The sequence below is a fragment of the Novosphingobium sp. ZN18A2 genome (assembly GCF_036784765.1).
GTDB lineage: Bacteria > Pseudomonadota > Alphaproteobacteria > Sphingomonadales > Sphingomonadaceae > Novosphingobium.
Window position 1 is genome coordinate 331,953 of the sequence record NZ_CP136651.1, and the last position, 54,545, is coordinate 386,497.

57 protein-coding genes (2 of these 57 cut by a window edge) are annotated in these 54,545 nt (G+C 65.1%); 33 read left to right on the forward strand and 24 right to left on the reverse strand.

The window, feature by feature from the left end; all coding sequences use genetic code 11:
• The 3 genes in view from RXV95_RS01705 to RXV95_RS01715 are tightly spaced (at most 56 nt apart) and all read right to left on the reverse strand, a layout consistent with a single transcriptional unit that may run on beyond the window.
• Nucleotides 1-218: the 5' portion of a nuclear transport factor 2 family protein gene (locus RXV95_RS01705; RefSeq protein ID WP_338467298.1), read on the reverse strand. The gene continues 169 nt to the left of window position 1, outside the view; 218 of the gene's 387 nt are visible here — the first part of the coding sequence; it begins with the start codon at nt 216-218; its stop codon lies beyond the left edge, outside the window.
• Nucleotides 219-274: 56 nt separating this feature from the next.
• On the reverse strand, nt 275-1,891 hold the full coding sequence (locus RXV95_RS01710) for an FMN-binding glutamate synthase family protein (protein WP_338467299.1): 1,617 nt from the start codon (nt 1,889-1,891) through the stop codon (nt 275-277).
• Nucleotides 1,892-1,903: 12 nt separating this feature from the next.
• Nucleotides 1,904-2,602 (reverse strand): dienelactone hydrolase family protein, encoded by a 699-nt coding sequence (locus RXV95_RS01715; RefSeq protein ID WP_338467300.1) that lies wholly within the window; start codon nt 2,600-2,602, stop codon nt 1,904-1,906.
• Nucleotides 2,603-2,752: 150 nt separating this feature from the next.
• Between RXV95_RS01715 and RXV95_RS01720 the strand changes: the two genes are divergently transcribed.
• The 7 genes from RXV95_RS01720 to RXV95_RS01750 all read left to right on the forward strand — a co-directional run bounded on the left by RXV95_RS01720 (nt 2,753) and on the right by RXV95_RS01750 (nt 10,045).
• Nucleotides 2,753-3,034 (forward strand): DUF6489 family protein, encoded by a 282-nt coding sequence (locus RXV95_RS01720; RefSeq protein ID WP_338467301.1) that lies wholly within the window; start codon nt 2,753-2,755, stop codon nt 3,032-3,034.
• Nucleotides 3,035-3,073: 39 nt separating this feature from the next.
• Nucleotides 3,074-4,375: a tRNA uridine-5-carboxymethylaminomethyl(34) synthesis GTPase MnmE gene (gene mnmE / locus RXV95_RS01725; protein ID WP_338468611.1), complete on the forward strand. Its 1,302-nt coding sequence runs from the start codon at nt 3,074-3,076 to the stop codon at nt 4,373-4,375.
• 70 nt (nt 4,376-4,445) lie between these two features.
• Nucleotides 4,446-6,293: a tRNA uridine-5-carboxymethylaminomethyl(34) synthesis enzyme MnmG gene (mnmG, locus tag RXV95_RS01730; RefSeq protein ID WP_338467302.1), complete on the forward strand. Its 1,848-nt coding sequence runs from the start codon at nt 4,446-4,448 to the stop codon at nt 6,291-6,293.
• Nucleotides 6,290-6,970 carry a 16S rRNA (guanine(527)-N(7))-methyltransferase RsmG gene (rsmG, locus tag RXV95_RS01735; protein ID WP_338467303.1) on the forward strand — a complete coding sequence of 227 codons (681 nt, stop codon included), beginning with the start codon at nt 6,290-6,292 and terminating at the stop codon, nt 6,968-6,970. The genes mnmG and rsmG overlap by 4 nt, the downstream gene beginning before the upstream one ends.
• Nucleotides 6,967-7,743 carry a ParA family protein gene (locus RXV95_RS01740; protein ID WP_338467304.1) on the forward strand — a complete coding sequence of 259 codons (777 nt, stop codon included), beginning with the start codon at nt 6,967-6,969 and terminating at the stop codon, nt 7,741-7,743. The genes rsmG and RXV95_RS01740 overlap by 4 nt, the downstream gene beginning before the upstream one ends.
• Nucleotides 7,740-8,711: a ParB/RepB/Spo0J family partition protein gene (locus tag RXV95_RS01745; RefSeq protein ID WP_338467305.1), complete on the forward strand. Its 972-nt coding sequence runs from the start codon at nt 7,740-7,742 to the stop codon at nt 8,709-8,711. The genes RXV95_RS01740 and RXV95_RS01745 overlap by 4 nt, the downstream gene beginning before the upstream one ends.
• 179 nt (nt 8,712-8,890) lie before the next feature.
• Nucleotides 8,891-10,045: an acyl-CoA dehydrogenase family protein gene (locus RXV95_RS01750; RefSeq protein ID WP_338467306.1), complete on the forward strand. Its 1,155-nt coding sequence runs from the start codon at nt 8,891-8,893 to the stop codon at nt 10,043-10,045.
• A gap of 94 nt (nt 10,046-10,139) precedes the next feature.
• On the opposite strand, the gene RXV95_RS01755 is transcribed toward RXV95_RS01750, so the two are convergent.
• Together RXV95_RS01755 and RXV95_RS01760 are read right to left on the reverse strand one after the other, a co-directional pair.
• The gene (locus tag RXV95_RS01755; RefSeq protein WP_338467307.1) at nt 10,140-10,943 is read right to left on the reverse strand and encodes a glycine zipper 2TM domain-containing protein; all 804 of its coding nucleotides are present in this window, start codon (nt 10,941-10,943) and stop codon (nt 10,140-10,142) included.
• Nucleotides 10,944-11,106: 163 nt separating this feature from the next.
• On the reverse strand, nt 11,107-11,598 hold the full coding sequence (locus RXV95_RS01760; protein ID WP_338467308.1) for a GAF domain-containing protein: 492 nt from the start codon (nt 11,596-11,598) through the stop codon (nt 11,107-11,109).
• A gap of 160 nt (nt 11,599-11,758) precedes the next feature.
• Here RXV95_RS01760 and RXV95_RS01765 point away from each other — a divergent pair, with 160 nt between their 5' ends.
• On the forward strand, nt 11,759-13,222 hold the full coding sequence (locus RXV95_RS01765; RefSeq protein ID WP_338467309.1) for a sorbosone dehydrogenase family protein: 1,464 nt from the start codon (nt 11,759-11,761) through the stop codon (nt 13,220-13,222).
• Nucleotides 13,223-13,245: 23 nt separating this feature from the next.
• Here the strand turns inward: RXV95_RS01765 and RXV95_RS01770 are convergent, their stop codons facing one another.
• On the reverse strand, nt 13,246-14,061 hold the full coding sequence (locus RXV95_RS01770) for a DUF815 domain-containing protein (protein WP_338467310.1): 816 nt from the start codon (nt 14,059-14,061) through the stop codon (nt 13,246-13,248).
• Nucleotides 14,058-15,776, reverse strand: a complete 1,719-nt coding sequence (locus tag RXV95_RS01775; RefSeq protein ID WP_338467311.1) for an acyl-CoA dehydrogenase — start codon at nt 15,774-15,776, stop codon at nt 14,058-14,060. Before RXV95_RS01775 ends, RXV95_RS01770 begins: the two co-directional genes overlap by 4 nt.
• A 48-nt stretch (nt 15,777-15,824) precedes the next feature.
• On the opposite strand from RXV95_RS01775, the gene RXV95_RS01780 reads away from it, so the two are divergent.
• Complete coding sequence (locus RXV95_RS01780) at nt 15,825-16,775, forward strand: L-threonylcarbamoyladenylate synthase (protein WP_338467312.1); 951 nt, start codon at nt 15,825-15,827, stop codon at nt 16,773-16,775.
• Between the two features lie 19 nt (nt 16,776-16,794).
• Here RXV95_RS01780 and RXV95_RS01785 read toward each other — a convergent pair whose 3' ends face one another.
• From RXV95_RS01785 to RXV95_RS01810, 6 genes are all read right to left on the reverse strand, one after another.
• Nucleotides 16,795-17,145 (reverse strand): hypothetical protein, encoded by a 351-nt coding sequence (locus RXV95_RS01785; RefSeq protein WP_338467313.1) that lies wholly within the window; start codon nt 17,143-17,145, stop codon nt 16,795-16,797.
• Nucleotides 17,146-17,251: 106 nt separating this feature from the next.
• Nucleotides 17,252-18,016, reverse strand: coding sequence for a head GIN domain-containing protein (locus RXV95_RS01790; protein WP_338467314.1), 765 nt, complete (start codon nt 18,014-18,016; stop codon nt 17,252-17,254).
• A gap of 182 nt (nt 18,017-18,198) precedes the next feature.
• Nucleotides 18,199-18,726: a CarD family transcriptional regulator gene (locus RXV95_RS01795; RefSeq protein ID WP_338467315.1), complete on the reverse strand. Its 528-nt coding sequence runs from the start codon at nt 18,724-18,726 to the stop codon at nt 18,199-18,201.
• Nucleotides 18,727-19,066: 340 nt separating this feature from the next.
• The gene (fdxA, locus tag RXV95_RS01800) at nt 19,067-19,405 is read right to left on the reverse strand and encodes a ferredoxin FdxA (RefSeq protein ID WP_338467316.1); all 339 of its coding nucleotides are present in this window, start codon (nt 19,403-19,405) and stop codon (nt 19,067-19,069) included.
• A 22-nt stretch (nt 19,406-19,427) separates the two neighbouring features.
• A complete protein-coding gene (locus RXV95_RS01805) occupies nt 19,428-19,727 on the reverse strand; it encodes a S4 domain-containing protein (RefSeq protein ID WP_338467317.1) in 300 nt (99 codons plus the stop codon).
• Nucleotides 19,728-19,738: 11 nt separating this feature from the next.
• Complete coding sequence (locus tag RXV95_RS01810; RefSeq protein ID WP_338468612.1) at nt 19,739-22,312, reverse strand: helicase-related protein; 2,574 nt, start codon at nt 22,310-22,312, stop codon at nt 19,739-19,741.
• 201 nt (nt 22,313-22,513) lie between these two features.
• On the opposite strand from RXV95_RS01810, the gene RXV95_RS01815 reads away from it, so the two are divergent.
• The 5 genes from RXV95_RS01815 (at nt 22,514) to RXV95_RS01835 (ending at nt 26,600) form a co-directional block, all read left to right on the forward strand.
• Entirely contained in the window at nt 22,514-24,112 is a 1,599-nt protein-coding gene (locus RXV95_RS01815; protein WP_338467318.1) for a M23 family metallopeptidase, read from the forward strand.
• Between the two features lie 105 nt (nt 24,113-24,217).
• Nucleotides 24,218-25,213, forward strand: coding sequence for a porphobilinogen synthase (hemB, locus tag RXV95_RS01820; protein WP_338467319.1), 996 nt, complete (start codon nt 24,218-24,220; stop codon nt 25,211-25,213).
• On the forward strand, nt 25,206-25,760 hold the full coding sequence (locus RXV95_RS01825; protein WP_338467320.1) for a GNAT family N-acetyltransferase: 555 nt from the start codon (nt 25,206-25,208) through the stop codon (nt 25,758-25,760). The genes hemB and RXV95_RS01825 overlap by 8 nt, the downstream gene beginning before the upstream one ends.
• Nucleotides 25,757-26,332, forward strand: coding sequence for a gamma carbonic anhydrase family protein (locus RXV95_RS01830; RefSeq protein ID WP_338467321.1), 576 nt, complete (start codon nt 25,757-25,759; stop codon nt 26,330-26,332). The genes RXV95_RS01825 and RXV95_RS01830 overlap by 4 nt, the downstream gene beginning before the upstream one ends.
• Complete coding sequence (locus tag RXV95_RS01835) at nt 26,313-26,600, forward strand: DUF167 domain-containing protein (RefSeq protein ID WP_338467322.1); 288 nt, start codon at nt 26,313-26,315, stop codon at nt 26,598-26,600. Before RXV95_RS01830 ends, RXV95_RS01835 begins: the two co-directional genes overlap by 20 nt.
• A gap of 20 nt (nt 26,601-26,620) precedes the next feature.
• Here the strand turns inward: RXV95_RS01835 and RXV95_RS01840 are convergent, their stop codons facing one another.
• Nucleotides 26,621-27,889 (reverse strand): SulP family inorganic anion transporter, encoded by a 1,269-nt coding sequence (locus tag RXV95_RS01840; protein ID WP_338467323.1) that lies wholly within the window; start codon nt 27,887-27,889, stop codon nt 26,621-26,623.
• A gap of 69 nt (nt 27,890-27,958) precedes the next feature.
• The gene (locus tag RXV95_RS01845) at nt 27,959-28,399 is read right to left on the reverse strand and encodes a group II truncated hemoglobin (protein WP_338467324.1); all 441 of its coding nucleotides are present in this window, start codon (nt 28,397-28,399) and stop codon (nt 27,959-27,961) included.
• 271 nt (nt 28,400-28,670) lie between these two features.
• On the opposite strand from RXV95_RS01845, the gene RXV95_RS01850 reads away from it, so the two are divergent.
• Nucleotides 28,671-29,261: an EF-hand domain-containing protein gene (locus RXV95_RS01850; protein WP_338467325.1), complete on the forward strand. Its 591-nt coding sequence runs from the start codon at nt 28,671-28,673 to the stop codon at nt 29,259-29,261.
• 71 nt (nt 29,262-29,332) lie between these two features.
• Here the strand turns inward: RXV95_RS01850 and clpA are convergent, their stop codons facing one another.
• Together clpA and RXV95_RS01860 are read right to left on the reverse strand one after the other, a co-directional pair.
• Nucleotides 29,333-31,732, reverse strand: coding sequence for an ATP-dependent Clp protease ATP-binding subunit ClpA (gene clpA / locus RXV95_RS01855; RefSeq protein WP_338467326.1), 2,400 nt, complete (start codon nt 31,730-31,732; stop codon nt 29,333-29,335).
• Nucleotides 31,733-31,906: 174 nt separating this feature from the next.
• Complete coding sequence (locus tag RXV95_RS01860) at nt 31,907-32,122, reverse strand: DUF1192 domain-containing protein (protein WP_338467327.1); 216 nt, start codon at nt 32,120-32,122, stop codon at nt 31,907-31,909.
• Between the two features lie 111 nt (nt 32,123-32,233).
• Between RXV95_RS01860 and RXV95_RS01865 the strand changes: the two genes are divergently transcribed.
• The 4 genes from RXV95_RS01865 (at nt 32,234) to RXV95_RS01880 (ending at nt 36,017) form a co-directional block, all read left to right on the forward strand.
• Nucleotides 32,234-33,232: an NAD(P)H-quinone oxidoreductase gene (locus tag RXV95_RS01865; protein WP_338467328.1), complete on the forward strand. Its 999-nt coding sequence runs from the start codon at nt 32,234-32,236 to the stop codon at nt 33,230-33,232.
• 66 nt (nt 33,233-33,298) lie between these two features.
• Entirely contained in the window at nt 33,299-33,919 is a 621-nt protein-coding gene (locus RXV95_RS01870; RefSeq protein WP_338467329.1) for a glutathione S-transferase family protein, read from the forward strand.
• 388 nt (nt 33,920-34,307) lie between these two features.
• On the forward strand, nt 34,308-35,141 hold the full coding sequence (locus RXV95_RS01875) for a methyltransferase domain-containing protein (RefSeq protein WP_338467330.1): 834 nt from the start codon (nt 34,308-34,310) through the stop codon (nt 35,139-35,141).
• A gap of 165 nt (nt 35,142-35,306) precedes the next feature.
• On the forward strand, nt 35,307-36,017 hold the full coding sequence (locus RXV95_RS01880; RefSeq protein ID WP_338467331.1) for a DUF1013 domain-containing protein: 711 nt from the start codon (nt 35,307-35,309) through the stop codon (nt 36,015-36,017).
• A 177-nt stretch (nt 36,018-36,194) separates the two neighbouring features.
• On the opposite strand, the gene RXV95_RS01885 is transcribed toward RXV95_RS01880, so the two are convergent.
• Nucleotides 36,195-36,614: a polymer-forming cytoskeletal protein gene (locus RXV95_RS01885; protein WP_338467332.1), complete on the reverse strand. Its 420-nt coding sequence runs from the start codon at nt 36,612-36,614 to the stop codon at nt 36,195-36,197.
• Between the two features lie 4 nt (nt 36,615-36,618).
• Entirely contained in the window at nt 36,619-37,794 is a 1,176-nt protein-coding gene (locus RXV95_RS01890; protein ID WP_338467333.1) for a M23 family metallopeptidase, read from the reverse strand.
• A gap of 335 nt (nt 37,795-38,129) precedes the next feature.
• Here RXV95_RS01890 and RXV95_RS01895 point away from each other — a divergent pair, with 335 nt between their 5' ends.
• The 10 genes from RXV95_RS01895 (at nt 38,130) to RXV95_RS01940 (ending at nt 46,757) form a co-directional block, all read left to right on the forward strand.
• Entirely contained in the window at nt 38,130-39,353 is a 1,224-nt protein-coding gene (locus RXV95_RS01895) for a glutamate-5-semialdehyde dehydrogenase (protein ID WP_338468613.1), read from the forward strand.
• A gap of 80 nt (nt 39,354-39,433) precedes the next feature.
• On the forward strand, nt 39,434-40,492 hold the full coding sequence (locus tag RXV95_RS01900) for an aldo/keto reductase (RefSeq protein WP_338467334.1): 1,059 nt from the start codon (nt 39,434-39,436) through the stop codon (nt 40,490-40,492).
• 10 nt (nt 40,493-40,502) lie between these two features.
• Nucleotides 40,503-41,156 carry a nicotinate-nucleotide adenylyltransferase gene (locus tag RXV95_RS01905; RefSeq protein ID WP_338467335.1) on the forward strand — a complete coding sequence of 218 codons (654 nt, stop codon included), beginning with the start codon at nt 40,503-40,505 and terminating at the stop codon, nt 41,154-41,156.
• Nucleotides 41,157-41,268: 112 nt separating this feature from the next.
• Nucleotides 41,269-41,661, forward strand: a complete 393-nt coding sequence (gene rsfS, locus RXV95_RS01910) for a ribosome silencing factor (protein ID WP_338467336.1) — start codon at nt 41,269-41,271, stop codon at nt 41,659-41,661.
• A 122-nt stretch (nt 41,662-41,783) separates the two neighbouring features.
• Nucleotides 41,784-42,212, forward strand: a complete 429-nt coding sequence (locus tag RXV95_RS01915; protein ID WP_338467337.1) for a 23S rRNA (pseudouridine(1915)-N(3))-methyltransferase RlmH — start codon at nt 41,784-41,786, stop codon at nt 42,210-42,212.
• Between the two features lie 10 nt (nt 42,213-42,222).
• A complete protein-coding gene (locus tag RXV95_RS01920; protein ID WP_338467339.1) occupies nt 42,223-43,422 on the forward strand; it encodes a peptidoglycan DD-metalloendopeptidase family protein in 1,200 nt (399 codons plus the stop codon).
• Nucleotides 43,423-43,542: 120 nt separating this feature from the next.
• The gene (locus RXV95_RS01925; protein ID WP_338467340.1) at nt 43,543-44,874 is read left to right on the forward strand and encodes a S41 family peptidase; all 1,332 of its coding nucleotides are present in this window, start codon (nt 43,543-43,545) and stop codon (nt 44,872-44,874) included.
• Nucleotides 44,875-44,880: 6 nt separating this feature from the next.
• Nucleotides 44,881-45,366, forward strand: coding sequence for a disulfide bond formation protein B (locus RXV95_RS01930; RefSeq protein WP_338467341.1), 486 nt, complete (start codon nt 44,881-44,883; stop codon nt 45,364-45,366).
• Between the two features lie 52 nt (nt 45,367-45,418).
• On the forward strand, nt 45,419-45,934 hold the full coding sequence (locus RXV95_RS01935; protein WP_338467342.1) for a demethoxyubiquinone hydroxylase family protein: 516 nt from the start codon (nt 45,419-45,421) through the stop codon (nt 45,932-45,934).
• Nucleotides 45,935-46,103: 169 nt separating this feature from the next.
• Nucleotides 46,104-46,757 (forward strand): hypothetical protein, encoded by a 654-nt coding sequence (locus RXV95_RS01940; protein ID WP_338467343.1) that lies wholly within the window; start codon nt 46,104-46,106, stop codon nt 46,755-46,757.
• A 113-nt stretch (nt 46,758-46,870) separates the two neighbouring features.
• Here RXV95_RS01940 and fabI read toward each other — a convergent pair whose 3' ends face one another.
• Genes fabI through RXV95_RS01955 form a run of 3 tightly spaced genes read right to left on the reverse strand, consistent with a single transcriptional unit; the run spans nt 46,871 to nt 49,704 of the window.
• Nucleotides 46,871-47,674 carry an enoyl-ACP reductase FabI gene (fabI, locus tag RXV95_RS01945; protein ID WP_338467344.1) on the reverse strand — a complete coding sequence of 268 codons (804 nt, stop codon included), beginning with the start codon at nt 47,672-47,674 and terminating at the stop codon, nt 46,871-46,873.
• Nucleotides 47,671-48,702 carry a YihY/virulence factor BrkB family protein gene (locus RXV95_RS01950; RefSeq protein WP_338467345.1) on the reverse strand — a complete coding sequence of 344 codons (1,032 nt, stop codon included), beginning with the start codon at nt 48,700-48,702 and terminating at the stop codon, nt 47,671-47,673. The genes fabI and RXV95_RS01950 overlap by 4 nt, the downstream gene beginning before the upstream one ends.
• A gap of 9 nt (nt 48,703-48,711) precedes the next feature.
• Nucleotides 48,712-49,704 (reverse strand): J domain-containing protein, encoded by a 993-nt coding sequence (locus RXV95_RS01955; RefSeq protein WP_338467346.1) that lies wholly within the window; start codon nt 49,702-49,704, stop codon nt 48,712-48,714.
• A 178-nt stretch (nt 49,705-49,882) separates the two neighbouring features.
• Between RXV95_RS01955 and pdxH the strand changes: the two genes are divergently transcribed.
• The 3 genes from pdxH to RXV95_RS01970 are packed head-to-tail and all read left to right on the forward strand — an operon-like array spanning nt 49,883 to nt 52,345.
• The gene (gene pdxH, locus RXV95_RS01960) at nt 49,883-50,506 is read left to right on the forward strand and encodes a pyridoxamine 5'-phosphate oxidase (RefSeq protein ID WP_338467347.1); all 624 of its coding nucleotides are present in this window, start codon (nt 49,883-49,885) and stop codon (nt 50,504-50,506) included.
• An 11-nt stretch (nt 50,507-50,517) separates the two neighbouring features.
• Complete coding sequence (locus RXV95_RS01965; RefSeq protein WP_338467348.1) at nt 50,518-51,516, forward strand: cation diffusion facilitator family transporter; 999 nt, start codon at nt 50,518-50,520, stop codon at nt 51,514-51,516.
• 10 nt (nt 51,517-51,526) lie between these two features.
• Nucleotides 51,527-52,345, forward strand: coding sequence for a PhzF family phenazine biosynthesis protein (locus tag RXV95_RS01970; protein ID WP_338467349.1), 819 nt, complete (start codon nt 51,527-51,529; stop codon nt 52,343-52,345).
• Between the two features lie 56 nt (nt 52,346-52,401).
• Here the strand turns inward: RXV95_RS01970 and RXV95_RS01975 are convergent, their stop codons facing one another.
• Nucleotides 52,402-53,517 carry a serine hydrolase gene (locus tag RXV95_RS01975; protein ID WP_338467350.1) on the reverse strand — a complete coding sequence of 372 codons (1,116 nt, stop codon included), beginning with the start codon at nt 53,515-53,517 and terminating at the stop codon, nt 52,402-52,404.
• Nucleotides 53,518-53,547: 30 nt separating this feature from the next.
• Between RXV95_RS01975 and RXV95_RS01980 the strand changes: the two genes are divergently transcribed.
• Nucleotides 53,548-53,916 (forward strand): hypothetical protein, encoded by a 369-nt coding sequence (locus RXV95_RS01980; RefSeq protein WP_338467351.1) that lies wholly within the window; start codon nt 53,548-53,550, stop codon nt 53,914-53,916.
• A 9-nt stretch (nt 53,917-53,925) separates the two neighbouring features.
• Here RXV95_RS01980 and mnmA read toward each other — a convergent pair whose 3' ends face one another.
• A protein-coding gene (mnmA, locus tag RXV95_RS01985; protein ID WP_338467352.1) for a tRNA 2-thiouridine(34) synthase MnmA crosses the window boundary here: on the reverse strand, nt 53,926-54,545 show its 3' portion. 580 nt of this gene lie beyond the right edge of the window; 620 of the gene's 1,200 nt are visible here — the last part of the coding sequence; its start codon lies beyond the right edge, outside the window; its stop codon occupies nt 53,926-53,928.

Consider the following 54,545-nt stretch of genomic DNA (forward strand, 5'->3'; position numbering starts at 1 on the left):
TCCGGCCCGTCAACCAGTTCGCGCACATAGCGGAAGCCGGTATCGGCGAACACGCGGGCAGCCGCGCCCAGGTAGAGCATCACCTTTTCGCGCCCTTCCTGCGGAGTGTGGACGACAGGCGAATGGAACGTCGCATCGGGTGCGACAAGTTCGCGCATCACATCTTCCGGACAGCCATCAGCCATCGCGCGGTGCCAGGCCGCTAGGCCCAGTTTCACAGATCGAACTCCGTCATGGGCATCTCCTTCGCCTGTCCCGCAACCCGTGCGGACCGTTATGCGCACCTGCGAAACGTATCGGCTCGCGCCATGTCCCAATAGCGGCCGATGCGCACCGAACCGGGATCGTCCAGCAACTGGCCTTCGTCAAGGAAGCCGTAGATCCGGTCCATCGCGTCCGATCTTGCCGAATTGACGCGCTGCATCAATTGATCGGGCGCAATCTGCCACGGATTGTCCAGCCCCATGGCCACCACGATTTCGCGAAAGGCGCCAAGCGTCTGCCGCTGGAAGCGCGTTACGCGTTCAGCCTTGTCTTCCACCACCAGCCCGCGTTGGCGCAGCGGGTCCTGCGTGGCGATACCGGTCGGGCATTCGCCGGTGTGGCACTTCATCGACTGGATGCAACCCAGCGAGAACATGAAGGCGCGCGCGGCGTTGCACCAGTCTGCGCCCAGCGCGAAATTCATCGCCAGCCCGGCGCCCGAATGCACCTTGCCCGATGCGCCCAGTCGCACGTGTTCTTTCAACCGCGTGCCGACCAGTGCGTTGCGCGCCAGGATCAGCCCTTCGCGCAAGGGCATTCCCACGCTGTTGGAAAGTTCCACGGGCGCCGCGCCTGTTCCGCCTTCGGCACCATCGATAACGATGTAGTCGAGCAGGATTTCGGTTTCGAGCATGGCCTTCATCACGGCAAAGATCTCGTGCGGCTGGCCGATGCACAACTTGATGCCTACCGGCTTTCCGCCCGCCATTTCACGGAGGCTGGCCGCCCATTCGAGCATCTCGATCGGTGTCGCGAAGGTCGAATGGCCCGGCGGGCTGACGCAATCCTCACCTTGCGGAACCTTGCGCGTTTCCGAGATTTCCCTTGTCACCTTGGCGCTTGGCAGCACGCCGCCGTGGCCCGGCTTCGCGCCCTGGCTCAGCTTGATTTCGACCATCTTGACCTGGTCAAGCCGGGCATGTTCGGCAAACAGGCCGGGATCGAAGTTGCCGTCCTTGTCGCGGCACCCGAAATAGCCGCTGCCCAGTTCCCAGATGATGTCTCCGCCGTGCTTGCGATGGTATTTCGACAGCCCGCCCTCGCCGGTATCGTGCGCGAATCCGCCGTTCCTCGCCCCAAGGTTGAGCGCTTCGATCGCATTGCCCGAAAGCGAACCGAAGCTCATCGCCGAAATATTGAGCAGCGCAGACTGGTATGGCTTCGACGCCTGCGGTCCCCCGATGCCGAGGCGCCATTCCTCCGGCGCGGCGGCGTTGGGGGCGATCGAGTGGCCAAGCCAGTCGTATTCGTCGGTATAGACGTCCAGTTCTGTGCCGAAGGGGTGCGCGTCCAGCTGTCCCTTGGCGCGGGCATAGACCAGCGCGCGCTCGTCATGGTTGAAGGGCCGGCCCTCCAGATCGCCTTCCACGATGTAGGACCGGGCGAAAGGCCGAAGGTCTTCCATGATCCAGCGAACGCGGGCCATCAGCGGATAATTGCGGCGCAGCGAATGCCGGTCCTGCAGAAAATCCCACGCCGCCACGCCAAGCAGCGGCAGGAGCACATAAAGCCCCCAGCGCGCCGGAGGCCAGAGCGCGCAGACAATGGCAAGCGCGATCAGGGCGGCGGGCACGCCGAACCGGCCGGCAAGGTTGCCGGGGCTGGGGAACTTGTAGATCGGAATCATGCAGGGGGCTCCTCAGCCCAGGTAGGTGGCGAAGAATTCCCGTGTGCGGCTGTCGGCAAGCTGCGCGCCCGCTTCGTCGCGGCGATCGCCGAACTCGGTGGCGAAGCCGTGATCGAGGCCCTGGTAATCGTGCAGCGTCACGTGCGGATTGGGGTCGAGCCCTTCGTGCATGGCCTTTTGCGCTTCCGGTGTAACGAAATGGTCCGCGGTGGGCACGTGCAGCATCAGCGGATTGGCGATGGCGTGGCTTTCGTCCAGCATCTGGTCGATCATCACGCCATAATATCCCACAGAGCAGGTAATGTCGGTGCGCGTTGCCGCCATGTAGGCGAGCCGCCCGCCGAGGCAATATCCGACCAGCCCGACTTTCGCGATGCCCTTTTCGCGCCTGATCCAGTGAATCGCGGCTTCGATGTCCTTCACGCCCTTGTCCGGGTCATACTGCTGGAAATAGCCGAAGGCTTCCTGCAATTCGGCCTCTACGTCGGGATTTAGCTCCACACCGGGTGCAAAACGCCAGAAAATATCGGGTGCGACCGCCAGATAGCCTTCGGCGGCATAGCTTTCGCACTTGCTGCGGATGCCTTCGTTTACGCCGAAGATTTCGGGGATGACGATGATTGCCGCTTTCACCTCGCCCGCCGGCCTTTCCACGTAGGCCGGAATCTGCCCCTCACCGTCGAGCGCGGAAATCTGCGTCTTTTCGCCCATGTCGCTGGTCCTTTTATCCTGTGTCGTTGGTAGAACGGCAACTTGGCCGCAAGCGTGGACTTTGCCAAGCGTGCGTGACACTGTGCCGCCATAGCCCGGTACCGGCCCTGTGCCAGAACGTTCCGGCACAAGAAAAGGTTTCTTGAAACCATGAAGGTCAACGTAGAAATCGATTGCACGCCAGAAGAGGCCCGCCGCTTCCTGGGGCTTCCCGATGTATCCAAGGCCAACGACGTCTATATTGACGCGATTGCCAAGGCGATGAAAGGCGCGGGCAATGTGGACCAGTTGCAGACGATGGCCAAGCAGCTTGCCCCGATGGGCGAGATCGGCCTCAAGCTGTTCCAGAATTTCGTCGAGCAAGGGGCAGGCGCGGCGATGGCCGGCTTTGCCGGCGGCGGCAAGGACGGCGGACGCAAGAAAGACGACTGATCGTTCCGTGCCGGCGCGCACGGCGCTATCATGTCCGGCATGACCACGACCATCTTCGCATTGTCATCCGGCGCGCCCCCGGCGGGGGTTGCCGTCGTGCGCATCAGCGGCCCCGAAGCGGGCGCCGCGCTGATTGCGCTGTGCGGGTCGCTGCCAAAGTCGCGCCGCGCGACTTTGCGCACCTTGCGCAAGGGGGACGGGGTGGAACTGGATCGTGCGCTGGTGCTGTGGATGCCCGGCCCCGGCACCGCGACGGGAGAGGATTGCGCGGAATTGCACCTGCATGGCGGGCGCGCTGTCGTCGCATCGGTAGAATCGGCGCTGGCCGCGCTGCCGGGATTGCGCCATGCCGCGGCGGGCGATTTCACGCGCCGTGCCTTTGCCAACGGGGCGATCGACCTGGCCGAGGCGGAAGGCCTGGCGGACCTGCTTTCGGCCGAGACGGAATTGCAGCGCCGTTCCGCACTGGCGATGGCGGGCGGGGCCTTCTCTCGCGAGATTGCGCGATGGCGTGACGACGTGCTGCGCCTTTCCGCGCGGATCGAAGCCGCGCTTGATTTTTCGGACGAAGGGGAAGTGGGAGAAGGCCTGCCCGATGGGTTTGCCCCCGCGTGCATGGAGCTTGCCGAGGACCTTCGCGAATGGCTGCAAAGGCCGCGTGCGGAGCCGTTGCGCGAGGGGTTCCGGGTGGTGCTGGCTGGGCCGCCGAACGCAGGAAAATCTACGTTATTCAATAAGTTAATTGAAAAAGAAGCGGCCATAACTGCTGCCGAACCGGGCACCACACGTGACGTTTTGACGGCATCGGTCGCGCTGGACGGTATTCCATTCACCTTCGTCGATACCGCCGGTCTGCGCGAGGAGGGCGCTGGTGAGATCGAACGGGTCGGCATCGCCCGCGCCATTGCCGCTGCACAGGAAGCGGACCTTGTGCTTTGGCTGGGTCCGGAAGGGCAGGGTCCAGAGGGAAGGGGGACTTCCGGCGGGATTCTGTGGGAGGTTTCCGCGCAGGTCGACCGGAGCGACCTGAAGCCGAAATCGCCCGGCGCGCATTGCGTGTCCGCGCATACGGGTGAGGGGATGCCCCGCCTGCGTTCAGCGCTTGTGGACCATGCGCGAAAAACTCTCCCCTTGCCGGGCGAGGTTGCCCTTACCGCGCGCCAGCACCGGTTTCTCGAAGATTGCCGCGTGGGGATAGAAGCAGCTGCGCGGCAGGACGATCCCTTGCTGGCGGCGGAAGACTTGCGCTTTGCGCGCGCGGCGCTTGACCGGCTGACCGGCCGATCCGGGACCGAGGATATGCTCGATGCTCTTTTCGGGCGTTTCTGCATCGGGAAATGATGCGCACGATGTTTCACGTGGAACACGGCTTTCTTTGACGCGAATCCGGTGGTCCTGTATCGGGCGTTTCATGCAGCAGTTCGATGTGATCGTGGTCGGTGGCGGCCACGCCGGTTGCGAAGCCGTGGCGGTTGCCGCGCGCATGGGTGCGCGCACCGCGCTGGTGAGTTTTGATGCGGTGACAATTGGCGCGATGAGCTGTAATCCCGCGATCGGCGGGCTTGGGAAGGGACACCTCGTTCGTGAGGTCGATGCCTTCGACGGACTGATCGCCCGAGCCGCCGATGCGGCGGCAATCCATTACCGGATGCTCAATCGATCGAAGGGCAGCGCGGTGCAGGGGCCGCGTGTCCAGGCGGATCGAAAGTTGTTCAAGGCCGCGATCCAACGCATGCTGGGGGAACAGAGGGGTTTGACGGTGGTGCCCGGCGAGGCGTCCGCGTTGCGCATGGCGGCCGGCCGGGTGACGGGCATCGAACTCGGCGATGGAAGCATCCTTGCGGGGAGCGCGGTGGTCTTGTGCACCGGCACGTTCCTGGGCGGGCGGTTGTTCCGCGGCGAAGACCGCATGGAGGGCGGGCGGATCGGTGAAGCCTCGGCGCACAGGCTGGCCCGACAGTTGCGTGACGCCGACCTTCCGATGGCGCGCCTGAAAACCGGCACGCCGCCCCGGCTTGACGGTCGGACAATCGACTGGGCGCGGTTGCCAGAGCAGCCGAGCGATATCGAGCCGTGGACGATGTCGCCGCTCACGCCCGCGCGTCCGCAGCCGCAGGTGTTCTGTGCCATCGCCCGAACCAATGCGCGGACGCATGACATTATCCGCGGCGGGTTGGACCGGTCGCCTTTGTTCTCCGGCGCCATCGGCGCGCAAGGTCCGCGCTATTGCCCGTCCATCGAGGACAAGATCCATCGCTTCGGCGATCGGGACGGGCACCAGATTTTCCTTGAGCCGGAGGGGCTGGACGATCCGACTGTTTATCCTAACGGCGTATCCACCTCGCTTCCGGTTGACGTGCAACTGGCCATGATGCGGTCGATCGAGGGGCTGGAGGCGGTGGAGATCACTGTGCCCGGCTATGCGGTGGAATACGATCATATTGACCCGCGCGCTTTGAATCGCGGTCTTGAAGTCAAGGCGATTCCCGGCCTGCATTGCGCAGGGCAGATCAATGGCACGACAGGTTACGAGGAAGCAGCGGCACAGGGGTTGGTCGCCGGTATGCACGCGGCGGCAAGGGCGCTTGGAAGGGCACCCGCGGAGCTGGACCGCGCAAACAGCTATATGGCCGTGATGATCGATGATCTGACACTTCACGGTGTGTCTGAGCCCTATCGCATGCTTACGGCGCGCGCGGAGTATCGACTGCGCCTTCGCGCCAACAACGCCTCGAGCCGCCTGACGCCGGGTGCGATTGCCGCGGGCTGTGTGGGCGATGAGCGTCGCGCCTGGTTTGAGCGCAGGCAGGAAGTGCGCACACGGATCGACGCGGCGCTTGGTGAAGTGGCGACATCGGCGGAGCTTGGCAGGGCAGGGCTGGCTGTGCGCGAAGACGGCGCCCGGCGGCCCTTGGCGGAATGGCTGCGTTTCCCGGAAGTTTCGCTCACCGGGCTTTCCCCTGTTCTTGGATGTCCTGTGCCTGATGATGCGGGACTAGTTGAAGAGGTTGAGGAGGACGCCGCCTATGCGCCCTATCTCGCGCGGCAAGAGAGCGAGTTGCGCGACTTGCGGGCCAGCGATGGCGTTCGCCTGGGTGACGATTTTCCCTACTGCGATGTGCCGGGCCTCTCGCGCGAGATGGTTGAACGGCTTTCCAGCGCGCGGCCCGATACGCTGGCTGCAGCCGGCCGGGTGGCGGGCATTACTCCCGCCGCGCTTGCAAGCCTGCTCGTCCATGCGCGGAGGCGCGCGGCGTGACCGATAGCGAGGAAGGGGCGAAGGCATGGCTGCGTGACGTGGTCGGTGCTGATGCCGAAACGATGGAGCGGCTGGACCTGTTGACTCATTTGCTGATCGTAGAGAACGACCAGCAGAATCTCGTTTCGCGCGGAACGCTGCCCTTTGTTTGGCAGCGGCACATCCTCGATTCGGCGCAGCTATTGACTGTTCCACGTGAAACATTGCCCGATGGCGAGTGGCTCGACCTTGGGACGGGTGCGGGCTTTCCGGGCCTTGTTATTGCTGTGCTGCAACCCGACCGGCAGGTGTCGTTGGTGGATTCGCGCCGCCTCCGGACGGACTGGCTCGAACGGGCAGCGCAGGCGCTTGGGCTGGGCAATGCACGGGTGGAATTGTCGCGCGTGGAGGACCTGGCCGAGCGGAAATACAGCGTCATTTCGGCACGCGCCTTTGCTCCGTTGGAAAAATTGCTCAGGATATCCATCCGTTTTTCCACACCGCACACCCTGTGGCTGTTGCCCAAAGGCGCAAAAGCCCTGCATGAAGTAGAAAGTCTTGCAAAAAACTGGCGGCATACGTTCCACGTGGAACAATCGCTGACCGATCCCGCAGCGGGTATCATCGCGGGCCACGTCGCCGGAATGGAAAACACCGCGCGCCAGCGTGTATCTCATCGACGGAAGGGCCGAGCATGATCACCGTTGCTGTCGCCAACCAGAAGGGCGGGGTGGGCAAGACCACCACCGCGATCAACATTGCAACGGCCCTTGCCGCTACGGGCTGGAAGGTCTTGCTGGTCGACCTCGATCCGCAGGGCAATGCGTCCACCGGCATGGGCGTCGGTTCGGCGGATCGTGAGCAGTCATCCTACGATATGCTGATTGACGGCGCCGGGATCGGCGAATGTGCGACTCCCAGCCGGATTCCGGGGCTGGATATCGTTCCGGCAACGGTCGACCTGTCGGGCGCCGAAGTGGAACTGGTCAACGTAGACGACCGGACAGGGCGGCTGCGTGAGGCGCTTTCGCAGGATGCCGGGCACGACATTTGCCTGATCGATTGCCCGCCGTCGCTCGGTCTGTTGACGCTCAACGCCCTGACCGCGGCTGATACGCTGCTGGTTCCCTTGCAGTGCGAGTTCTTCGCGCTCGAAGGGTTGTCGCAGTTGTTGCAGACGGTTGAGCGGGTGCAGGAGCGCTTCAATCCCGATCTGGGCATCCTGGGAATCGTCCTGACGATGTTCGATCGTCGCAACCGCCTGACGGACCAGGTTTCGGACGACGTGCGCTCATGCCTTGGCGATCTTGTGTTCGAATCGGTGATTCCGCGCAATGTCCGCCTGTCGGAAGCGCCAAGCCACGGGCTGCCAGCGCTGGTTTACGATCACACCTGCGTGGGATCGAAAGCCTACATGGCGCTCGCGCGTGAATTGATCGGACGGCTGCCCGAACGGAGGAAAGCGGCATGAGCAAGGATGGCGCAGAAGGAACGAAAGCCGCGCCCACAAAGGCTGCTGCACCAAAACGCGCCGCGCTGGGCCGCGGCCTGGGCGCGCTTATGGGCGAAACGCGGCGGGAAGAGCCGCTGGTGCGCGTTTCGGTAAGCGATCCGTCGGCGCCGGCTGTTCCACGTGAAAACGGGATCGCGATGGTTGCGGTTGCCGAAATCGAGCCCCATCCGGAAAACCCGCGCCGCCATTTCGATGAGGAAGCGCTGGACGAGCTTGCCCGTTCGATTTCCGCGCGCGGGCTGATTCAGCCCGTTGTGGTGCGGCCGGTGAGCGGCGGGCACTACCAGCTTGTTGCCGGCGAACGCCGCTGGCGCGCCGCCCAGCGCGCGCACGTCCATGAAATTCCGGCCATCGTGCGCAAACTGGACGAGCGCGAAGTGACCGCGCTGGCGCTGATCGAAAACCTCCAGCGCGAAGACCTGAACCCGGTCGAGGAAGCGCGCGCCTATCAGAAGCTGTCGGAGCGGGACGGGCTGACCCAGCAGGAGATCGCCGAATTCGTCGACAAGTCGCGCAGCCACGTGGCGAACCTGATGCGCCTTCTGGCGTTACCGGGCGAGGTGCTCGATATGCTGGAGCGCGATCAGTTGCAGATGGGGCATGCGCGCGCGATCGCCACTATGCCCGACCCTGTTCCATTGGCGCGCAAGATCGTGGCCAAGGGACTGTCCGTGCGCGATGCGGAACGGCAGGCCAAGCGGGCCTTGCGCGGCGATGCCCCACCGCGCCGCACCGCGCGCGAAGAGCGCAACCCGGGCGATGCGGCCGATATTGCCGCCGTGCAGGCGCATCTGGAAGAGTTCTTGGGGCTGAAGGTGAAGATCGATGCCGATGCCGATCCGCGATCGGGGTCTGTCACCATCCGTTACAAGAGCCTGGACCAGCTTGACCTGATCTGCCAGCGCCTGACCGGCGGTGAAATCTGATAAATATTTGTAATATAATAATAAAATATATGTCACGCGGCGCTTTGACGTCATGGGGCAGCGCAAATGTGCCTGATTTTTAGCAAGGCTTTTTAATCGCCCGATTAAAAATCGTTTGACCGGCTTCCCCGGCCTTGCCTATCGCATGATCAACGCAACAATTGCCGGAGAGTCATGCCATGTCGCTCGATGCGCTCGCCCGAACCGCATACAATGAAGACCACGAAGCGTTCCGCCAGACGGTGCGCCGTTTCATGCAGGAAGAAATCGCCCCGCACCAGGCGGAGTGGGCTGACGACAAGATCGTGCCCAAGTCCATCTGGCCCAAGGCCGGCGAACTTGGCCTGCTTTGCCCCACCGTGCCAGAGGAATACGGCGGTCTGGGGCTCGATTTCGGTTATAACGCCATCGTTGACGAGGAAAGCGCCTATAATGGCCGCGCGTCGACGGGGTTTTCGCTCCAGTCCGATATCGTGGCGAACTATATAATTTCGCACGGCTCGGAAGAGCAGAAGAAAAAGTGGCTGCCCAAGATGGTCTCGGGAGAGATCGTTACCGCCATCGCGATGACAGAGCCGGGAACCGGGTCCGACCTTCAGGGGATGCGCACGACCGCGAAGAAGGACGGCAACCATTACGTCATCAACGGGTCGAAGACCTATATCACCAACGGCCAGAATGCCGACCTTATCCTGGTCTGCTGCAAGACCGACACAGAGATAGAGCCGAAGTGGAAGGGCGTTTCCATCGTGCTGGTCGAAGCCGATCGCGAAGGCTTCAAGCGCGGGCGCAACCTGGACAAGATCGGGCAGGACGAGGCGGACACCTCTGAGCTGTTCTTCGAGGACGTGCGTGTGCCGATCACCAATTGCCTGGGTGAAGAGGGCAAGGGCTTCATCTACCTGATGAGCGAACTGCCGCAGGAACGCCTTTCCATCGCGGTATCGGCGCAGGCCGCGGCGCAGCGCGCGTTCGACGACACGGTCGAGTTCACGCGTGAGCGCAAGGCGTTCGGCAAGCCCATCCTCGATTTCCAGAACACGCGCTTCACGCTGGCCGACCTCAAGACCAAGCTGCAGGTCGGCTGGGCGCACCTCGACTGGGCACTGGCGCGGCACATGCGCAAGGAACTGACCCCTGAAGAGGGCGCGGCGGCCAAGCTGTGGCATACCGATCTGCAGTGGGAAGTGATGGACAAGTGCCTGCAGCTCCACGGCGGGGCCGGTTACATGAACGAGTATGCCATTGCCCGCGCCTGGCGCGGTGCGCGCGTGACGCGGATTTTCGGCGGCACGAACGAGATCATGAAGGAGTTGATTGGCCGCAAGCTCTGACCCCACCGCCTTTCGGGGACGTTCTTCCGGACAAGCAAAAAGGGCCGCTCCCGCATCGTCGGGGGCGGCCCTTTCCATTTCCGGCGCTGGGGGATCAGCTGCCGGTATAGACCCGTTTTTCCTTGATCCGCTTTTCCTTCACCCGTTTGGGGCGAGGAGCCGCGCGGCGGGGGATGGAGCGAGAGCGCGTGGCGACAGGCACATATTCGGTGGTTGTCGTTACCGTTTCGGTGCAGGGCTTCTGCCTGCCCGCAATCATCACCGGAACCCAGACGTAGCCATAGGGCGCATAGCCATAGCCGGAATAGCCGCCGGGCACGGGTGAGCCGCCTGCATAGGCCATTCCCGGATAGCCATACATGACCGGGCCGGACTGCGCCCAGAACGCTTCGCATTCCTGCCGCTTCCCGCTGTCTATCGCCTTGTCGATCGCGGCGCCCGCCACCGCACCGGCGGCTGCGCCCGCGACGGTGCCGAGCGTGCGGTCACCATCAGCGACACGGTTTCCGATCACGCCGCCTGCAACACCGCCGACAACCGCGCCCGTTACGCCGCTGGACGGGCGATAGTCGCGGCACCGCTCTGCCTGGGCCTGCCAGTCGCGCCACGCCTGCGGGTTCATGCCCTGTGGCGAAGCCCACGCGCCGCCGCCCGGGCCGGGCGCATAGGTGCCGGTCCATTGCCCCTGAAAGGTCTTGCCGTCCTTGCCCGTCCACTCACCCTGCCACTGGCCCTGATAGGGGCCGGGCATCGGTGCCGGAGGAATTGCGCCGGCCGGAAGAGGGGGCGCCGGAAGGGGGGCTGGCGGCGGGGGGGCCGGTTCTTGCGCAAGCGCCGGTGCGGAGACGGTGCAAAACGCGGCGGCTGCCGCAAGGATCGAGAAACGGGTGCGGTTCATGGTCGGTTCCCTGTCCGTCGGGCCGCCGCACCCTGGCACGAACAGGGCACGCAAGGCAGGCTGGTTAACTGACAGGTTACCATCGTGATGCGCGGCAAACCAAACGCCCTGCGCACGCTGTCCCGTTTCGGAGCAGGCCCGGTCCGTTTTGGAGCAGATCCCGTCAGCCGCCCGCGATATGCGCCGCCACGGCCCGGGCCAAAGCTTCGATCCCGGCCGCGTCTTCGGCATCGAAGCGGTTCGTCTCCGGACTGTCCAGATCGATCACGGCAACAACCATGCCGTCATGGCGCACGGGCACAACCAGTTCGGATGCGCTTTCGGCGTCGCAGGCAATATGGCCGGGAAAGGCGTGGACATCCTCCACCAGCTGGGTCTGCCCGCTTTGGGCCGCCGTGCCACATACGCCCTGACCCAGCGGGATGCGGATGCAGGCGGGCTTGCCGATGAACGGGCCAAGCACAAGCTCGCCCGGCGCGGTGCGATAGAAACCGGCCCAGTTCAGCCGGGGCACGAATTGCCAGATCAGCGCGGCGATGTTGGCCATGTTGGCAACCGGGTCGGCCTCTCCTTCCACCAGCGCGCGGGCGCTGGCGGCAAGTTCGCGATAGGTTTCGGCCTTTGGCGCGTCTTCGGCGGGTTTGAAATCGTACATGGTCGAGGCGCATAGACGGTTCGCGGGTTACGCAAAAGTCGCGCCGCGCAACTTGTGTCGACGTTGCCCGAATCCCTGGCGGCGTGGGTGCATGGCCAAATTAACGATTGGCAATCCGTAACCCATTGCCGTTCAACGCGTCGGACCGTAGATTCGGGCCATGTCGACCTTGCGCAAATTCCTCGTCGCCCTGGTGGTTCTTGTCGTCGTAGCCGGGGCACTGCTCTGGTTTCTGACGCGTGGAGACACGGCGGATCTGTCCGAAGCACAAGTCAGCGGCGGAAAGCCCACGATTGCCGAAGCTGACGGCCAGACGATCCCGACGGTCGGCATCGCGAAGCCCGTCGGCTGGAAATCGGGCGAGCGCCCGGTGGCGGCCGAGGGGCTTGAAGTCACGCGCTTTGCGGACGGGCTCGATCACCCGCGCTCGGTCTATACGCTGCCAAACGGCGACGTGCTGGTGGCCGAAACCAACAGTCCCCCGCGCAACGGTGGCGGGCTGACGGGGATGGTGGAGCGCTGGCTGATGAACAAGGCGGGCGCGGGCGAACCTTCGCCGAACAAGATCGTGGTGCTGCGCGACACCACTGGCGACGGCAAGGCGGACAAGCGATTCGTCATGGCCAACCCGGCATTGAACTCTCCGTTCGGCATGGTCCTGCGCGACGGGCGGCTTTACGTGGCGAACAACGACGCGGTCGTATCGTGGCCGTTCCAGCCGGGCGACACGCAGCTGCAGGGCAAGCCGGAAAAGCTGGTGGACCTGCCGGCGGGCGGCGAACACTGGGTGCGCAACCTTGTGCTCAGCCCCGATGGGTCGAAGCTCTATATCTCGGTCGGCTCCTCCACCAACATCGCGGATAACGGCATCGCCGCCGAAAAGGGCCGCGCGGTGATAGACGAATACAATTTTGCCACGGGCAAGATGCGCGAATTCGGCGGCGGGATGCGCAATCCCAACGGCATGGCATTCGAACCCGCGACGGGCGAGTTGTGGACCGTCGTGAACGAACGCGACATGCTGGGATCGGACGGCCCGCCCGACTATCTCAGCAATGTTCCGATCGGCGTCCAGTACGGGTGGCCGTGGGTCTATTGGAAAGACCATTACGACGGCCGCGTGAAGGCGCCGCCGCCCGATTACCTGACGGGCTATGTCCGCAAGCCGGAATATTCGCTGGGCGCGCATACCGCGCCGCTGGGTCTGGCCTTCGTGAAGGGAGGCACGCTGCTGGGGCCGAACTATGCCGATGGCGCGGTGATCGCGCGCCACGGATCGTGGAACCGCAAGCCGCTGGCGGGATACGACGTGGTTTTCGTGGCCTTCGACGATCACGGCAATGTGCTGCCCGGCCAGCCCAAGCCGATCCTGACGGGTTTCCTGGCCGACAAGGACGGCGACAAGACGCACGGCCGGCCGGTGTGGGTTGAATGGGCAAAGGACGGTGCGCTGTTGGTCAGCGACGATGTGGGCGGCGTAATCTGGCGCGTAACCGCGCCCGGTGCAGCCCCGGCCAAACCGATTGCGCCGATCAAGTCCGACCTTGTTCCAAAGGAGCCGAAGCTGAACGGGTCGATCGCCACGCCCGACTACCAGTCGAAACTGATGCAGCCGGGACGCTAAGGCGATCCCGGCTCTTCCTGACCCTAGAGCGCCTTCCCGCTCCGTCCGGCCAGTTCCGTGATGTAATGCCGCGCGACCCGGCCTGAACGCTGGCCACGGCGTTTGGCCCATTCCAGCGCGTCGGCCTCGTCGAAAGACAGGCCATAGTGCGCCGCATATCCGGCCACGATCGCCAGATAATCTTCCTGCGAACAGTTGTGAAAGCCGATGGACAGGCCGAAGCGGTCGGCAAGGGCCAACCGGTCGTCCACCGCGTCGCGCGGGTTGATAGGATCGTCCTGCTCGCTTGAATGGCGCTCAACTATGGCGCGGCGGTTGCTGGTGACGGCAAGGCGGACATTCGCGGGACGTGCCTCCACGCCGCCTTCCAGCCACGATCGCAACCGGCGCGCCGCGCCCTCGTCCCCGTCGTCGAAGCCCAGGTCGTCAAGGAACACAAGGAAGCGCCGGTCAACGCCGCGCAACTTCGCGAACAGTGCGGAAAGCCCGGCGTCGGGGCTTGCCTGCACAAGCGCGATCCTGCCGCTCGTCTCGCCCTGTGCGGCAAGCGTCGCGGCGCGAAGCAGCGCGGACTTGCCCATGCCGCGCGATCCCCACAGCAGCATGTCGTGCGCGTCCGCGCCGTGTGCCAGCCGCGAAACATTCTCGACAACGGTCGTCTTCTGACGGTCGATGCCGCGCATCAGGTCAAGCGGCGGCGCTTCCAGCACGTCGACGCCCCGCGCGGAATGGCCATCCCACACATAGGCGGGATGGTCGTGCCAGTCTGCGTTCTGCGGCGGCGGCGGGGCGAGCCGGTCGAGCGCGTCGGCGATGCGCGACAGGAGGTTGTCGTTCATCCGGCCAGCACGTCCGAATCGAGATCGTAGAACAGGCTGGCGCCGCTCATCGCCGCATTGGCAAGGCCGCGCGCTTCGGGGGCAACGTGCTCGTTGAAATATCGCGCGACGACCTGCTTGGCCGCATCGCCGCCTGCTTCGGCCTGCCGCAGCAACTGCCACCCGGCTACCGCGACGGCGCACATCGTGGTGAACGGCACGCTGCCCGCCAGCCGGTCTGCCACCGAAGCGTCCTCCACCATCCAGCGCGCGACGGCGGCTGCGTCCTGCGCCAGCTGGCGCAGGCCCGGCACCTCGGTTGCGGCGGCAATCACGTCAGCAAGCAGCGCCTGCACAACCGCGCCGTTTCCGAAACCCAGCTTGCGGGTAACGAGGTCGGCCGCCTGGATGCCGTTGGTGCCTTCATAGATGGGCGCGATGCGCGCATCGCGATAGTGCTGCGCTGCGCCGGTTTCTTCCACGAAGCCCATGCCGCCGTGGATCTGCACACCCAGCGAAGCGACTTCGCAGCCCACGTCGGTGCCCCAGGCCTTTATCATCGGCACCAGCACTTCGGCGCGTTGCTGCGCGGCTTCGTCGCCCAGCGTGCCGCGATCGACCTGTCCGGTGGTGTAATAAAGCAGGCCGCGCGCACCTTCGGTAAGCGCACGCATGCGCAGCAGCATGCGGCGCACGTCAGGGTGCTCGACGATGGCCACGGGAGCCTTGTCGGCCGATCCCGCCCGCGCGGACTGGATACGCTCGCGCGCATAGGTGCGTGCCTGCTGCCACGCGCGCTCGGCAATCTGCACGCCCTGGCTGCCCACGTTGATGCGCGCAGAGTTCATCATCGTGAACATCGCGCGCAAGCCGCCGTTTTCGTGCCCCACCATCTCGCCGATGCATTCATCGTTGTCGCCATAGCTCATCACGCAAGTGGGCGATGCGTTGATGCCCAGCTTGTGTTCGATGGAAACGCACATCACGTCATTGCGCGCGCCAAGGCTGCCGTCCGCATTGACGTGGTACTTGGGGACGACGAACAGCGATATGCCGCGCGATCCGGCGGGCGCGCCGGGGGTGCGCGCCAGAACCAGGTGGACGATGTTTTCCGCCAGTTGGTGTTCGCCGAAGGTGATGAAGATCTTCGTGCCCTTGATGCGGAACTTGCCCGCGTGCTCTCCATCCTCGATCGGCGTCGCGGTGGTGCGCAGCGCGCCCACGTCGCTGCCGGCCTGCGGTTCGGTCAGGTTCATCGTGCCAGACCATTCGCCGCTTACCAGCTTTGCAAGATAAAGCGCCTTTTGCGCTTCGCTGCCGTGATGGTGCAGCGATTCGATCGCGCCCACGGTCAGCATCGGCAACAGGGTGAAGGCCATGTTGGCCGCGCCCAGCGTTTCGATAACGCACGTCGCCAGCGTGAAAGGCAGGCCCTGACCGCCGAAATCGACCGGCCCGGCCACCGCGCCCCAGCCTTGTTCCACGAAGTGGCGATAGGCCTGCGCATAGCCATCGGGCAGGGTGACGACGCCATCGTCCAGCGTTGCGCCTTCAAGGTCGCCAATGCGGTTGAGCGGCGCGAATTCGCCCGCGGCCAGCGCGCCGATTCCTTCCGCGATGGCTTCGACCATGTCCATGCTCGCTTCGGCGAAGCGTTCGCTTTGCGCCAGGTCTTCGATTCCGGCGCAAACGCGCATGGCGAGCACCTGGTCGGCGGTTGGAGCGGTAAAGTCCATTTGCGTCTTTTCCTTGTCCCTCGGTCGCCGCGGCTATAGCGGCAAGAAATGCCCGCGACAAAGCCCGCAAATCTATATCACCCCGATGCCGACGGCCTCGCACGCGCCGCGCGCGTGATCGCGGAAGGGGGCACCGTCGCGGTACCGACCGAAACGGTTTATGGCCTGGCCGCGCGCGCCGACGACGATGCGGCGGTTGCGGCAATCTATCGCGCGAAGGGGCGACCCGATTTCAACCCGCTGATCGTCCACGTGCCCGGCATCGCCGCGGCAGAACGGCTTGCCGTGTTCGACGACCGCGCACGCAGGCTGGCTGCGGCGTTCTGGCCCGGCGCGCTGACAATGGTCCTGCCCCGCCGCGACGACGCCGCGCTTGCGGCGGCGGTCAGCGCGGGGTTGCCCACCGTTGCGCTGCGCTGCCCCTCGCACCCGGTGATGCAGGCGCTGTTGCGCGAATGCGGGCTGCCGCTCGCAGCGCCAAGCGCCAACCGCAGCGGCGGCGTAAGCCCGACGAGCGCGGCGCACGTTGCCGCTTCGCTTGGATCGCGGGTGGACCTGATCCTCGACGGAGGCGAGACGGAGCGCGGCATAGAATCCACCATAGTCGCGCTGCGCGATGGCGGCGGCTGGCAGGTCTTGCGGCCCGGTCCCGTTACAGAGGCGCAGGTTGCCGAAATCCTTGGCCCGGCGAGTGACGCCACGGCGCCAGCGGCCCGAATCGAGGCGCCGGGCCAGATGACAAGCCACTATGCGCCGGGAAAACCCGTAAGGCTGAATGCGAAAGAGGCCGTGGAGGGGGAGTTCATGATCGGCTTCGGGCCGATTGCTGGCGATATTTCGCTGTCGCCGTCGGCCGATCTCGCCGAAGCGGCGGCACGGCTCTATGCCTGCCTGCACGCCGCCGCGGACGCAGCCCAGCTCCGCATTGCCATTGCGCCCGTTCCGGAAGAGGGGATTGGCGTCGCCATCAACGACCGATTGCGCCGCGCGGCAGCATGATTGCGGCTTTTCGCGCCGATCACTTGCCGGGTTCGTAGGGAACCGAAGGCATCAGGCCAACCATCTGGTTGTGCAGGCGCCCCGCTTCCTCGCAAGCCTGGTTGTTGCCGCGCAGGCATTTGCGCTGGGCCTTGCGGTAGTTCCGCTCCATCTTGCCCAGACGTTCCTCGCGCTGCCGGACTTCGCGTCCGCGCCGCTGGTCGCGTTCCGAATCGCTGACCGTCACCCGGTCATAGGCGTCGCCGGTGGTGTTGACGGCGGTTGAGGCGGCGCGGACGGGGGCGGTGGCAACGTCCAGCGCCGTCTTGGCCACGCAGCCGCCCAGCATTGGCAGCGTGAGCGGCAATATCAGCGAACGGATGGACGGCACGGCAAACCCCCGACTTTAGCCCCGGACCTTGCGCGGGCCAGGATTTCGTCGTCCAAGCGTGCCAGCCGGGGGATTGCCGTGCAATGAACCTGCGGCAGGGCGTGCCTCAGTCTCCGCTATCCTTTACGGCGCCATTCTCGCAGACCAGCTTTCCGGAGCCCATGGACTTGACCGTGCAGGTGGCACGTCCGGCCACGCGCACTTCGCCCGAACCCATGATCTTGGCGCTGACATCGCCATCGGACGCGAAGCGTGCATCGCCCGATCCGGCGATGTTCACGTCCGCCGATTCGGCGCTAAGGCCGGAAAGGTCGGCGTCTCCGCTTCCCGCAATCGTCATCTTCAGCGTCTTGACGTTGCCCGATCCGTTGACGCTGCCCGATCCAGCAACGTCAACCTTCAGCCTGTCGGCCTTGATCTTCGCGACGGAGACCTTGCCCGATCCGGCGATCACGATGCTCGCCTTTTCACCCTTCATCGCGGCGGCCGTCACCTTGCCTGATCCGGCCATCACCAGCTTGCGCGGGGCGGGCATCGTCAGGTTGATCGTGGCAACGCCTTCGCTGTTCGAGAAAAAGCCCTTTTCGCGCGCGATAGACAGCGTTCCGTCGTCGATCTTGAAGCGCAGCCTGTTCTTCGCGTCATCATCGCCGGTGACGTCTATCGCCAGCTTCTTGCCTTCGGTGATGTTTACGGCATCGGGGCCGAGCAATGCCACTTCACCGGGTGCCTTGCCCGAAAGGTCAAGCTGCGAAAGCGGAACCCCGCCGTCCATGTCGAATTGCACGTTCGCATCGTCGCAGCCGCCAAGCGAGGCGGCGATTCCAAGGGCCGCAACACCGGCGAGGGCGCGGGCGATATCCTTCAGCATGGCCTGAAACTCCTGCCGTTTGTGTGTTGCCGATGTAATACGGCAATACGTGCCCGGCAAGACGGTGCCATGTCGTTCGTCGATGCGGCAAGGTCGATGGCAGGAAGGGGTGAGGGAAAAACGAAAGGGGCCGCCGGTCTCCCGGCGGCCCCTCTGGCGTTACGAAACCTTCCAGGCCCGGATCAGGCGGTGGCTTCGTAATACTTCGGTGCGTGTTCGTTGAGGATCGCGAGGATCTTCTGCAGCGCGGTCGGCTCGTCGGTCTTTTCCATCGCGGCCAGTTCGCGGGCGAGGCGCGAAGACGCCGCCTCGAAGATCTGGCGTTCGGAATAGGACTGTTCGGGCTGGTCGTCGGCACGGAACAGGTCGCGCGTCACTTCGGCGATCGACACAAGGTCGCCCGAATTGATCTTGGCTTCGTATTCCTGGGCACGGCGCGACCACATGGTGCGCTTCACCTTCGGCTTTTGCGTCAACGTGTCGAGCGCTTCCTTGAGCGTCTTGTCCGACGACAGCTTGCGCATGCCAATCGATTCAACCTTGTTCACGGGTACGCGAAGCGTCATCCGTTCCTTTTCGAAGCGCAGAACATAGAGCTGCAGCTTCATACCCGCGATTTCTTCATCCTGAAGTTCGACCACCCGGCCGACGCCGTGCTTCGGGTAGACGACGTAATCCCCAACATCGAAGGCCAGTGCCTTGGTTGCCATATGTTGTCCTTTCGATACGGGCGGAAAGGCGACGTCCGGAGCGCAAACCCCGATTCGTGATCCGGCAAACAACCGTGCTTTACGGTCTACGAAAGCCCTTCGATCAGTTTGCCGCCAATCTGCCTTCTCGTGCTGAAACACGCCGGACGACCCAAACGACCAGCGCTTGAGTCCCCATATAGCAGTTCTGTAACAAAATTGCCAGTCCCTAGAATCAAAAGACCACCGCGACGCGCGGAAAACCGCGCATCGGGGAACAAGGCCGAATCTTAAATTGGCGAGGCAGGTGCAGGGCTAGACCGGCCGGATCGATACCGGAACGGACCGCTTCCCTGCGGGCTCAGTCGCCTTCGCCGGGCTCTGCCGAAAAGTACTTCTCGAACTTGCCTTCCTCGCCCTTGTGTTCATCCGCGTCGGATGGCGCATCGTGCTTTGCGGTGATGTTGGGCCATTCCGCCGAATACTTGGTGTTCAGCTCAAGCCACTGTTCCAGCCCGCTTTCGGTATCGGGCAGGATGGCTTCCGCCGGACATTCGGGTTCGCACACGCCACAATCGATGCATTCGCTGGGATTGATAACCAGCATGTTCTCACCCTCGTAAAAGCAATCGACGGGGCAAACCTCGACGCAGTCCGTGTACTTGCACAGGATACAGGCGTCGGTGACAACATAGGTCATGGCGAAATCAATCCCTCAGGAATTACTCGAATCGAAGGGCAGCTAGAGGCGAAGCGGGCGACGCGTCAAGCGTCTCGTCGAGCCGTTCGTAGCAACTGCGCGCTTCAAGCGACGGTCCGCGCCGCCCCGGAAGCGCAAGAACGCGCACGATCGCGATGCTTTCCCCCAGCGGCATGGTCAGCACGTCACCTTCGTGAACGCCCTGCGAACACCGCTCTATCCGGCGGCCGTTGACGCGCATGTGTCCGGCTTCCGCCCATTTCCGGGCGATACTGCGGCTTTTCGCGAAGCGGAGAAAATAGAGCAATTTATCGATCCGCATCGCAGGGGCCATCAGCGCACCAGCTCCAGTAGTTCGGCGAAGGGGTTGCCCGGTGAAACCGTACCGCGCGCCCTGGGATGGTGCGAACGGGCCGGGCGGCGCGGACGCGCGGGCCGCCAGTGCCACAGGGGCGGGGCGGGGGCGCCGTGCTCGCTATCGTCAAGGCGGCGCGGCATGATCACCCGGAAACCGGCGTCGCGCAGAAGCGCAGCATGGCTTGCCCCGGCAAGGCCCATCGACCGGGCGAGCGCGGGTTTCAGCCTGAAACGCCGCGCCCCGCTGCCGTCCCCGCTGCCGTCATTGCCCGCACGCGCATCGTGCGCTTCGCGCAGCAGGCGTTCGGCCAGGTCGACGCGGATCGCCTGCTTGCCGCAGCGGCGATAGCCTGGCCCTGCATTGGCGGCGGGCAGCACGGCAGGCATCGCTGACGACGGATGCGGGATGCGCGCGCCGCCAATGGTCGCCAGCGTATGCCATGCCGCGATTGCCGCAGGCTTCAGCGTTGCCGGAGCAAAGATATCGAGCGCCCCCACCGTGACGCCAAGCCGGCGCAAAAGGTGGCGCTGGCGCTTGTCGAGCCGTTCGATCCCCGAATCCGCGCGCGCCAGCACGCCGCCGCGTTCGACAAGGTGCAGCAGGAGCGCACGAATCTCCGGCCCGGCATCGGCGTCGCGGCTGGCGGCGTCCAGTTTGCGCAGGGCGTGCAGCGGGCGCGCAAAACGACGCGCCAGCCAGCTTTCCAGCGCCATGGTCACATGATCGACGCTGGCGCCGTCCAGCCGGTCGAGCGACGGATCGAGCCGCAGGCGCGGGTCGAGCAGGTCGCGCCCGGCTTCCAGCCTTGCCACCGGCGCGCCGTTCCAGCGGATTTCGCCGGCTTCCAGTTCGATTTCCGCTTCGTCGCCGTTTGCCGCGGCAACCAGCGCGCCCGCGCGCTTTGCCAGCAGGCCCGACAGGTGCTTTTCCGCCGCTGCCAGCAACAGCTTGTGATCGCCGTGCCGTGCGCGCGGATCGACCACGAAGCGGAAGCCTTCCAGCCGGCCGATGGTCTCGTCATCCACCATGACGTCGTTCGTGTCGGACAGCGAAACCGGCAGCAGCCCGGCATCGGGGCCGAGCTTCTTCATCAGCAGTGCGGTGCGCCGGTTCACGAACCGTTCGGTCAGCCGCGCGTGGAGCGCGTCGGAAAGCCGCGCTTCCACCGCGCGGGCGCGCGCCGCCATCTCTTCCTTCGCCAGCACCCAGTCGGGCCGCTGCGCGATATAGGCCCAGCTGCGGATCGCGGAGATGCGACCCTGCAGCGTGTCTATATCGCCCGAAGGGTTGTCCAGCTGGGCGATCGCCTGGGCGACATAGTCTGCCCCCAGGTATCCGCCGCGCAAGTCCTGCCACAGCCGCGCGACGAAGCGTGAATGGGTTTCGGCCCCGTGCTGGCGGAAATCGGGCAGCGAACAGACGGCCCAGAAGCGTTCGACCAGCCGCTCCCCCCGCACCGTTCCGGCAATGGCCGGGTCTTCGGAAAGGCGGCGCAGCACGGCCAGGTCTATCGCTTCGGGCGCGGGGGCGAGTTCCGGTTCCGGCGGCGGGCTTTCAAGCCCCGAAAGAAGCGTGTCGATGCTCGTGAAGTCGAGATCGGATTCGCGCCAGAACAGCTTGGTCAGCGGCGGAAAGCGATGCTCCTCGATCGCGAAGACCTCTTCGGGCGCGAATTCCGCGGTGCGGCCACCCATTCCGGCAAGCGTAGAAAAGGTGCCGTCGCGCTGGTGCCGCCCGGCGCGTCCGGCGATCTGGGCCATTTCGGTAACGGTCAGCCGCCGCTGGCGCTTTCCGTCGAACTTGGAAAGACCGGCAAAGGCAACGTGGCCGATATCGAGGTTCAGCCCCATGCCGATGGCATCGGTGGCGACAAGGTAATCGACCTCGCCCGCCTGGTACATCGCGACCTGCTTGTTGCGCGTTTCGGGGCTGAGCGCGCCCATCACCACCGCGGAACCGCCGCGAAAGCGCCGCAGCATTTCCGCGATCGCATAGACCTGCTCGGCCGAGAAGGCGACGATCGCGCTGCGCGGCGGCACGCGGCTGAGCTTTTTGGGTTCGACGTGGCTTAGCGTTGAAAAGCGCGGGCGGCTTATCACCTCAACGCCGGGCACCAGCGCCTTGACCACCGGTTCTATCACCGATGACCCCAGCAGCATCGTCTCTTCGCGGCCGCGCGTGTGCAGCAGGCGATCCGTGAAAATGTGCCCGCGTTCGGGGTCGGCGGAAAGCTGAGCTTCGTCCAGCGCGATGAAGGCGAGGTCGGGATTGCGCGGCATGGCCTCCGCCGTGCAGAGCATCCAGCGCGCGCCGGGTGGCTCAATCCGTTCCTCGCCGGTGATCAGCGCAACCTGGTGTTCGCCCTTGATCGCGCAGACCCGGTCGTAAACCTCGCGTGCCAGCAGGCGCAGCGGAAATCCGATGGCGCCGGACGAATGGGCGATCATCCGTTCTATCGCCAGGTGCGTCTTGCCGGTGTTGGTCGGGCCAAGCACCGCCTTGACCGCGCTGTCGCGGCCCTTTGCTGGAACCCGCGCGGGCGAGAGCATGGCCATGAGGGAAATGTGGCACTCCGCCCGCGCCTTCGCAAGGACGCGCCATCGCATTTCCACCGCGCGCGCGGCGATTGCGGGGCTGGTTTTCACCCGGAATTAACCTTACCGGTGCAGGGCAGGGGCGCACACCAGCATGGTGCCCGCCCGTCATGCAGTCACGCGGCGGGCGTGCCGGAAGGGACGGAAACGAGGGGCGTGTTCACACCGCGCGAACAACTTGCAGGCTTTCCCGTCGACGACGGGCCTTTTGCCGTGCAGGATTCCGGCCTCACGTTCCGGCAGCGCATCAAGGCGATGCCCTCCGCCGCACCGGAAGACCCGGCAGAGCCCGAATCGAACCCGCGTCCGGCCTGGTTCGATCGTATTGCCGCGCGAATCCCCGGTTTCGATGCCGCACGGTCACGGTCGGGCGAATTCGACTGGGCGCCCGATCTTGCGGAAAATATCGGCAGTGCGCGCTGGTTTCGCGGGCTGGCAACCTTTGCCGGGCTGACGATGGTCGCGCTGGCGATGTGGCCCGATTTCTCCCCGGTAGAGGCCGCTCCGATGGTGCGCATGGACCTTCCTGCAAGCCGTGAAATGCGCTCTGTCGGTGTGCAGCCGCTTGCGCTCGGCGGGTTGAGCGGCCGCCACTGGGATGCCAACGCGATGGCCGTCCCGCTGGCCAGCGCGCCCGAACGGCCCAGCGTGAACCTTGTCGCGACGCTTGGCGCTGGCGACAGTTTCGACAAGATGCTGCAGCGCGCGGGCGTTGGCGGGTTCGATGCGGGGCGCATTTCCGCGCTTGTCGAAAAGACGGTGCCAGTATCGTCGCTGCGCCCCGGTACGCGCTTTTCCATCACGCTTGGCAGCCGCGCCGATCCGGCGACGCCGCGCCCGCTTGAGGCGCTTTCATTCCGCGCGCGCTTCGATCTCGACCTGTCGTTGACGCGGCAGGGCGAGGGCTTCGCGCTGGCGCGCAAGACCATCCCCGTCGATGCCACGCCGCTGCGCATTCGCGGCATCGTGGGATCAAGCCTGTTCCGTTCGGCCCGCGCCGCCGGTGCGCCCGCCAGCGCGGTGCAGGAATACCTGCAAACGCTGGACCAGCACGGCCAGCTGGACGAGATGGCCCCGTCCGACGAATTCGACATGGTGATCGGCTACAAGCGCGCGGCGGGCGGCGCGGTGCAGGTGGGCGACCTGCTCTATGCCGGGCTGGAGCGTGACGGAAAGCCGCGCACCGAACTGGTTCGCTTTGGCGCGGCGGGCAATTTCTACGACGCGCTGGACGACGGTAACGGTGCGGGCACGGCGCAAAGCTATTCGCTGGGTATGCCGGTGGCCAACGGGCACGAAACCTCTCCCTTCGGGATGCGGCGGCACCCGATCCTGGGCTATGTGCGAATGCATGACGGCATTGACTATGGCGCGCCGATGGGATCGCCGATCTATGCGGTGGCCGATGGCGTGGTGTCCTTTGCCGGGCGGCGCGGCGGTTATGGCAATTTCGTGAAGCTGGACAACGGCGGCGGGATCGCCACCGGGTATGGCCACATGAGCCGCATCGCCGTGTCCGGCGGCCAGCCCGTGCGGCGCGGTCAGGTGATCGGCTATGTCGGTTCCACCGGGCTTTCCACCGGCCCGCACCTCCACTTCGAGGTGCGCCGAAACGGCCGCCCGATCGACCCGGCATCGGTGAATTTCGTGGTAAGTCAACCGGCGGTGCCCGATGCCAAACTGCCCGAGATCCGTTCGCGCCTGAAAGAGCTTCTGGCTGTCCAGCCCGGCGCGGCGCTGACCGCGGTCAACTGACGCCAACCGGCGGCCCGCTCCCGCCAATTACATCTCCGTCAATTACATCCCGGTCAAAGCGCGCAATTGCCCGGACGGGCCGAACCGCTTAAGAACGCGGCCATCATGACCGCCGCCTATCCCCACACCCGCCTGCGCCGCACCCGCGCCAGCGCGTGGAGCCGCACCATGCACCGCGAAACGGTGCTGGCCCCCGCCAACCTGATCTGGCCGCTTTTCGTTACCGAAGGCGCCGGCGTGGAAGAGCCTGTCGGTTCGCTTCCCGGCGTTTCGCGCTGGTCGGTGGACCTCATCGTGAAGCGCGCGAAGGAAGCGGTTTCGCTTGGCATCCCGTGCCTTGCGCTGTTTCCCAACACCCCGCGCGACTTGCGCAGCGACAACGGGCTGGAAGCGATGAACCCGGACAACCTGATGTGCCGCGCCACGCGCGCCATCAAGGATGCCTGCGGCGAGGATATCGGCGTGCTGACCGACGTTGCGCTCGACCCCTATACCAGCCACGGGCAGGACGGGTTGATCGACGGCGGCGGCTATGTGCTGAACGACGACACGGTGGAAGTGCTGATCGGGCAGAGCCTGAACCAGGCGAACGCCGGGGCCGACGTCATTGCGCCGTCGGACATGATGGATGGGCGCATCGGCCTGATCCGCCAGGCGCTGGAAGCCGAAGGGCACCACAACGTCCAGATCATGAGCTATGCCGCCAAGTATGCGTCCGCATTCTATGGCCCGTTCCGCGACGCGGTAGGATCGCGCGGGCTGCTGAAGGGCGACAAGAAAACCTACCAGATGGACCCGGCCAATACCGAGGAGGCGCTGCGCGAAGTGGCGATGGACCTGTCCGAAGGCGCGGACAGCGTGATGGTGAAGCCGGGCCTGCCCTATCTCGACATCGTGCGCCGCGTGAAGGAACGGTTTGAGGTTCCCGTTTTCGCCTATCAGGTGAGCGGCGAATACGCGATGATAGAGGCCGCCGCCGCCGCGGGGGCTGGGGACCGCGATGCGCTGGTGCTTGAAACGCTGCTCGCCTTCCGCCGTGCCGGGTGTTCCGGTGTGCTGACGTATCATGCCGCCCACGCCGCACGCCTGCTGAATGGCTGAATTCCGTCTCGAGACGGACCGCCTTGCGCTGCGCTCGTGGCGCGGGGATGACGTGACGGCGTTTCACGGCATCTGCGCGGACCCCAAGGTCATGGCAACGCTTGGCCCGGTGATGAGCCGTGCCGAAACCGAAGCGCTGATCGGGCGGGTGCAAGCGATGGAGGCCGAACACGGCCATACCTTCTGGGCGATGGAGCGGCTGGAAGACGCGCGGCTGATCGGCTGGTGCGGGGCGATCCGCGGCAATGCCGGTCCGGTTGACGGCAAGGCGGAGATCGGCTGGCGGCTCGCTTCGGACTGCTGGGGCAAGGGCTATGCCGGCGAAGCCGCGCGTGCGAGTGTTCGCTGGGCTTTCGCGCACTTGCCGGACGATGCGATCTTCGCGATCACCAACGTCAACAACACGCGCAGCCGGGCGGTGATGGAACGGCTGGGGATGCGTTACAGGCCGGACCTCGATTTCGGCCACCCGCGCATCGATCCCGCCGATCCGCTTTACCCGCACGTGACCTATCGCCTTGGCCGCGAGGAATGGAGAGAGCCATGAACCGTCCCGATGTCACCATCATGCCGATCCACGGCAAGCACCCGCGCATCCACGAAAGCGCCTTTATCGCGCCGGGGTGCCGGATCATCGGCGACGTGGAGATCGGGCCGGACGTATCCATCTGGTACAACTGCGTGTTGCGCGCCGATGTAAGCCGCATCGTGATCGGCGCGCGCAGCAACGTGCAGGACGGCACGGTGATCCATTGCGACGGCCCGCAGCCGGGTGCACCCGACGGGTTTCCCACGATCATCGGTGAATCGGTGCTGATCGGGCACATGGCGATGGTCCACGGCTGCACGCTGGAAGACCGCGCTTTCGTCGGCCTGGGCGCGGTGGTGATGAACGGGGCGGCGATCGAAAGCGATGCGATGCTGGCGGCCGGCGCCATGCTGACACCGGGCAAGCGCGTTGAATCGCGTCAGCTTTGGGGCGGCCGTCCCGCGGCCTTCATGCGCGAACTGGACGACAAGGCCATCGAAGGGATGCAACTGGGCGTCACCCATTATGTCCACAACGGCAAGGCGCACGCCCACGCGCTGGAACAGGCCTTTGGCAAAGCCGAAGCCTGACCTGCCAGACGCGGCGGCGGTTCGCGCGCTTGTCGATGGCGAGGGGCGGCTATCGGTTCGCGTGACGCCGGGCGCGAAAGTGGAAAGCGTCGCGCTCGACAGCGGGCGCCTTGCTGTCAAGGTGCGGGCCAAGCCGGAAGACGGCAAGGCCAATGCGGCGGTGATCCGCCTTCTCGCCGCGGCGCTTGGCGAAGCGCCAAGCCGGATCGAATTGTTGCGCGGCGCAACTTCGCGTGAAAAGCAGTTCCGGATTCCGGATCGGGGCTGATCCCGGAGCGGAAAGGCGCTTTAACCGTTCCGTTCGTGGTCCGACCAGTGTTCCGGCCCGGTCCGGCTGGCGCGAAGCCGCAGGGCCAGCCCCAGCGCAACGCCCACCCCGATCGCCGTGGTCAGGTCGACCGCGACGGTCAGCACCAGCGTCAGCACCAGCAGAAGGCGGTCCGTAATCGGCGCGCGCATGTATTCGCGCCACTTGTGCGGCTCGCTCATGTTCCACGATACCATCATCAGCACCGCCGCGAGCGCGGGCATCGCCATGTATCCGGCCAGCGGGGCGGCCACGATCATCACCAGCAGGATCGTCACCGCATGGGCAAGGCCGGCAACCGGTGTGCGTCCGCCCGCGCGCACATTGGTGGCGGTGCGCGCGATGGCGCCGGTCGCGGGCATGCCGCCGAACAGCGCGGAGGCCATGTTGGCCCAGCCTTGCGCCAGCACTTCCGCGTTGGAACGGTGCTTGCCCTCTATCAGCCTGTCGGCAACCATCGCGGACAGCAGCGATTCTATTGCTGCAAGGAACGCGATGACGAAGGCTGACGGGAGCAGGTCGTCAATGCGGGCGAGCGTGATTTTCGGCACCGAAGGCATCGGCAACCCGCGCGGCAATTCGCCATAACGCGATGCGATCGTGTCGACCGGCAGGTGCAGCGCGAAGACCGCTGCGGAGACGACAGCCACCGCCACGATCATTCCCGGAAGGCGCGGAAACAGGCGGCGCAATACGATGATCAGCGCCAGTGCGCCCGCTCCGGCGCCGGCTGTCTGCCAGTCGATCGTCCCGCGCGCGGCCCACAACGCGGCCATCTTCGGCCCGAAGTCGGCGGGCAGCTTGGCAACGTCCAGCCCCAGGAAGTCTTTCAGTTGGCTCGATCCGATGATGATGGCAATGCCGATGGTGAAGCCGTTGACCACGGGTTCGGGCACATAGGCGATCAGGCTTCCGGCGCGCAGCAGCCCGCCCACGATAAGGATCGCGCCCGCCATCAGTGTTGCCAGAACCAGCCCGTCGTATCCGTGCTGCGCGACCACGCCATAGACCACGACGATGAACGCGCCGGTCGGCCCGCCGATCTGGACGCGGCTGCCGCCGAGAAGCGAAATGAAGAACCCGCCGATGATCGCGGTAATCAGCCCATTGGCCGGATTCGCGCCCGACGCGATGGCAATGGCAATGCTGAGCGGAATGGCGACCATCGCAACGGTCACGCCCGCCAGAACATCGGCGCGCAGCTGGGGAAGGCTGTAGTCCTCCAGCGTGGTCAGCAATTTGGGCTTCATGAACGCCCGCTAATGGGTAGTCGGTCCGATCCGCAAGGAATTTCTGGCGCGGACTGTACTTTCGCTGCTTCAGGAATTGTCGGGGTCGCGCCCCATGCCCATCGCCATGCGAAACAGCACGTCGCTCATCGAGTCGGCAATCTGGGTATCGGGCGTTTCCGTTTCCCGGATAGCGCGCTGCATGCAGGTTGCCCACTGCGCGGCCAGGTTGCGGCTGATCGCGAACGGGGCGTGCAGGCTCATCATGCACTTGCCCGGATTGGCATCGAACCAGTCGCGCGGGCCGCCCGACCAGCCAGCCAGGAACGATGCAAGCGCATCGCGCATATGCGTCAGGTCTTCGGAATGGATCGCCCGCAGGTCCGCATACTCGGGTTCGCTCTCCATCAGGTCATAGAACCGGTCCGTGATTTTGCGCAGGGCATCGTGCCCGCCGATGCGTTCGAACGGTGTGGCGGGAACGGTATTGTTGGCCAGCGTGTCGCGCTGGCGATCGGTGGTGGTTGGCAAGGATTTGCTCCAGTGGACGCAGGACTACGATTTTCGCGGTTAGGGCGCGAATGTGCAACCTGCCTTGATCGGCATCAAATCGCATTGTTTTCATGCGGGTTCTTGTCGCATCCGCGCAAAGGTGCTGGCCATCGCCCTCTGTCCGCGCCACGGCGGGGCTGACAGTTGCATGAATTGCAGGAAATGCAGTTGCAAACTGCGCGCAAAGCCGTTGCGCCGCCGCCGAAAGGCGCTAGGGTGCGCGCCGAACCCCGCACCCATGAGGAGAGATATGCGCAAGGCGATCCGGATCGGCCGCTATGGACTGTTGATCGCTGGCGCTGTTGCGGTGCTTTCGGGGTGCAGCGACAAGGAAACCGGGCCTGACGATACCGATACGTCGGCCGCGGCGCCCATCGTGGCAACACCGCTGCCCGCGATCACGTCCGACCCGGAAGCGGCCAAGCCGCTGACCAGCTTCGAAGGCAAGGACGCCAACCACGATGGCGCGATCAGCCAGGCCGAATACGCCAAGGCCGCGCAAAGCATCTTCCAGATGATGGACGCGGACCAGAACGGCACCGTCACCGTGCAGGAAATGGACGCGGCCCGCACCGCGCTGGGTATCGGCGATGCGGCGCTGTCTTCGGAAAAGCTGATCCAGCAGGCCGATAGCGACGGTGACGGAAAGCTAACGCTGGGCGAATGGATGGCCAACGCCAACGCCCAGTTCGACAAGATGGACACCAATCAGGACGGTTCCATCGACAGACAGGAATGGGATGCCGCGCACCAGCCGTCCACGCCGTCCGACAATGCTTTGAACGAAGCCGTTCCTGGCGCGACCGCCTCAACCGGCAGCAAGCCGGCAAAATCCAAGTAAGTATCTGTAATTAAAAGAAAACCCGCCGAACCACTTGGTCCGGCGGGTTGCTTTATCTGTGCTTGCCAGCGTCAATCCGCGTCGTCGGCGCTTGCTTCCGGCGCGGGGCTGGCCGGTCGCTGCTTCTTCGGTGCGGCCTTCTTCTTCGCGGCAGGCTTTTTCTTGCCGACGATCTTGGGCGGAGCCGGGGTCAGCTCGAACGAAAGCGCGCCATCGGTGGCATCGCCGTCCTTCACGCTGACGTGCACCTCGCCGCCATTCGCCAGCTTGCCGAACAGCAGTTCTTCGGCCAGGGGTTGCTTGACCTTCTCCTGGATCAGGCGGGCCATCGGCCGCGCGCCATAGAGCCGGTCGTAACCGCGTTTGCCCAGCCAGTTCCTGGCGTCGCTGTCGAACTGGATGTGAACGTTCTGTTCCGCCAGCTGCAGTTCCAGCTGGAGGATGAACTTGTCCACCACGCGGCTGACCACCTCGTTGCCGAGATAGGCGAAGGGCACGATCGCATCCAGACGGTTGCGGAATTCGGGGCTGAACATCCGCTTCACCGCTTCGTCGCCCGCGTCGGCCTTTGACACGTCGCCAAAGCCGATGCCCTGCTTCGCCATGTCGGACGCGCCCGCGTTGGTGGTCATCACCAGCACCACGTTGCGGAAATCCACGGTCTTGCCGTGGTGATCGGTCAACCGGCCGTTGTCCATCACTTGCAGCAGGATGTTGAACAGATCGGGATGCGCTTTCTCGATCTCGTCCAGAAGCAACACGCAATGGGGCTGCTGGTCGATCGCGTCGGTCAGCAGACCGCCCTGGTCGAACCCGACATAGCCCGGAGGCGCGCCGATCAGGCGGCTGACCGAATGGCGCTCCATGTATTCGGACATGTCGAAGCGCACCAGCGGAATGCCCATGATGCTGGCAAGCTGGCGGCTGACTTCGGTCTTGCCGACGCCGGTGGGGCCGGAAAACAGGAACGAACCGATCGGCTTGTCCGGATCGCGCAGTCCGGCGCGCGACAGCTTCATCGCGGTGGACAGCACTTCGATGGCCTTATCCTGCCCGAAAACGACGTGCTTCAGGTCGCGGCCCAGGTGTTCCAGCACCTTCTTGTCGTCGCTCGAAACCGACTTGGGCGGGATGCGCGCCATCGTTGCGATGACCTTTTCGATCTCGCGCGCGGTGATCGTCTTCTTGCGGCGGCTGGGCGGCAGTAACATCTGCATCGCGCCGACCTCGTCGATCACGTCGATTGCCTTGTCGGGCAGCTTGCGATCGTTGATGTAACGGCTCGACAGTTCGACCGCGGTCTTGATCGCGTCTGGTGTGTAGCGGACCTTGTGGTGTTCCTCGAACGCGGACCGCAGGCCCTTCAGGATCTTGATGGTATCTTCCACCGAAGGTTCGTTCACGTCGATCTTCTGGAACCGGCGCAGCAGCGCGCGGTCCTTTTCGAAGTGGTTGCGGAACTCCTTGTAGGTGGTCGAACCGATGCAACGGATCGCGCCGCTGGAAAGCGCGGGCTTCAGCAGGTTGGACGCATCCATCGCGCCGCCGCTGGTGGCGCCGGCGCCGATCACGGTGTGAATTTCGTCGATGAACAGGATCGCGTGCGGCATCTTTTCAAGTTCCGACACGACCTGTTTCAGCCGTTCCTCGAAATCGCCGCGATAGCGGGTGCCCGCCAGCAGCGCGCCCATGTCGAGCGAATAGATCACCGCTTCGGAAAGCACGTCGGGCACGTCGCCTTCCACGATCTTGCGCGCCAGCCCTTCGGCGATGGCGGTCTTGCCCACGCCGGGATCGCCCACATAGAGCGGGTTGTTCTTGGAACGGCGGCACAGAATCTGGATCGTGCGGTCCACTTCCGGGCCGCGCCCGATCAGCGGGTCCACCTTGCCCGAAAGCGCCTTTTCGTTGAGGTTCACGCAGAACTGGTCAAGCGCGGAATCCTTCTTGCCCGCCTTGGCATCGGCCTTTTCTTCCTGCTGCGGCGGCGCTTCCTCGCTTCCCTTGGGGTTGCGGTTTTCAAGCTGCCGACCGCCCTTGCCGATGCCGTGGCTGATATAGCTGACGGCATCCAGGCGGCTCATGTCCTGCTGCTGGAGGAAATAGACGGCATAGCTGTCGCGTTCGGAAAACAGCGCGACCAGCACGTTCGCGCCGGTAACCGTGTCCTTGCCCGACGATTGCACGTGAAGGATCGCGCGCTGGATTACCCGCTGGAAGCCCGCGGTGGGCTGCGGATCGGCCTTTTCCGGCGTTTTCAGCGACTGGTATTCCTGGTCGAGATACTGGCGCACCACGTCGCCCAGGTCGCCCAGGTCCACGCCGCATGCCGTCATCACCTGCGCGGCGTCGGGATCTTCGATCAGCGCGAGGAGAAGGTGCTCGAGCGTCGCGTATTCGTGGCTGCGTTCCGACGCGTTGGCGAGCGCGGCGTGCAGCGTTTTCTCGAGACTCTGGGCAAAACTGGGCATCTTAGGTCTTTCCGGCTGGTGCCATTGGGCTCCTCCAGGCCCGTAGATTGCCACGAAAGTGGCTTACGGAGGATGAACGCGCCGCGGGTGCGGGCACGAAGGGGGTTAACGGATACAGCGTCGTAAAGCGTATATGGGAACGCCGCGGCTTCGCGTGAAGGGCGGCGATCGTCATCAGGCGTTTCCGCCGGGAGGCGGCGTTCGGAACAAGGCTTCCGCGGCCACGCGGTGCGCGGCGGCCTTGTCGCGATGCGCGTTAATGCGTGCGATCTCTGTTTCCAGAAGGTCGATACGGTCGCCCAGCTCGTCCTGCGAATACGTGTCGAGCGGTTCGCCCGCCAGAAGGTGGGCGGCATCGGAGCGTGTGCGGGGGCGATCGTCGTCGTCCATTGCAACGCACAATCTTGAGCGAGAGAGCCTTGCTGTCAACCGGCCTGATGGCTAGGGCGTCGCCGGTGTGTCCTTCAGGGCACAGCGGGGGCGGAAAACAGGGACGGACAGATGACCACACTTCCCGATGAAATGACCGTTGTTGGCATCGATCAGCCCGGCGGTCCCGAAGCCTTGCAGCCGGCGCGCGCGCCGGTTCCCCGGCCGGGCGCGGGCGAAGTGCTGGTGAAAGTCGCCTTCGCGGGCGTCAACCGCCCGGATGTGGCGCAACGGCGCGGGATGTATCCGCCGCCGCCGGGTGCTTCGCCAATTCCGGGGCTGGAGATTTCGGGGCAGGTCGTGGCGCTGGGCGACGGGGTGACGAACCTGCTCCCCGGCCAGAAGGTATGCGCGCTGGTAACGGGCGGCGGCTATGCCGAATATTGCCTTGCCAAGGCCGCGCATTGTCTGCCGGTACCCGGCAGTCTTCCGCTGGACGCGGCGGCGGCGATGCCCGAAACGCTGTTCACGGTGTGGCACAACGTGTTCCAGCGCGGCTATGTACGCGAAGGCGAAACGATCCTGGTGCATGGCGGCACCAGCGGAATCGGGTCCATGGCGATCCTGCTGGGCAAGCTGTTCGGCGTGACCGTGATCGTAACCTGCGGCGGGGCGGACAAGGTTGCGAAGGCGCTGGAGATCGGCGCCGCCCACGCCATCGACTACAAGGCGCAGGACTTCGTGGAAGAGGTTGCGCGGATCACCGGCGGCAAGGGGGTAAACCTTGTGCTCGACATGGTGGGCGGCGACTATGTTCCGCGCAACATGAACTGTCTTGCCGAAGACGGCCGCCACGTGACCATCGCGGTGCAGGGTGGCCCCAAGGCCGAAATCAGCCTCGTGCAAGTCATGCTGCGCCGCCTTACGCTGACCGGATCGACACTGCGTGCGCGGTCGGACGAATTCAAGGCGCTGCTTGCGCAGGAAATCCACGAAACGGTCTGGCCACTGGTGGAAGACGGCAAGCTGCGGCCGGTGATGGATCGCACATTCGCGCTGGCGGACGCGGCGCAGGCGCACGAACGGATGGAGCAGGGCGGCCACATCGGCAAGATCGTGCTAAAGGCATGATCGGCGTCATGGGCTGGTGAGGCAAACGTCAGATTCGGGCCACTGGGCCGAGGCGGAGAGGATGCAATGGACAAGCTGACGCTTCACGAAGACCCCCGCAGCGGCAATTGCTACAAGATCAGGCTCACCGCCGCATTGCTGGGCCTGCCGGTAGAACGGGTGGAATACGATATCCTGAAAGGCGATACGCGCACGCCGGCCTTCCTGGCGAACGTCAACGCCAACGGGCGCATTCCGGTGTTGCAGATCGGCAAGCGTTTCCTGCCCGAAAGCAATGCGGCCTGCTGGTTCCTGGCGAAGGGAAGCGAGCTTGTTCCCGCGGACCGGTTTGCCGAAGCGGACATGCTGCGCTGGATGTTCTTCGAACAGTACAATCACGAACCCAACATCGCGACGCTGCGGTTCTGGCTGCATTTCGTGGGCCGCGCGAACCTGACCGAAGCGCAGGATGCGCAGGTGGAGGCGAAGTGGCTGGCGGGTTGCGCCGCGCTGCGCCTGATGGACGAACAGTTCGCCAGGCGCGACTGGCTGGTGGGCAAGAGCCTGACGCTCGCCGACATTGCGCTGTTTGCCTACACCCATGTCGCCGAAGACGGCGGCGCCTTTCACCTGGACGATTTTCCCCACGTTAAGGCATGGATCGAAAGGGTTCGGGCGGTGCCGGGATTCGTGCCCATGACGTCCTAGGCGGCGTGGACAAATTCCGCGTGGATCACGGTTGCCGCCAGATTGGCGCAGGATAGGCGCGAAGGCGCGGGAAGAGCGGGTCTCTTTCAAGCCTGAGCAACGACGCCAGCGCCAATCTGGCGGCAACCCCTGCGGGGCCGGGCCAAAAACCGCCATTTCGGCGTCGGCTTAGCTGGAAATATCGGCATATTCCTGCGCTTCGCCTCCTTGAACTGGCGGTTTTTGACTCCGGCCGTGACCGCGCGGAATTTGCCCACGCCGCCTAGGCACTGGCGGTGCTGCAAAAATCCGGGCAAGGTAAATTTCCCGGTCGTTTCAAAAGCGTGCCGGGTTCCATCGATGGCCGCAAATTGAGCGATACGACATGCACCTGGACAGCCGCCGATAAATGATCCGGGGCTTTCTTCGAACGATTGCGAAAGGGCTGACCGAAGCCGGTGCCGCTGCGCAGTCCCTCTTCGGTGATCGGACGCTTGCAAGGCCGTTGAAGCGCGATCGCTTTGTTGCCGGCATCAACCGCGACTCGTGTCTGGAGATCGGCCCGTTCGACAATCCGGTTCTGCGGGGTGAACGCGTTCGCTATTTCGACATACTCGACCGGGAGGCTCTTGTGATCCGGGCCGGGCAACATGCCCGGTCGTTTTCAGGCGTGCCGGAGATTCACTATGTATCGCCCACGGGCGATCTGCGGATCGTCGATCGCAGGTTCGATTGCATATTGAGTTCGCACGTCATCGAACACCAGCCCGACCTGGTGCGCCACCTGCAGGACGTAGGCAACCTTTTGGCGGACGGCGGCGCCTACTATGCAATCGTACCGGACAAGCGATATTGCTTCGATCGGTTCAATGCCCTGACTGAGATCGGGGATGTGCTGGATGCGCATATCGACCGGCGCCGCGTTCACACTCCCTCCGCGGTGCGGGATCATCTAGAAAATGTCACGCATAACAATGCCTTGAGGCATTGGCTGGGACATCATGGAATGCCCGCAATAGAGAAGAATTCCGGAATCCGGGCAGCCGCGCAACTGGCGTGCGGGCGTGCCGCCCGGGGCGAATATGTCGACGTTCACGCCTGGATGTTCACACCCGGCTCCTTCGTCGAAATAGTGACCGAACTGAACCGCAGGGGGCTGACGCCACTCGTCCCCGAATTCGTCTCCGACACGCGTTTCGGCAGTCAGGAATTTTATGCGAGGTTGACGAAAGCGGCCGCCTAGACAGCGCCGCGCCCCGCCGCTTGAATATCCGCGCGCGAAACGGTGCAATTGCCGTCGAATGCCATCGCCTCTTGCTGTTCGGGGCCGATAGGCCTACATCGTCGGAGTGTCCGGCCGCTCCGCAAGGGGCGGCCCTTATTGTATCCGCATTCGGAGTAACCGCCCGTGAGCAACCAGCCCACGTATCCGCTGATGCCGCACGCGACCGCGTCGTGGCTCGTCGACAACACCGCGCTCACGTTTGAGCAGATCGCGGAATTCTGCGGCCTGCACGTGCTTGAGGTCCAGGCCATGGCCGATGACCTGGCGGGTGCGAAATACACCGGCCGCGATCCGGTGCATTCCGGCGAACTGACGCAGGAAGAGATTGAACGCGGCCAGGCCAATGCCGATTACAAGCTGAAGATGCAGAAGGCGCCGCTTTCTGTCAGCCGCACCAAGGGGCCGCGCTATACGCCGGTTTCAAAGCGACAGGACAAGCCCGACGGTATCGCCTGGATCCTGCGCAACCACCCGGAAATCACCGATGCGCAGATCGGCAAGCTGATCGGCACCACGCGCACCACCATCGCCGCGATCCGCGACCGCACGCACTGGAACATCTCCAACATCAACCCGAAAGACCCGGTTACGCTGGGCCTTTGCTCACAGCGTGAGCTTGATGCGATCGTGGCGAAGGCCGCGAAGAAGGCCGGCGTCGTCGACGAGGAAGAGCTCGCGCCCGACCAGCGCCTTGGCAGCGACCGCGAGGCGCTGATCGAGGAGCTGCGGGCAGAGCGCGAAGCCGCCGCCAAGGCTGCTTCCGAAGCCGCGCAGGAAGCAGAGGCGCAGGCATGGCTCGAAGCGCGCCGCCGCGAGGGCGTTTCGGACAGCTGATCCGCCAGTTGTCCGCACAACCGGTCATCCGTGCAAACGGATACGAGGAAGGCCGCCGCTCCGGATAAGGAACGGCGGCCTTCCTTGCGTATGGGGGGGCGCGTGCCTTTCGCCTTCTGCCTCACCGTTCGCCGGGCGGGGCGATCCGGTGGCCTGGCCCGATCAGCTGGCCCCCGATCAGCTGGCCAACGTCAGGTGCGCGCCGCCTTCGCCGTCGTCCGCGTCGGAAGCGGTATCGGTCGACGCGGCCGGAGCGGCGGCGTTGCCACGCGGCGCGAACTTGCCGTTCACTTCCGCACCCTGTTCGATCGTCAGCGCGTCATAGGAAACATCGCCCGTGATGCGTGCGGATTTCAGGATCACCAGTTCCGCCACGTCGATCGATCCGTGAACGTGGCCGGCAAGGCGCGCGCTCTGCGCCCTGATCGCGCCTTCGACATGGCTCTGTTCGCCCTGGACGAGCGAGGCGCACGCGATGTCGCCCTCTATCCGGCCGTCGATGTGCAGGTCGGCACTGGCGCTGACATTGCCGGTGACGGCAAGGTCCGCACCGAAAACCGAGAAGGTGGGATTGGCGCTGTTGCGGGGAGCTGCCATGGAACTAGCCGTTGCTGCCTGCCGCGCTGCCGGCGCTGGCTTCTTCTGAAACACTGCTGCTTGCCTCCAGGAAGGGACGCGGGTTGACCGGACGGTCGTGAATCCGGACTTCGAAATGCAGGTGCGGGCCGGTGGAGCGGCCGGTGCTGCCGATCTTGCCGATCTCGGCGCCCGCCTTCACCATCTCGCCGACATGGGCCTCTACCCGCGACATGTGGCCATAGCGCGTTTTCAGCCCGTTGCCGTGGTCGATTTCAACGCAGTTGCCATAGCCCGAACGCGGACCGGCCCAGACGACCTTGCCTTCGGCCGCGGCGAAGATCGGCGATCCGGTCGGTCCCGGAAAGTCGATGCCGGGGTGGAACGATGCCGCGCCGGTGAACGGGTCGCGCCGATAGCCGAAGCTGCTGGAAATGGCGGCGAGGTTCGACGGCAGCGTGTTGGGAATGCCGGCCAGCCCCTGTTCCAGCGCATCCATCTTCGCAAGGCTGGCGCCCAGGCGCGCGAAGCGCGGGTCAACCTGGCCGTTGGCGCCGGTGGTAAGCAGCTCAAGCGGGCCGCCCTTCGCGGCATCGGACTGTTCCGATGCAAGGATCAGCGACGGGTTCAGCCCAACGCGGCGGATCGCCGTTTCCGCCTTTTCGGAACGCTGGTCCGCATAGGCGGTCAGCCGTTCGACGAAGGCGATCTGGCGCGCTTCCATGCGGGCCAGCGGCGCGGCTTCGGGCATGACCATGCTGATCTTCTTCAGCGCGCTTGCATCGGCGGCATCCGATCCGTCGGCCTGAGCAGGAGCGGAAGGAAGATCGCCGATTGCGCCTTCAACCGTCTTTTCGATAAAGTCCTGCCGGCGCTGCAGGTCGGCTTCCACGCCCGAAAGGTCCTTGCGGTATTTCTGCACGCGGTTTTCAGAGCGGGCGACAGCGGCTTCACGCGCGTTGAGGACCGATTTCTGGCGCAGTGCCATCGCCTGCTGGACAAGCGCGAACCCCATGATCGCGACCCAGACGAGCAGCGCGACAGCGACCAGCGCCGCGGCGGCAACCTGCAAGCGCGAAGATACGCGGATGAAACGAACCTGACCCTGCGAACGCATGAAAAATTCGCGTTCCGGGAACCAGCTCCGCAAGCGGGCGAAAAGCCCGTCTTGTGTAGCGGTATGCAAGATGTACGACCCCAATCCCGTCTTTGGACATCGGTTGCCTAGCGACGGGGGGTTAACGGGTCGAATCGTCAGGTGCGGACTCGGGGTGAACTGTGCGACTCCCCCGATGAATCGTTTACACTCGTGTAAAAAAGCGAAATCGCCGGGAACGAATCTGTCGCGCTCGCGCTCGCGCGCATCGACGGGAATGGTCGAAATACCCCCTTTCCCGAAAAGCCTGCATCCCAAGGCTGGCTGACAGGCGTGCGCGGCGGTGCTACGGCGCTTGCGCTATGGCCACGAACGCGCAGATATCCGATGCTCCCGCGACCCGGGCGGGCGCTGAATCGCCCACCGGGCTGATCGAACGCATGGCGCGCGAAGGGCGCGCCGCGCAGCGCGTTCTGGCAACGATGCCGGACGAAACGAAAGCGCAGGCGCTGCGCCTTGCGGCCGGTCGTTTGCGCGCGGATGCCGAAATTGTGCTCGCGGCCAACGCGCTGGACGTGGCGGCGGGCGAAAAGGCGGGGCTTTCCGGCGCGATGCTCGATCGGCTGCGGCTGGACGAGGCGCGCCTTTCCGCCATCGCCGACGCGGTGGAGCAGGTGGCGTCGCTGCCGGATCCGGTGGGGCAGGTGATCGATCGGTCCACCCCGTCCAACGGGCTGGAGCTCAGCCGGGTGCGTGTGCCCATCGGGCTGATCGGCATCATCTATGAAAGCCGTCCGAACGTGACGGCGGATGCGGCGGCGCTTTGCGTGCGTGCCGGCAACGCGGCGATCCTGCGCGGGGGAAGCGAGGCGGTAAACTCCAACCGTGCGATCCACGCCGCGCTGGCCGCCGGGCTGGAAGAGGGCGGCGTGCCGCGCCAGACGGTGCAACTGGTCCCCACGCAAGACCGCGCGGCGGTGGGCGCGATGCTGGCGGCGGCGGGGTTGATCGACATGATCGTGCCGCGCGGCGGCAAGAGCCTTGTCGCTCGGGTGCAGGCCGATGCGCGGGTGCCGGTGCTGGCCCACCTTGACGGCATCGTCCACATTTTCGCCCATCACGCGGCCGATCCGGCAAAGGCAGCCGCCGTCGTGCTTAACGCCAAGATGCGGCGAACCGGCATCTGCGGCGCGATGGAAACGCTGCTGATCGATGCGACCTATCCCGATCCGCACGGCTTGGTTACGCCGTTGCTGGACGTCGGGTGCGAAGTGCGCGGTGACAGGCGCGCGCAGGCGATCGACCCGCGCATCCTGCCCGCCAGTGCGGAAGACTGGGACACCGAATACCTCGACGCGATCCTTTCGGTTGCCGTTGTCGACGGGCTGGACGCCGCGCTGGAACACGTCGAGCTGCATTCTTCCGGCCATACCGACGCGATCCTTACCGAAGACGCGCAGGTGGCCGCCCGCTTCCTGTCGGAAGTGGATTCGGCCATCGTCATGCACAACGCGTCCACCCAGTTCGCCGATGGCGGCGAGTTCGGCCTTGGCGCGGAAATCGGCATCGCCACCGGGCGGCTGCATGCGCGCGGTCCGGTCGCGCTGGAAGGGCTGACGACGTACAAGTGGCTCGCAAGGGGAACGGGGCAAACCCGCGCCTGACCGGCCGCGACGGTTGATCGCGGCGCGCAAGGCCCCACATCGGGGCGCGTCGTTCCTCCTCCGGCAAAAAGGATTCCACCATGCGTTACAACCGCTTCGGCAACACCGGCCTTTTCGTTTCCGAACTGTGCCTTGGCACGATGACATTCGGCGGCGCGGGGTTCTGGACGGCGATCGCCGACGTCGACCAGGAAGGCTCGACCGCGCTGGTCAAGGCCGCGCTCGACGCCGGAATCAACTTCATCGATACGGCGAACGTCTATTCCAACGGCCTGTCTGAACAGATCACCGGGCAGGCGCTGAAGGATCTTGGCGTCAAGCGGTCCGACGTGGTGATCGCGACCAAGGCGATGGGACCGATGGGCGAGGGCGTGAACGATCGCGGCGTTTCGCGCTATCACCTGATGCACCAGATCGACGCCAGCCTTGACCGGCTGGGGCTGGATCACGTGGACCTTTACCAGATCCATGGCTGGGACCCGGCAACGCCGATGGACGAATCGCTGCGCGCGCTTGACGATATCGTGCGGTCGGGCCGTGCGCGCTATATCGGCGTTTCGAACTGGGCGGCGTGGCAGATCGTGAAGGCGCTGGGCGTTTCGGAACGGCGCGGTTTCGAAAAGTTCGCGTCGCTCCAGGCCTATTACTCGCTCGCTGGCCGCGATCTCGAGCGCGAGATCGTGCCGATGCTCGAATCCGAAGGGTTGGGCCTGATGGTGTGGAGCCCGCTGGCCGGCGGCTTCCTTTCGGGCAAGTACACCCGCGATGGCGAGGCGGGCGGCAAGAACGACCAGGGACGCCGTTCGAATTTCGATTTCCCGCCGGTAAACAAGGACAAGGGCTTTGATGTGATCGACGCGATGCGCGAGGTTGCCGAAACGCGCGGCTGCACCGTCGCGCAAGTCGCGCTGGCGTGGCTGTTGGAAAAGCCCGCGGTGTCATCGGTGATCATCGGCGCCAAGCGGCAGGACCAGCTGGCCGACAACCTTGGCGCGGTGGACGTGGAGCTTTCTGCCGACGACATGGCCAAGCTGGACAAGGCGAGCGCGCTGGCAAGCGAATATCCTGGCTGGATGCTCGAACGCCAGGGCACATATCGCCAGGGCGGGAAGGCCGGGGACAAGCCCGGAAATTCGTGACGGAACGCGGATGAAACGCAGGGGGCCGATAACCGGGTTGCTGGGCGGCAGCTTCAACCCGGCGCATGGCGGGCACCGGAGGATCAGCCTTTTCGCCATCCGCGCGCTGCGCCTTGATGAAGTTTGGTGGCTGGTTTCGCCGGGCAATCCGCTGAAGGCGAGCGAGGGCATGGCCCCGCTCGCCGCGCGGCTGGCCTCTGCGCGCGAGCAGGCCCGCGGCGCGCCGATCCGCGCCACGGCGATAGAGGCGCGGCTGGGCACGCGCTTTACCGCCGATACGCTGAAGGCGCTGCAACGCCGCTATCCGAAGCGGCGCTTCGTGTGGCTGATGGGGGCGGACAACCTTGCCCAGTTCCACCTCTGGAAGGACTGGAAAACCATCGCGCGCACCATGCCGATTGCGGTTATCGCGCGTCCGGGTTATGATGCGGCTGCGATGGCGAGCCCCGCCATGGCCTGGCTGCGCCGCTGGCGCCGGCGGCCGGAACAGTTAGTGAATGGCGCAAGATGGAGCGCTCCGGCGCTGGTGTTGCTGCGTTTCGATCCCGATCCGCGATCGGCCACCGCTTTGAGGAAAGCCGATCCCCAATGGCACCGCCGACACGCGGGCAAACGCTTACGCGATCCGCTCACCCATTTCATGGTACGGGAAGGGCAGCCCTGATACGGCGTCCCGCCTTGACGTATGCGCCGCCCCGCAGGGGGGCCGGGCGCGTGCAATGGCAATCCCGATCATATTCGTTCCCCAAAGGCCGAAAGGAGCCGATTTTCAACAGATGACACGCGCGCAACCCGTGCCGGCCAAGGCCGGCGCCGCCGCTTCGGGAGGAATACAGCCTCTCTACGACCTCGTGATGCAGTCGCTTGACGACGACCAGGCACAAGAGGTCGTGTCCATCCCGCTCGAAGGCAAAAGCTCTGTCGCCGATCACATGATCGTCGCTTCGGGCCGATCCACGCGCCAGGTCGCGTCGATGGCCCAGAAACTTGCCGAACGCATCAAGCAGGCAGGATACGGCAGCCCCCGGATAGAGGGCCTGCCCGCCGCCGACTGGGTGCTGATCGATGCCGGAGACGTGGTGGTCCACCTGTTCCGCCCCGAAGTGCGCAGCTTCTATAACCTGGAAAGGATGTGGGCCTTCGGCGACGCGTCGCCCGCAGCGGCGTGATCGTTCCGCCGGTGTGGCCGGGCTGACAGTTTTGTCGGGTGCGCCTTCGACCTCCGTCGAAGGCTTGCGGCGCCGCACGACACGCAAGATGTCTTGCGATCCACAGGGATTCCGCGACGATCATGGCCACGCTTCTTCACATCATCGCGCGCGGGAAAATCGGGCGGTCGCCCGAGGCAGAACTGGTGGAGCGTTACGCAAAGCGCATCGCCTGGCCGTTCAGGGTGACCGAACTGCCAGACAGCGGCGGCACCATGCCCGCGCCGCTTACCCCTTTCCGCACCGTCGCGCTGGATGAACGGGGCACGCAGATGGCATCGATGCAGTTCGCGAAAAAACTGGAACGCTGGCGCGATGACGGCATTCGCGAAGTGCGCTTCCTGATCGGCGCGGCGGACGGGCATTCCGAAGGCGAACGGCAGGAGGCTGATCTGCTGATCGCATTCGGCGCCGCCACCTGGCCGCACATGATGGCCCGCGCGATGCTGGCCGAACAGTTGTGGCGTGCCACCAGCATTATCGCTGGCCATCCCTATCATCGCGAAGGATAAGACCGGCGTAATGACGTCGCGGACCTTGTTCCTTTCGCTTTTCGTTGCGCTGGCCGGCCTGCTCGGCTGGCAGCTAAGCGCCAGCGCGGCCGCACCTTTCGCCAGTTCGCAGGATGCCGCCGCGGCCTTGCGCGATGCGCAGGCCGAGCTTGCGGCCGCGCGCGCGCGCGGCAAGGAATACGATGCGAAGGCGAAATCGGCGCGCGACGCGGTTGAGCGCACGCGCCAGCAGGCGGCGGCTGTCGCCGCGCGCATCCAGCAGTCCGAGGCGGAGATACGCCTGGCGGGCGCGAAGATCGCTGTGCTCGACCGGCAGAGCACGGCGCTGCGCGACAGGCTGGCCGCGAAGCAGCAGCCGGTGGTGCGGCTTACTGGCGCGCTTGAACTGATGGCGCGCCGTCCGCTTGTCTTCAGCCTGCTGCGTCCGGGTTCGCTGCGCGAAACCGTGTATATGCGCGCGGTGCTGGAAACGATGCTGCCCGAAGTGAAGCGGCGCACGCTTTCGCTGCGCGGCGAACTGGAACGCGCGCACGACCTGCGCACCAAGACGGCGCTCGCCCAGGCGGACTTGCGCAAGGGAGAGGCGGGGCTGGCCGCGCGGCGCAAGGAACTGGCCGCGCTGGAAAGCCGCCAGCGCATCGCATCGCGCAGCGCGCAGACGGTTGCCCTGCGCGAAGCGGACCGGGTTACGAACCTGGCCGAACAATCGCGCGATATCAGCGGCTTGATCGGCCAGCTGGACAAGGAAGGCGCGCTGCGCGACCGACTGGCCGCGCTGGCAGGGCCGGTCATGCGCCCGGCCGATCCCGCCAACGCGCCGCCTGTGGATGCCGACGCACCGGCCCCCGCTGCCGCGCCGCAGCGGCCGGACTGGATCATGCCCGTCGCCGGCCGGCTGGTTTCGGGCTTCGGAACGCCGGGTCCGGGCGGCCCCGCGCAAGGCATAACGCTGGCCCCGCAGGGCGGCGCGCAAGTTGTTTCGCCCGCAGCGGGCCGCGTGGCCTTTGCCGGGCCATATCGCGGTTTCGGGCGTATCGTGATCATAGAGCATCCGGGCGGCTGGACTTCGCTGGTCACCGGACTGGGCCGCGTTGTCGCGCAGACGGGCGACGCGGTGGTGCAGGGCGCGCCGCTGGGCAATGCGCTGCCCGGCGGCAACGTGACGGTTGAACTGCGCAAGGATGGAGAGCCGGTGAACCCGGTGGGATAGCCGCCGCCCCGGTCGCCGTCCGGCACCGAAATCGATCATGTGACGAAGGCCATCTGGCGTTAAGCCGTTTGCCGCTATAGATTAGCCGTTATCGAGGAAAATGCCGAGAAAGCCCCGCCGATGAAGTTTATGCCCATTTTGCGCGCCAGCGCCCTTGTCAGCGCGGTCGCGCTTATCCCGGCGTCGACCGCCGGCCTTGCCGCGGTGGACGCAAAGTCCGGCCCGCAGTTCGGCAAGCTGATGGCCGTCTACGAACGCGTGAAGGCCGACTATGTAGAGCCGGTGGACGACAGCAAGCTGGTGAAGGGCGCGATCGACGGGATGCTGGCCGCGCTGGACCCGCATTCCTCCTATCTGGACGCGCGCGATTTCGAAAATCTCAAGACGCAGACGGATGGCGCCTATGGCGGGCTTGGCCTGTCGGTGACGCTTGACGACGGCGCGGTAAAGGTGATCGCGCCGATCAAGGGCAGCCCGGCGGCGCAGGCGGGCATGAAGGCCGGCGACTATATCACCCACCTCGACGGCAAGCTGATCTACGGCGGGTCGCTTGACGATGCGGTTGACCAGATGCGCGGCAAGCCCGGCACCCAGATTCGCCTGACCGTCTATCGTCCCGGCCGCGACGATCCCTTCGATCTTACCCTGACGCGCCAGATCATCGACCTGAAGCCGGTGACGTGGGAAACGAAGGACAACGATATCGGCGTGATCACCGTTTCCAGCTTCAGCGCCGACGTGGGGTCTGACGTTGCCGAAGCGGTGCGCGACCTGAAAACCAAGACGGCCGGCAAGCTGGCGGGCCTGGTCATCGATCTGCGCGAAGACCCGGGCGGGCTGCTGGACGAGGCGGTGACGATGTCCGACCTGTTCCTGGACAAGGGCACGATCGTTTCGCAGCGCGGCCGCCTGCCGCAGGACAACGAAACCTATACCGCGACGCCGGGCGATATCGCGCGCGGCCTGCCGATCATCGTGCTGATAGACGAAGGCACGGCGTCTGCGTCCGAAATCGTTGCCGGCGCATTGCAGGACCACCATCGCGCGCTGATCATGGGTGAACGCAGCTTCGGCAAGGGCAGCGTGCAGACGCTGATCCCGCTCAGCCGCGACACCGCCCTCAAGCTGACGACCGCGCGCTATTACACGCCGTCGGGTCGTTCGGTGCAGGAAGGCGGCATCGATCCCGATGTGACCGTGCCGCAGCTTTCCGATCCGGACCGGCGTGCGCGCGAACTGATGCGCTATCGCGAAAGCGACCTGCGCGGGCACCTGGTCAATGAAAACAAGCTCGACGACAAGGAACTGGAGAAAGACAGGCAGGACGATCCGCGCTTCAAGGTCAGCGCGGAGGAACTGAAGAAGCAGGGCATCAAGGACTTCCAGCTGCACTATGCGCTGCAGACCATAAAGCGCACCACGCCGCAGGCGCTGGCCGCGATGCAGAAGTAAGCCGGGATGAAGCCTTCCCGCAGCCGCGACGCGGCTTACATGCTTGCGCTTGTGGTACCTTTCGCGCTGCTGGGCGGCGCACTGGTTGCGCAGTTCGTGTTCGGTCTTGCGCCGTGCGAGATGTGCTGGTGGCAGCGTTACCCGCACATGGCAGCGATCGTGCTGGCGATCCTGGGCTGGATGGCGCGCAAGGGGCGCGCGGGCGACGCGTTCATCGCGCTGGCCGCCGTTGCAATTGCGATCAGCGGCGCGATCGGCGCGTTTCATGCCGGTGTGGAATATCACTGGTGGGAAGGCGTTACCGCCTGCACCCAGACGGTGCCGGTAAACGGCGATCCGCTTGCGGCAATTTCCGCCGCGCCTCTGATCCGTTGCGACGTGGCGCCCTGGACCCTGTTCGGAATCAGCCTTGCGGGCTATAACTTCCTTGTATCGATGGCCGGTGCGGTGCTGGCGCTGGGGCTGCTCGGCCATGCGCGCAAGGCCCGTTGAACCGGGTCGGCTTGTCCACGCCGCCCAGAATACCCAGGAAGAGGTTTCAGCCATGACCAGTGACAGGACCGACGCGATGCTGCGGGTCGACCAGGCGGGCGAATATGGCGCGACGCGGATCTATGCCGGGCAACTGGCGGTCATGGGGGACCGTGCGCCGCATTCGGCCGAAGTTGCTGCAATGGCCGCGCAAGAGGCCGGACATCGCGAAAAGTTCGACGCACTGATTGCCGAACGCGGCGTTCGGCCCACCGCGTTACAGCCGTTCTGGTCGGTTGCCGGATATGCGCTGGGCGCGGCGACGGCGCTGATCGGCCCGGAGGCGGCGATGGCCTGCACAGCCGCGATCGAGACCGAGATCGACCGTCACTATACCCAGCAACTGGACGAGCTGGGCGATGACGATCCCGAGCTGGGCAGCATGATCGCGCAGTTTCGCGATGACGAGCGCGAGCATCGCGATGCGGCCCTCGCCGCCGGGGCGGAGCGCGCGCCGGCCTATCCCTTGCTGTCGGGCGCGATCCGGCTGGGCTGCCGCTTGGCGATCAGGCTGTCCGAAAAAATCTGATCGCCGGATAGTCGCCTTTCCGTTCATCTTTGACGCGGATCAGGGCGGCGGCTTCATCTATCATTCAAGCCGAGCGCGTCCTATATCGGGCCGGGGCGGCAAAGTCCGCCGCATGGTCGAACAGGTCAAATGGCCGAACCGGCCAAGTTGACGAATCGGAGTGCCAACGATGAAGCCTTTCCTGCCTGCCCTGTTTCTCGCCGGCGCCGCGGCGCTTGCCGCTTCGCCCGCGCTTGCGCAGGATAACGCCGGTTCCGCCTCTGATGCGTCCGCGTCCAGTATGGGCGAAGCGACTTCGGGCGGCGAAAAGGTGAACGCGGTTATCGTCTATGGCGACGATCCCTGTCCCAAGTCGACCGGTGACGAAATCACCGTCTGCGCGCGCAAGGACGAATCCGAACGCTATCGCATTCCCGCGCCGTTCCGCGCGCCCAATCCCAACAACCCGGTCAACCAGTCGTGGACCGAACGGGCGAAAAGCTTCGAAACGGTGGGCAAGTTCGGCACGCTCAGCTGCTCGCCGGTGGGCGCGGGCGGCGCGACGGGGTGCCTAAGCCAGCTGATCGACCGGGCCTATGCCGAAAAGGCTGAATCGAGCGATGTGCGCTTTGGCAAGATCATTGAGGAAGAGCGCGAGAAGCGCCTTTCGAAGATCGACGCCGAAGCCGCCGACGAGCAGGCGCGCGTCGAAGAGCTTGAAAAGCAGTACGAGGCGAAAAAGGCCAAGGAAGCGGCCGAGAAGAAGGCCACGAATGCCGCGGGTGAAAGCACCGACGCGCCCCTGCCCAAGCCCGAGGCAACGCCTCCTTCCGACGGTAACTGATGCGGCGCGGCCGGGCGGGGGCAATCCCCGCACCGGCGCTTCCGAATCACGCCTTGGTAATGTTCAAGCGCCACACGGGCTTAACCCAGGGCCAAGCTCATCGCGCTTTGGTATCAGACCAGCGATATATCGGGCGCGTCTTCCTGTTTCATGCCGACAAGGTTGTATCCGGCGTCCACGTGGTGGACCTCGCCGGTAACGCCCGATGCCAGTTCTGAAAGCAGGTAGAGCCCCGCGCCGCCCACATCCTCGATCGTCACGTTGCGGCGCAGCGGTGAATTGAGTTCGTTCCACTTGAGGATATAGCGGAAATCGCCGATCCCGCTGGCCGCCAGCGTCTTGATCGGCCCGGCGCTGATCGCGTTGACGCGGATGTTGTCCGGTCCCAGGTCGTTGGCGAGGTACTTGACGCTCGTTTCCAGCGCGGCCTTGGCCACGCCCATCACGTTGTAGTGCGGCACAACCTTTTCCGCGCCATAGTACGAAAGCGTCAGGATCGATCCGCCTTCGGGCATCATCTCTGCCGCGCGCTTGGTCACGGCCACAAGGCTGTAGGCGGAAATGTTCATGGTCATCAGGAAGTTGTCGAGGCTGGTATCGACGTACTTGCCGCGCAATTCGTTCTTGTCGGAAAAACCGATCGCGTGGACGATGAAGTCGATCGTCTCCCAGCGCGCCTTCAGCGCGTCGAACGCGGTATCGAGAGCGGCCATGTCCGATACGTCGCATTCGATGAGGAAATCGCTGCCAAGGCTTTCGGCAAGCGGCTTCACCCGCTTGGCCAGTGCCTCGCCCTGATAGGAAAAGGCCAGTTCCGCGCCTTGTTCCGCAAGCTTCTGGGCAATGCCCCACGCCAGCGACTTGTCGTTTGCAAGCCCCATGATGAGGCCGCGCTTGTTCTTCATCAGACCGGTCATTCGCCGTTCGTTCCACTCTTGCTATCGACCCGCTTCGGGGCCCGCTTGTTCGCCTTTCCAAGCATATCCTGCTCTTCGGGCGTTTCCGAAAGCGCCGCATTCAATTCGGCGCCGACAACCATCCCTAAGCCGACCAGCCAGAAAAAGAAAAGTGCGATCATTACTCCGGCAAGGCTTCCGTAAGTCAGGTCATAGGCAAAGAATAGCCGAAGAACGACCGGAAGAACGCTTGTAACGACCAGCCACCATACCGTTACAAGCAAGGCGCCGGGCCACTTGGGATATCCCCTGCGGCGATATTCGCCCGGAGTGAGCGAGTAGAACAGCAGGTATAACGAAAGAAACAGTCCGCCCGCCGGAACGAACCGCGAAAGCGAAAGGCCGGTAAGGCGGCTGGCAAGCTGGGGCATCCAGGCATCGATGATCTGCTGGGCGGCGGTGATCCCCACTTGCAGTCCGATCGACAGGAAAAGCAGGACGGTTGCGCCCAGCACGATCGCGGTCGAAACCAGGCGATATCGCCAATATGCATATTCCGTCTTCGTGCCGTATGCGCGGCGCAGCAGATCGCGCACGGTTTCGATCAGGCTGCCGGTGGTCCACAGCCCGATCAGGCCGCCCGCCCAGAGCAGCCAGCCCGTTCGCGCCTCTATCACCGCGCGACCGACCGGGGCCACCGCCTGCGCCACCACCGGCGGCAGGGCCAGGATCACGGTGTTCACCGCGATCGCGCGCTGGCTGGTCTCTCCGATAAGCGAAAAAACCGCGGCACTGACGATGAAGAACGGGAACAGCGCAAACATCACCATGTAGGCAAGGTTTCCGGCGTGGATCAGCCCGTCGTTATAGACGCCGGTCCACACGCGCCGCGCGATTTCCAGGTTGCGCCTCGCCGCTCCGCCCCGTTCGCCGCCTTCCGCCAGCCCGGCTTTCCAGCGCAGGGCATCGCGGCGGCGGCCTTCGGGCGAGAGATCGACAAGTTCGCGCAGTTCGTGCGCGGCGGTGCGAAGTTCTTCGCCCTCGCGCACGATCCCGGCTCAGACCCCCAGGTCCGCGCGCAGGTTGCGCGCGTCGCGCCATCCTTCAAGGCGCTTTGTCAGGTCCGCATCGTCGGCGGGAAGGTCCACCTGCAGGGTAACAAGCTGGTCGCCCCGCCCGCCGCCCTTGGCGGGAAAACCCCTGCCCTTCAGCCGCAGGGTCTTGCCGCTGGAACTGCCGGGCGAAACCGTCAGCATCACCGGACCGTCCACGGTGGGCACTTTCACTTTCGCCCCGTTCACCGCTTCATCGAGCGAGATCGGCAGGTCGAGCCGGATGTTATCACCGTCGCGTTCGTAGAACGGGTGTCCGCCCACTTCGATGACCACGATGGCATCGCCCGCGCCGCCGGGGCCGGCTTCGCCCTTGCCCGCAAGTCGCATCTGCGTGCCCGATTCAAGTCCTGCGGGCAGCTTGAGGTCGATCGTCTTGCCGTCGGACAGCGTGATGCGCTGGTCGGCACGCGTTGCCGCGTCGATGAACGAAACCTTCAGCCGGTATTGCACGTTTGCGCCGCGCGGTGGCGGTCCGGCGCGGCGTCCACCCATTCCGGCACCCATTCCGGCGCCCATTCCCGCACCCGCTCCGCCGCGTCCGCCGCCGAACAGGCCTTCGAACAGGTCGCCAAGGTCGATATTCTCAGCCCCGCCGCCCATTCCGCCGGGACCGCCGCCGAATCCCTCGAACCCGCCGTCGTGGCGAAAGCCGCCTCCGCCGCCCCTGAAGCCTCCGCCGCCCCCGCCGCCGAAGCCGAAAGGCATGGCGGGGTTGCCGTCGGCGTCTATCTCGCCACGGTCGAACTGCGCCCGCTTGTCCTTGTCGGACAGAAGGTCGTAAGCCTTGGTCACGTCCGAGAATTTCTCGGCCGCGTTGGGGTTGTCCTTGTTGCGGTCGGGGTGAAGTTCCTTCGCCAGCTTGCGATAGGCGGACTTGATGTCCTTCTCGCTCGCGCTACGGGTCACGCCCAGGGTCGCATAGGGGTCTGCTGCCATGGCTTATAGCTAGGTTGCGTCGCCGTCTGCCGCAAGCGGCGCTTTCCTGTTCATGCACGCTTGGCTAGGCCGAAACGGTGCAATTGATCGCGGTCATGGCATTTGTTGGATGGACATGGCCCTGTGCGCCGGTCGCCAGGCCGCGTACCATTATCGTCAACTTCGCAAGGAAACCGCAGTGCCAGATGAACAGACGGAAGATGCGATCCCCCATGCCAACCCCTTCGCCATCTTCGAGGACTGGTTTGCGCAGGCAAAGGCCAGCGAGCCCAACGATCCCAATGCGATGGCGCTTGCCACGGCAACGCCCGCGGGCGCGCCTTCGCTGCGTATGGTGCTTCTGAAAGGCCACGGCGCGGACCTGGGCGATCATGGCGGTTTCGTGTTCTATACCAATTTCCAGAGCCGCAAGGGCGTGGAACTGGCTGCCAACCATCAGGTCGCGTTGCTGTTCCACTGGAAATCGCTGCGCCGGCAAGTGCGGGTGGAGGGCACCGTAAGCGAAGTGAGCGCGGCGCAGGCCGATGCCTATTTCGCCAGCCGCCATCCCGAATCGCGCCTTGGCTCTGCCGCGTCCGACCAGTCGCGCCCGCTGGACCGGCGCGAAACCTATCTGGAACGGGTAGAGGCGATCCGCGCCGAATATCCCGATGGCAACGTTCCGCGCCCGGCGCACTGGTCTGGCTATCTGGTCACGCCCGCCGCGATAGAGTTCTGGCAGGACCGCGCGCATCGCCTTCACGAACGCCGCCGCTTCGTTCGCGACGGAGATGACTGGACCAGCACGCTGCTCTATCCTTAAGAAGGGCCGCGATGAAAAAGCCGACCACCCATGAAGATCATGTCGCCGCGCGCGGGGAACTGAACCGCCGCGCCGCCTATGCCAGCATTTCCGCGGCATTGGTGCTGGGCGGCATGAAGACATGGGCGGTCGCGTCCACCGGTTCCACCGCGATGCTGGGCAGCCTTGCGGATACCGCGCTTGACCTTGTGGCCAGCCTTGCAACCCTGCTGGGCGTGTGGATCGCGGCCATCCCGGATGATCACAACCACCGCTTCGGCCACGGCAAGGCAGAGGCGCTGGCCGCGATGTTCCAGGTGGTGCTGATCTCCATTTCCGCGCTGGGCCTTGCCTGGCGCGCAATCTCGCAATGGATTTCGGGCGAGACGATGCGCGATGCGGGAACCGGCATCGCGGTTTCGGTTGTCGCCATCGCCATCACGCTGGCGCTGGTCGCCTATCAGCGCCACGTGATCCGGCGGACGGGCTCGGTGGCGATCACCACCGACAGCGTCCATTACCAGTCGGACCTTTTGCTGAACATTGCGGTGATCGCGGCGCTGGCGCTTGAACAATACGCGGGTGTCCACGGGGCCGATCCGGCCTTCGCTCTGGGGATCGCCGCGTGGCTGGGCTGGGGCGCCTGGAACGCATCGGAAACCGCGATCAACCAGCTGATGGATCACGAATGGCCGCTGGAAAAGCGGGAGCGGTTTCTTGAGGTCGTCGCCCGCCATCCGGAACTGAAGGGGCTGCACGATCTGCGTACCCGCACCAGCGGCAACCGCGATTTCGTGCAGTTCCACGTGTGGATCGACGGCCGCATGACGGTGACCGAAGCGCACCGCGTGATGGACGAGATCGAAGAGACCGTCCTCAAGGCATTCCCGGGCATCGAAGTGCTGATCCACCCCGATCCGGAAGGTTTGGTGGACGAGGACGAGATCGGCTCGCAGGATCTGCTGGCGCCCGGCCCCGAAGGCGAAAGCCCGGCGCTTGTGGCGCAAGGCCCGCCGCCGACCGCCGATTGAGGATGCCTGCATGACCAGCGTTCCCTATGTCCACGTAGACGCCTTCACCGCCACGCCGCTTGCCGGCAACCAGGCGGCGGTGATGACGCTCGATGCCTGGCCGGACGATGCACTGCTGCAAAGGATCGGCGCGGAAAACATGTTCGCCGAAACCGCCTTCCTTGTCCGCGATGCAAGCGGAGAGGCGGACTGGGAGCTGCGCTGGTTCACGCCCGAACTCGAGATTCGCCTGTGCGGACACGCGACGCTTGCCTCCGGCCATGTGCTGCTCTGCGCCGATCCGGCGAAAGACCGCGTCACCTTCCGCACCCGCAAGGCCGGGGTGCTGGAAGTGCGGCGCGATGGCGATGCCGGATATGCGCTGGCGCTTCCCGCGATCCGCACGGCGCCCGCCGATTATCCTGGAGCCGTGCCCCTGCTGGGTGGACCGACCCCGCGCGAGATCTGGCGCAGCCCGGATCGCTATTCGATCCTGCTGTTCGCCTCTGCGGATGAGGTTTGCGCGCTTTCGCCCGATTTCAAGGCACTGGCCGCACTGGGAGACGACCAGTTCATCTGCACCGCCCCCGGCAAAGGGCATGCCAGCGGCGCCGACGTAGTGAGCCGCGTCTTCGTGCCCGGTGCGGGCGTGGACGAGGATTCGGCGACCGGGTCCGCCCACGCCGCGCTGACGCCGTTCTGGGTCGACAGGCTGGGCCGCGCGTCCTTCACCGCGCACCAGGCATCGCGGCGCGGCGCGGACTTCACTTGCCGGCTGGACGGAGACCGCGCATGGCTGGGCGGCCATTGCGTGACCGTGGTGGAAGGCGTGTTCAACCTGCCGGGTTGATGCGCTAGCGGTCCGATTCCGACATTTGCATCCCTGCCGGCTCGGCGGCAGTCCATTCAATCGAACACGTGGACCAGGTCGCCCAGCCGATCGACAACCGGGCGCAGCTTGTCGTCCTGCGTCTTGCCCAGCCGAACCACGACCAGCTTCTGGCGGGGCGAGACCATCACGTATTGCCCAAGGTGGCCGATCGCGCTGAACAGGTCTTTCGGTCCGCGATCGGGAAACAGGACCACCGGCTGCCCCTTGCCCGGTTCGCGGTTCAGCCAGATCTGCGCGCCGTAATCAGGCTCTCGCGGCGATGGCGTGGTCATGAAATCGATCCACCCGCGCGGTATGATCTGCGATCCGCCGACCGAGCCCTTGTTGCGCAGGAATTCGCCGAATTTCGCCCAGTCGCGCGCCGTTCCGTGGATCAGGCTGCCGCCGATCAGGGTGCCCGACGCATCGAATTCGGGCACCATCGACGTCATGCCGGCGGGCTGGAACAGGCGCGTGCGCAGATAGGTGGAAACCGCGCGTCGGCGCGCGTCGGCATCGCCGCCGGGGGCCAGCACGCGCGCGGCAAGGTCTGCCAGGATCACGCTGGTGGATGTCGAATACTGGAAGTGCTTTCCCGGCTCGAAAGCTAGGGGCTGGTCTTCGGCATAGCGCGCCATGTCGTCGCGCCCGTCAAGGAACAACATCCGCACTTCATCGGACCTGAACGGCGGGCTGATCGCTTCGGAGTGGCGCAGGCCGGACCGCATCTGCAGCAACTCGCGCAGCGTGATCTCTCCGCGCGGATCGCCGGGGCGCTGCCACGCGGGAATCGGCACCGGTTCGTCCAGCCGCAGGCGGCCGTCGGACACCAGCATCCCGATCATCACACCGGTCACGCTCTTGGCCATCGACCAGCTGACGAAGCGCGTCTGACGAGTGTATCCCTTCCCGTAACGCTCGGCCACGATCTTCCCGCCGCGCATCACCACCACCGCGCGCGTTTCCGATGCCGCCGGATCGGTGAACAGCGCATCGACCGCGCGGGCCAGCTTCTCGCGATTCGCGCCCGGCTTCTCTGCCACCGCGGCCAGCGCCTGGGGCGAGAGCGGTGGAACGGCGGTCGCGGACTTGTGCCCGCAAGCCGCAAGGGCTGGCAGCAGGGCGACAGGCAGGATAAGGGTCAGGCGCATCGCGCATTCTTTCGACCAATTCCCCGGCATATGGCAACCACCCAGCAAAAATCGTCGCGCAAATCCCGCCGTCCCGCATCGCGCGGCCGCCATCGCAGGCGCTGGCTGCTGTTGCCGCTGGCGCTGCTGGCCGGATTGGCGGCGTGGTACTGGCCCACGATCCATGGCTATGCGATCACCGGCACGTCCTATGGCGCGCGCGTGGCCTGCTCTTGCCGGTTCGTCGGCGGGCGCGGCCTTGCGGACTGCAAGAAGGACTTCGAGCCGGGCATGGAATTCGTGATGTTGAGCGAGGATGCTTCCGCGCAAAGCGTTACCGCGCGCATCCCGCTGATCTCCAGCCAGACCGCGACCTATCGGCCCGGTTGGGGGTGCCAGCTGCAACGCTGGAAAGACTAGGTCCTGACACTAGGACGCAGCGTCGGCCGTGTCTGCCTCGCGGTCGCTCCAGCGCTCGGTTTCCCCGATCCACCCGCCGCCGATCACGCGCTCGCCCGCATAGATCACCGCCGCCTGTCCGGGCGCGACTCCGTATTCCGGCTGCTGGAAGCGGATCGCGGTCGCCGCGCCGTCGCCCAGCGGCCCGTCGAGCACGACCGGCACCGGCTTCGCCAGCGAACGGACCTTCGCGGTCAGCGGTTCGCCTTCGGGCATCGGGCCGATGCGGTTCGTTTCGACCAGCCGCGCCGCGCCCGTTGCCAGCATGCGCTTCGGCCCAACCAGAACGCGGTGCTTTTCGGCATCGATTCCCGTCACGTAAAGCGGTTTGGGCTGGCCGCCGATTTCCAGTCCGCGACGCTGTCCAACGGTATAGTGGATGATGCCGCGGTGTGCGCCCAGCACTTCGCCGCTTTGCGCGTGGACGATTTCGCCGCCGGTTTCGGCTTCGGGACGAATCGCGCGAACGATCTTCGCATAATCGCCATCGGGCACGAAGCAGATGTCCTGGCTGTCGGGCTTCATGGCCACGGCCAGGCCCATGCCTTCGGCGATGCGGCGCACGTCCTGCTTGGGCAGCCCGCCCAGCG

What these genes read in the sequence shown, in the direction of transcription:
- RXV95_RS01710 (WP_338467299.1), bottom strand. Translation starts at nt 1,891, where the DNA reads ATGATTCCGATCTACAAGTTCCCCAGCCCCGGCAACCTTGCCGGCCGG.
- RXV95_RS01715 (WP_338467300.1), bottom strand. Translation starts at nt 2,602, where the DNA reads ATGGGCGAAAAGACGCAGATTTCCGCGCTCGACGGTGAGGGGCAGATT.
- RXV95_RS01720 (WP_338467301.1), top strand. Translation starts at nt 2,753, where the DNA reads ATGAAGGTCAACGTAGAAATCGATTGCACGCCAGAAGAGGCCCGCCGC.
- mnmE (WP_338468611.1), top strand. Translation starts at nt 3,074, where the DNA reads ATGACCACGACCATCTTCGCATTGTCATCCGGCGCGCCCCCGGCGGGG.
- mnmG (WP_338467302.1), top strand. Translation starts at nt 4,446, where the DNA reads ATGCAGCAGTTCGATGTGATCGTGGTCGGTGGCGGCCACGCCGGTTGC.
- RXV95_RS01740 (WP_338467304.1), top strand. Translation starts at nt 6,967, where the DNA reads ATGATCACCGTTGCTGTCGCCAACCAGAAGGGCGGGGTGGGCAAGACC.
- RXV95_RS01745 (WP_338467305.1), top strand. Translation starts at nt 7,740, where the DNA reads ATGAGCAAGGATGGCGCAGAAGGAACGAAAGCCGCGCCCACAAAGGCT.
- RXV95_RS01750 (WP_338467306.1), top strand. Translation starts at nt 8,891, where the DNA reads ATGTCGCTCGATGCGCTCGCCCGAACCGCATACAATGAAGACCACGAA.
- RXV95_RS01755 (WP_338467307.1), bottom strand. Translation starts at nt 10,943, where the DNA reads ATGAACCGCACCCGTTTCTCGATCCTTGCGGCAGCCGCCGCGTTTTGC.
- RXV95_RS01760 (WP_338467308.1), bottom strand. Translation starts at nt 11,598, where the DNA reads ATGTACGATTTCAAACCCGCCGAAGACGCGCCAAAGGCCGAAACCTAT.
- RXV95_RS01765 (WP_338467309.1), top strand. Translation starts at nt 11,759, where the DNA reads ATGTCGACCTTGCGCAAATTCCTCGTCGCCCTGGTGGTTCTTGTCGTC.
- RXV95_RS01770 (WP_338467310.1), bottom strand. Translation starts at nt 14,061, where the DNA reads ATGAACGACAACCTCCTGTCGCGCATCGCCGACGCGCTCGACCGGCTC.
- RXV95_RS01775 (WP_338467311.1), bottom strand. Translation starts at nt 15,776, where the DNA reads ATGGACTTTACCGCTCCAACCGCCGACCAGGTGCTCGCCATGCGCGTT.
- RXV95_RS01780 (WP_338467312.1), top strand. Translation starts at nt 15,825, where the DNA reads ATGCCCGCGACAAAGCCCGCAAATCTATATCACCCCGATGCCGACGGC.
- RXV95_RS01790 (WP_338467314.1), bottom strand. Translation starts at nt 18,016, where the DNA reads ATGCTGAAGGATATCGCCCGCGCCCTCGCCGGTGTTGCGGCCCTTGGA.
- RXV95_RS01795 (WP_338467315.1), bottom strand. Translation starts at nt 18,726, where the DNA reads ATGGCAACCAAGGCACTGGCCTTCGATGTTGGGGATTACGTCGTCTAC.
- fdxA (WP_338467316.1), bottom strand. Translation starts at nt 19,405, where the DNA reads ATGACCTATGTTGTCACCGACGCCTGTATCCTGTGCAAGTACACGGAC.
- RXV95_RS01805 (WP_338467317.1), bottom strand. Translation starts at nt 19,727, where the DNA reads ATGCGGATCGATAAATTGCTCTATTTTCTCCGCTTCGCGAAAAGCCGC.
- RXV95_RS01810 (WP_338468612.1), bottom strand. Translation starts at nt 22,312, where the DNA reads ATGCTCTCGCCCGCGCGGGTTCCAGCAAAGGGCCGCGACAGCGCGGTC.
- hemB (WP_338467319.1), top strand. Translation starts at nt 24,218, where the DNA reads ATGACCGCCGCCTATCCCCACACCCGCCTGCGCCGCACCCGCGCCAGC.
- RXV95_RS01825 (WP_338467320.1), top strand. Translation starts at nt 25,206, where the DNA reads ATGGCTGAATTCCGTCTCGAGACGGACCGCCTTGCGCTGCGCTCGTGG.
- RXV95_RS01830 (WP_338467321.1), top strand. Translation starts at nt 25,757, where the DNA reads ATGAACCGTCCCGATGTCACCATCATGCCGATCCACGGCAAGCACCCG.
- RXV95_RS01840 (WP_338467323.1), bottom strand. Translation starts at nt 27,889, where the DNA reads ATGAAGCCCAAATTGCTGACCACGCTGGAGGACTACAGCCTTCCCCAG.
- RXV95_RS01850 (WP_338467325.1), top strand. Translation starts at nt 28,671, where the DNA reads ATGCGCAAGGCGATCCGGATCGGCCGCTATGGACTGTTGATCGCTGGC.
- clpA (WP_338467326.1), bottom strand. Translation starts at nt 31,732, where the DNA reads ATGCCCAGTTTTGCCCAGAGTCTCGAGAAAACGCTGCACGCCGCGCTC.
- RXV95_RS01860 (WP_338467327.1), bottom strand. Translation starts at nt 32,122, where the DNA reads ATGGACGACGACGATCGCCCCCGCACACGCTCCGATGCCGCCCACCTT.
- RXV95_RS01865 (WP_338467328.1), top strand. Translation starts at nt 32,234, where the DNA reads ATGACCACACTTCCCGATGAAATGACCGTTGTTGGCATCGATCAGCCC.
- RXV95_RS01870 (WP_338467329.1), top strand. Translation starts at nt 33,299, where the DNA reads ATGGACAAGCTGACGCTTCACGAAGACCCCCGCAGCGGCAATTGCTAC.
- RXV95_RS01875 (WP_338467330.1), top strand. Translation starts at nt 34,308, where the DNA reads ATGATCCGGGGCTTTCTTCGAACGATTGCGAAAGGGCTGACCGAAGCC.
- RXV95_RS01885 (WP_338467332.1), bottom strand. Translation starts at nt 36,614, where the DNA reads ATGGCAGCTCCCCGCAACAGCGCCAATCCCACCTTCTCGGTTTTCGGT.
- RXV95_RS01895 (WP_338468613.1), top strand. Translation starts at nt 38,130, where the DNA reads ATGGCGCGCGAAGGGCGCGCCGCGCAGCGCGTTCTGGCAACGATGCCG.
- RXV95_RS01900 (WP_338467334.1), top strand. Translation starts at nt 39,434, where the DNA reads ATGCGTTACAACCGCTTCGGCAACACCGGCCTTTTCGTTTCCGAACTG.
- RXV95_RS01905 (WP_338467335.1), top strand. Translation starts at nt 40,503, where the DNA reads ATGAAACGCAGGGGGCCGATAACCGGGTTGCTGGGCGGCAGCTTCAAC.
- rsfS (WP_338467336.1), top strand. Translation starts at nt 41,269, where the DNA reads ATGACACGCGCGCAACCCGTGCCGGCCAAGGCCGGCGCCGCCGCTTCG.
- RXV95_RS01915 (WP_338467337.1), top strand. Translation starts at nt 41,784, where the DNA reads ATGGCCACGCTTCTTCACATCATCGCGCGCGGGAAAATCGGGCGGTCG.
- RXV95_RS01920 (WP_338467339.1), top strand. Translation starts at nt 42,223, where the DNA reads ATGACGTCGCGGACCTTGTTCCTTTCGCTTTTCGTTGCGCTGGCCGGC.
- RXV95_RS01925 (WP_338467340.1), top strand. Translation starts at nt 43,543, where the DNA reads ATGAAGTTTATGCCCATTTTGCGCGCCAGCGCCCTTGTCAGCGCGGTC.
- RXV95_RS01930 (WP_338467341.1), top strand. Translation starts at nt 44,881, where the DNA reads ATGAAGCCTTCCCGCAGCCGCGACGCGGCTTACATGCTTGCGCTTGTG.
- RXV95_RS01935 (WP_338467342.1), top strand. Translation starts at nt 45,419, where the DNA reads ATGACCAGTGACAGGACCGACGCGATGCTGCGGGTCGACCAGGCGGGC.
- RXV95_RS01940 (WP_338467343.1), top strand. Translation starts at nt 46,104, where the DNA reads ATGAAGCCTTTCCTGCCTGCCCTGTTTCTCGCCGGCGCCGCGGCGCTT.
- fabI (WP_338467344.1), bottom strand. Translation starts at nt 47,674, where the DNA reads ATGACCGGTCTGATGAAGAACAAGCGCGGCCTCATCATGGGGCTTGCA.
- RXV95_RS01955 (WP_338467346.1), bottom strand. Translation starts at nt 49,704, where the DNA reads ATGGCAGCAGACCCCTATGCGACCCTGGGCGTGACCCGTAGCGCGAGC.
- RXV95_RS01965 (WP_338467348.1), top strand. Translation starts at nt 50,518, where the DNA reads ATGAAAAAGCCGACCACCCATGAAGATCATGTCGCCGCGCGCGGGGAA.
- RXV95_RS01970 (WP_338467349.1), top strand. Translation starts at nt 51,527, where the DNA reads ATGACCAGCGTTCCCTATGTCCACGTAGACGCCTTCACCGCCACGCCG.
- RXV95_RS01975 (WP_338467350.1), bottom strand. Translation starts at nt 53,517, where the DNA reads ATGCGCCTGACCCTTATCCTGCCTGTCGCCCTGCTGCCAGCCCTTGCG.
- RXV95_RS01980 (WP_338467351.1), top strand. Translation starts at nt 53,548, where the DNA reads ATGGCAACCACCCAGCAAAAATCGTCGCGCAAATCCCGCCGTCCCGCA.